The sequence below is a fragment of the Pseudomonas sp. P179 genome (genome assembly GCF_000478485.2).
Taxonomy (GTDB): Bacteria; Pseudomonadota; Gammaproteobacteria; order Pseudomonadales; family Pseudomonadaceae; genus Pseudomonas; species Pseudomonas aeruginosa.
The window spans coordinates 2429877-2486772 of sequence record NZ_KI517354.1; the positions used below are offsets into that span (position 1 = coordinate 2429877).

Genomic DNA, 56896 nt, shown 5'->3' on the forward strand with positions numbered 1-56896 from the left:
CGCCGCTACGGCGTGCGCGAGCCGCGGGCACTGGCCCTGGCCACGGTCGACGGGCAGGGCCGGCCGTCGACGCGGATCGTGGTGATCGCCGAGCTGGGCGAGCGCGGGGTGGTGTTCGCCACCCACGCCGATAGCCAGAAGGGCCGCGAACTGGCGCAGAACCCCTGGGCCTCGGGGGTGCTGTACTGGCGCGAGAGCAGCCAGCAGATCATCCTCAACGGCCGCGCCGAACGCCTGCCCGACGAGCGCGCCGACGCCCAGTGGCTGAGCCGCCCGTACCAGACCCACCCGATGTCGATCGCCTCGCGGCAGAGCGAAACCCTCGCCGACATCCACGCCCTGCGCGCCGAAGCCCGGCGCCTGGCGGAAACCGACGGCCCGCTGCCGCGCCCGCCGGGCTACTGCCTGTTCGAACTGTGCCTGGAGTCGGTGGAGTTCTGGGGCAACGGCACCGAGCGGCTGCACGAGCGCCTGCGCTACGACCGCGACGAAGGAGGCTGGAAGCACCGCTACCTGCAACCGTGACGACACCGCTGCGCCGGCGTTTCATGGCGGATAACCGCAAGCGGTTATTCGCCCTACGCGGCCTTGGAGCCCATCTAACCGCACGCGGTCATGCGTACCGCGGCCTCGGAGCCGGTTCGTAGGGCGAATGACGCCACCGGCGTTATCCGCCGCTGCGCCGACGTTTCATCGCGGTAAACGGTCATCCATCCCAGCCGAACCCCCATCGATTCGAACACTCGAGAAAAGGAAGCACCCATGAGCGAACCCATCGATATCCTCATCGCCGGCGCCGGCATCGGCGGCCTCAGTTGCGCCCTGGCCCTGCACCAGGCCGGCATCGGCAAGGTCACGCTGCTGGAAAGCAGCAGCGAGATACGCCCCCTTGGCGTCGGCATCAATATCCAGCCGGCGGCGGTCGAGGCCCTCGCCGAACTGGGTCTCGGCCCGGCGCTGGCGGCCACCGCCATCCCCACCCACGAGCTGCGCTACATCGACCAGAGCGGCGCCACGGTATGGTCCGAGCCGCGCGGGGTGGAAGCCGGCAACGCCTATCCGCAGTACTCGATCCATCGCGGCGAACTGCAGATGATCCTGCTCGCCGCGGTGCGCGAGCGCCTCGGCCAACAGGCGGTACGCACCGGTCTCGGCGTGGAGCGTATCGAGGAGCGCGACGGCCGCGTGCTGATCGGCGCCCGCGACGGACACGGCAAGCCCCAGGCGCTCGGTGCCGATGTGCTGGTCGGCGCCGACGGCATCCATTCGGCGGTCCGCGCGCACCTGCATCCCGACCAGGGGCCGCTGTCCCACGGTGGGATCACCATGTGGCGCGGCGTCACCGAGTTCGACCGCTTCCTCGACGGCAAGACCATGATCGTCGCCAACGACGAGCACTGGTCGCGCCTGGTCGCCTATCCGATCTCGGCGCGTCACGCGGCCGAAGGCAAGTCGCTGGTGAACTGGGTGTGCATGGTGCCGAGCGCCGCCGTCGGCCAGCTCGACAACGAGGCCGACTGGAACCGCGACGGGCGCCTGGAGGACGTGCTGCCGTTCTTCGCCGACTGGGACCTGGGCTGGTTCGACATCCGCGACCTGCTGACCCGCAACCAGTTGATCCTGCAGTACCCGATGGTAGACCGCGATCCGCTGCCGCACTGGGGCCGGGGACGCATCACCCTGCTCGGCGACGCCGCCCACCTGATGTATCCGATGGGCGCCAACGGCGCTTCGCAAGCAATCCTCGACGGTATCGAGCTGGCCGCCGCGCTGGCGCGCAACGCCGACGTGGCCGCAGCCCTGCGCGAATACGAAGAAGCGCGGCGGCCGACCGCCAACAAGATCATCCTGGCCAACCGAGAACGGGAAAAAGAGGAATGGGCCGCCGCTTCGCGACCGAAGACCGAGAAGAGCGCGGCGCTGGAAGCGATCACCGGCAGCTACCGCAACCAGGTGGAACGGCCACGCTAGCAACACCGGGCAGGCCACCGCGCCTGCCCTCTCCCGCCTCTCCCGTCCGCGGGAGAGGAGGCATCCGTGCGGGTGCCGGGCGCTGCGCGCCTATCGGCAGCGCCTCAGGCCTCTTCCGCCCGCCCCTTCCACTCCCCGCGCCCCTCGCCGGCCTGCAGGCGCAGGGCGAGCAACAGGGCCAGCACCGCCAGGGCGCTGCCGGTGAGGAAGCCGCCGGCATAGCCGATCTGCGCGGTGAGGCTGACCAGGAACGAAGACGCCAGCATCTCGCCGAGGTCTCGGGTGCTCTGCACCGCGGTGACATCGGTGCCGGCCTGGCCGCCCTGGCCGGCGAAGCGCATCGCCGCGGTGAGGATCGCCACCGAGGTGATGCCGGTAGCCAGCGAGCCGATCAGCACGCAGGTCCACGCCAATCCTTCGCTCAGTGCCAACCAGCGACCGGCCTGCAGATACCAGAGCAGCGCCGAACAACCGGCGAGCACCACGCCAAGGGCGAAACCGCGCCACAGGCCGATCCGCCTGACCAGCCAGGCGCCGCCGCCGCAGCCGAGGAATACCGTGACCAGGCCACCGCTCATGCCCAGCCGGCCGATGTCCTGCAAGGCCCAGCCGGCATCGCTGAGGTACAGCTTGGACAGGCCGAAGCCGGATACCGCGGTCATCGCCGACAGCAGCGCCAGCGCCAGCAGCGAAGGCGCCAGCGGCCGACGCAGGAAGCGCAGCAGGCTGGCCTTGGCGGCCGGTGCCGGGGGGAGTTCGTGGGGGTCGCCGCGCCCCAGGGCGAGCACGCAGCACAGGCTTGCCAGCGGCACGCAGGCCATGACCAGGAACGCCGTGCGCTGGCCGAAATGCCCGGCGAGGATCAGGCTGCCGGCGCCGCCGCCGAAGAAGCCGATCATCACCCCGGCGATCTGTACCGCGTTGACCTTGGCCAGCAGCTCGCCGCTGAAGTGCTCCGCCGCCATGCCGTCGGTGGCGATGTCCTGGGTCGCGCTGGCCAGCGAAGCCAGCGCCAGCAGGCCGACCGCCCAACCGGCACTGGCCACGCCGAGGCCGAGCGTCGCCAGGCCGAGCAGGCAGGCGAGGACCATGCATTGCATCGGCAGGATCCAGCTACGCCGCCGGCCGAGACGGCGCGACCAGTGATTGTCGACCCAGGGTGCCCAGAGGAACTTGACCACCCAGGGCAGCCCCACCAGGGGCAGGAAGGCCAGCGCCTGCAATGGCGCGCCATCCTGGCGCAGGAGGGTGGGCAGGGCGTCCATGGCCAGGCCGATGGGAATGCCCTGGGACAGGTAGAGCAACGCCAGGGTGATGACCAGGCGGCGGTGGCGATACAGCTCAAGCATGGTGGTCTCCGGTGACACGGGGGTGGGCGGGTGGCGCGGCGGCGCGCGCCTGCATCCAGGCGTGCCGGATGAGCAGCGCGCCGCAGAGGATCAGGGTGAGGTCGGGGCCCAGGGCCGGCAGCCGGCCGCGCATGAGCCAGGGCGCCAGGTGCGCGACGGCGGCCGCCAGGCAGGCCAGCCCGGCGACGCCGAGCAACCCGCGCGCCAGCGGCCAGTCGCCCGGCAGCAGCAACGCCGCCAGGCCAGCGGCGGCCCACAGGACAAGGAACAGCCGCCCCGGCCAGGGTCCGGCGAGTAGCTCCGAGGGCGCGAGTTGCAGCCCCAGCAGGAGCAACGCGGCCGCCGCCACCAGGCCGGCACAGAAACCCTGGCTCAGGCGCTGCAAGAGCCGTACGCGGGCGTCCGGCGCCGAGGCGCGTCGTTGCAGCCACAGGTACAGGCCGCTGGCGCAGAGCAGGCAGGCGCCGAGGCCCATCGCCAGGTGCAGGCCGCGCAACGCGGCGGACCAGCCCGGCCCGAGCCACTGGTACTGGGCGAAATGCAACGGCTGCACGGCGATGAAGGCGCGCAGCCAGAACCCGCGCTGCGCCGAGCTGCGCTCGCCGAGCAGGGCGCCGTCGGCCAGCCGATAGCGGTGCCGCTCGAAGTTCGCGGTACTCGGCAGGCCACGCTGGATACCGGCGATCTCCACGCTGCCGGCGACATCCCCGGCATGGCTGAGGCTCAAGCGCTGGGCGACGAAGCCGGGCGCCCGCACGGCATCGCCGGCAAGCAGGCGGTCGAGATCGATGCGGGACGCCAATGGCCGCCCCTCGGCGGCGGGCGGCGGCGGTCCCATCAACTCGACGAACACCCGGTTCGGTTCCTGCGGGTAGGCCACCGGCGCCAGCAGCAGGGTCCCGAGAGCGCCCAGCCCGCTGAGCGCGCCGGTGAAACCGAACAACAGCAGCCAGGGCAGTCCCCAGATGCCGATCAGGCCATGCAGGTCGAACAGCGCCAGGCGCAGCCCGCGATCCCGCCGCCAACGCCGCAGGTCGCGCCAGCGGCGGCTGTGCAGCAGCACGCCGGCCAGGCACAGCAGCAACAGCGATACGCCGAACAGGCTGACCAGCACCCGCCCGGGGAAGCCGACGAACAGGCTCTTGTGCAGGTTCAGCAGGAGGTCCAGCGCCGGCATCGGTGGCAGCACCCGGCCGCTGGCCGGGTCGAGGTCCAGCCGGCAGTCCAGGCGCGCATCGCAGACGCTGAAGGCGGCATGGCCGGGAGCGGGCAGCAGCAGGGTCGCATCGCGGATGTCGACGCCTTCCTCGCCCGCCCGTTCGAGCAGGCGCTCCAGCGCAAGGGCTTCTCCTCGCGCCTGCGCCGGGGCCCGCAGCCACTCGCGCAGGTCGTCGTGGCCAAGACTCCAGGCGCCACTGAACAGCACCACGAACAGCAACACGCCGAACAGCGCGCCGGCGCCACCGTGCAGCGAGAGCAGGAGAGGACGCGCCGCCACTTCAACCGCGCCCCGCCAGCAGCCACAACGCCAGGCCCAGTGCCAGCAGGCTACCGCCCAGGCGCCAGGCGAAGTTGCCCGGACCACGCGCCAGCAACCCGCCGACAAGCAGCAACAAGCCCACCCCGAGCGCGCCGAAGAGCCCGGCGTAGAGACGCTCGAGCGGGTCGTCCAGGGGCAGCCCGCGAGTCAACAGATAGCCGCTGGCGGTCGCCGCCGCCAGGCTGCCGGCGAGCGCCAGCGGAACCCGCCAGGCCCAGCCGAAGCCCGACTGGCGCGGCATCAGAACGCGCCCCGCAGGCTGACGTTGAAGCTGCGCGGTTCGCCGTAGCGGTTGTTCCAGTTGGGGTTGGACAGGCTCTGGTAGTAGGTCCGGTCGAACAGGTTGTTGACGTTGACCGCCGCCGTCCAGTGCTCGTCGATCTTGTAGCCCAGGCGCATGTTGACCAGTGCGTAGCCGCCCTGGCGCATGCTCACGCCGCGGTAGTCGACGCTGTAGTCGCTCTGCGCCTGGAGTCCGCCGCCGACGCTCCAGCGCCGGTCCTGCCAGGGCAGGTCGTAGTTGCTCCACAGGCGCAGCAGGTGCCTCGGGGTGAAGGTGGAGTAGCGCGTCCCCGAGTCGTTCTGGCTGTCCTTGAGGTACTCGGTGCTGGTGTAGGTGTAGCCGGCCGAGAGACTCCAGTAGGGCGTCAGGTAGCCGGTGCCTTCCAGCTCGAAGCCCTGGCTGCGCACCTTGCCGCCGCTGATGTAGAACGGATTGTTGGGCGGCCCCGGATGGTCCGGGTCTTCCTGCGGATTGTTCTCCAGGTCGATGCGGAACGCCGCCAGCGACAGGTTCAGGCGGCCGTCGGCCAGTTCGCCCTTGATCCCGGTTTCGTAGGTCTTGCCTTCCACCGGGCTCAGCGGCTCGCTGTTCCAGGTCTGGCGATCCGCCTGCGGCTGGTAGACCTCGGCGTAGCTGACATACCACGACCAGTCCCTGGCGAAGTCCCAGATCAGCCCGCCGTAGGGCGTGAACTGGCGACCGGGCTTGAAGCGGGTGGCCGGGGTGTCCTGGTCCCACCAGCTTTCGCGGCCGCCGACCACCAGGGTCAGCGGCTCGGCGAGCTTGATCCGGCCCAGGGCATAGAGGCCTTTCTGGGTGGTGGTGGTGGTGCCCGGCGAAGTGTACTGGCCGATCTGCGGGCGCGGCACACCGTGCGGGTCCCAGCGGTAGACATTGACCGGGGTGTTCGGCAGGTTGAGGAAGCGTGCGGTGTCCTGGCGGGTCTCGCCCTGGGCGTAGGTGACCCCACCGAGCAGTTCGTGGGTCAGGCCGAACAGTCGCACCGGCCCATTGAGGTTGGCGTCGAGGCTGCGCTGGATGCTCTTGAACTTGTAGGCGGCGCCCATCAGCTGGCCACCGTCGCCGGTCTGCGGGTCGATGGCGCCGAAGGAGCCGGCGTAACGCAGGCGCGAATCGGCTTCCTGGTATTCGGCGCTGACCTTGCCTTTCCAGCCGCCGCCCAGTTGCTGTTCGAGGGAGCCGAAGGCGCGGTAGGTGTCCCACTTGAAGCGGTCCCAGTCGACATCGAGGTAGGTGTCGCGGGACAGTCCGAGATTGGACCCATCCTTGGCCATCGGTACCCCGGCCATGTTGGTGATCGAGTCGATGTGCTGGTATTGCGCACCGACGGTGAGCAGGGTGTCGGGGCTCAAGTCGAACTCGGTCACCCCGTAGAGCAGGCGGGTACCCTGGTCGGCCACGTCGTAGAAGTAGTCGCGGTCCTCGTAGGCGGCCACCGCTCGGCCGCGCACGTTGCCGCTGGCGCTCAGCGGGCCGCCGACGTCGACCTCGGCGCGGTAGCGGTCCCAGCGCCCGGCGCTGAGGGTGGTGCTGGCGGCGAACTCGCGCTGCGGCCGCTTGCGCACCAGGTTGACGGTGGCCGCCGGGTTGCCGGTGCCATGCAGCAGTCCGTTGGAGCCGCGGAGGATCTCGACCCGCTCGTAGATCGCCATGTCCTGCGGCGAACTGGCGGTATTGCCGAGCAGTGCCGGCACCCCGTCCAGCTCGAAGGAGTCGACCTTGAAGCCGCGCACGTAGTAGGCGGTGGTCAGCAGCTGGAACGGCTGCACGGTGACCCCGGTGGCCTGCTGCATGGCTTCGTCGAGGCTGAACAGGTTCTGCTGTTCGAGGCGCTCATGGTCGATGACACTGGCGGACTGCGGCAGCTCGCGCGGCTTGAGCGGCACCTTGCCCAGGGTAGTCACCCCCGGCGGCTGGGTGGCAGACGTGCTTTCTCCGCTGATCACCATGTCCGGCAGTTCCGTCTCGCCGTCCTTGCGCGCGTCGGCCACGGCCGCGGCCAGCGGACTCAGCGCCAGCAGCAGCCCCAGGCACAACGGGGTGTGCCGATTGCGGGCGATGCCCTGGCGTCCCTTGATCACCTTCGTCTCCGTTTTCATCGTTCGAACAGCCTCGGGGGATATACGATTTGATAATGCTTATCATTATGAAGAAATCGTCTCCGGGGCTTTTTCGATTGCCGGTCTTTCTCTATCGATCCACGACCGTCGCGGAACTTTCCTCGCCCGCCAGCCCGACGAAACCGGCATACCAGTCGTCCCGGACGAGCAGATCGGCGTGACGTCCGCTGAGGCGCAGGCGCCCCTCCTCCAGCAGCAGTACCTGGTCGGCCTGACGCGCCAGCGCCGGGCGGTGGGTCACTACCAGCAGGGTGCGCCGGCCGCGCAACCCGAGCAGGCTGCGCAGCACCTGCGCCTCGCTGGCGGCGTCGAGGCTGGCGGTGGGCTCGTCGAGCAGCAGCAACGGCGCCGTCGAGAGCAGCCCGCGAGCCAGGCACAGGCGTTGCCGCTGGCCGCCGGACAGCAGCGCGCCGCCGGGACCGACGTCGCTGTCCCAGCCCTGCGGCCAGGCCTCGATCTCTTCCAGCAGGCCAACCGCCCGCGCCGCCTCGCGCAGCGCTTCGAGATCGGCGTCCGCTCGCGCCATGCGCAGGTTCCAGGCAACGCTGCCGCGGAACAGGCCGTTGTCCTGGAACACCAGGTTACGATTGGCGGCGAGGGTCGTTTCGCTCAACCGGCGGATATCCACGCCACCCAGCAGGACACGCCCGGCATCGACGTCGTAGAGCCGCCCGAGCAGCGCCAGCAGGCTGCTCTTGCCGGCCCCGGAGGGTCCGACGAGGACGTTCAGCGAACCCGGCTCCAGCCTCAGGGAAATGTCCTCGAGCAAGGCGCGGCCATCTTCCAGGCGCAATTCCACGGCCTCGGCCGCCAGGCTGGCGTCGTGCGGCCGCTCGCCCGGCTCGGGGCTGCGCAGCGGAGCCAGGGCGAAAACCCGCAGCAGGGTGTCCAGCGCCTGCCAAGCGCCGCGCAACGCCTGGTCGAGATGGGTGAGCTGGGCCAGCGGCTCGATGAAGCGCACCAGCAGCACCAGCACGGCCACCAGTCGCGCGCCGTCCAGCCATTGCCGCTCCACCGCCCAGGCGCCGCCGAGCAGGGCGAAGGCGAACGCCGCCTGCACCGCCAGGGCGAAGCCGAGGCCGCTGGGCAGGCTGCGCCGCAACAGTTCCAGGGTGCTGCGGTGGAGACTGCGCAAGGCCTCTTCCAGCCCCTGGCGGGCGACGCTTTCGCGCTGCGCCGCGCGCAGCAGTGGCTGGCGTTCGGCGAACGCCTGCAACTGCCGTGCGGCGTCGCGCTCGGCGGCCAGCCGGGCATCCTCCGCCGCCAGATTGCGCCGCCCGCTCCAGCGCAACAGCGCGGCGAGGAAGGCACCAGCAAGGAGCAGGCCGAGGGCGATGGACGGGTCGATCAGGAACAGCCCGAGGATCACCCCGAGCGGCGTCACCAACGCGGCGATCAGCGGCCCCAGCAGGTGCGCCGGAATGCCCATCGCCTGCATCACCGGGCCGCGCAGCAGGCCTTCGGCCGGCGCGACCCGGCGCAGCGCCGGCGGCGCCAGGCGCGGCAAGCGCGCCACCAGGCTGCGCACCAGTCCAGCCGCCAGCGAGCCGCCGGCGGCGAAACCGCGACGCAGGGCCAGGTACTGCAACAGCGCCTGCGCCAGGCTCAAGCCGAGCAACGCGGCGACCCAGCGCCAGGGCAACGCGCCTTCGGCGAACCAGGCCTCGACCAACGGCACCAGCAATACGCCGCAAGCGGCGTCCAGCAGCGCCGCCAGGACCGCCCAGGCGCTCGCCCGGCGCAACGCGGCACGGCAGTCTTCGGGCAGCGCACGCATTCGTTCGAACAGGGTCATGCCGCCACCTCCGCGCCGTTCTGTTCACGCCACAAGCGCGCATAAGCGCCGTCCGCCGCCAACAGCGCCGCGTGCTCGCCGCGTTCGACCAGACGGCCAGCGACCAGCACCAGGATCAGGTCGGCATCGCTGACTTCGGCCAGACGATGGGCGACGATCACCCGGGTCCGGCCGCCGCCACGCTCGCGCAGGTTGCGCAGGACCTGCCGGGCGGTCTGCGGATCCAGCGCCGAGGTTGGCTCGTCGAGCAGCAACAGGCGCGCCGGCGATAGCAGCGCACGGGCCAGGGCCAGTCGTTGCAGTTCGCCGCCGGACAGTTGCAGGTCGCGTCCCGGCACGCTGTCGTAGCCACGCGGCAGGGCCATGATGCGCTCGTCGAGGCAGGCGTCACGGGCCGCCTGGCGAATCTCCTGGAGATCGGCATCGGGGCGGAACAGGGCGATGTTGTCGGCCAGGGATATCTCCAGCGCCGCCGCCTGCTGGCCGACCAGCGCGATATGCCGGTGGCGCACGGCATCGGGCATGTCCTTCAGTGCCAGGCCGCCAATCTCCAGTTCGCCGCGCTGCGCGTCCATGTAGCGCGCCAGCAGGTGCAGCAGGGTGCTCTTGCCGGAGCCCGAGGGACCGACCAGGGCCACCAGGCTGCCATCCTCCAGCTCCAGATCGATATCGGCCAGGACCTCCACGCCTTCATAGGCATGGCCCAGGCCGTGCAGCGCCACCGCGCCATCGACCGGCTCGCGGGTCGAGCGGCCCTCGACCAGCGGCGCCTGGTCGAACACCTGCTGCAGGCGCTCGGCGGCGGCGCGCGCGCCCAGCAGCGCGTCGCCGCCGTGGCCGAGCGCCTGCACCGGGGCGGCCAGGGCCCGCAGCAGGAGCAGGAAGGCACAGGCCTGGCCGAGCGCCAGCGGCACGCCGAGGGCATCCAGGGCCAGCGCGCCGAGCAGGACCCAGGCCAGCAGCCAGGGCGTCGACAACTGCACGTAGACCAGCGCGGCGAGGTGGCCGACCCGCTTCACCCAGGCGCCGAACGCTTCGCCGAAGGCCGCCGCCGACGCCTCGGCGCCCTGTTGTATGCCGGCGCCGGGGTACTGTCGGGCCAGCAGCAGGTTGTGGGCGAATTCGCCATAGTCCGCCGAGAGCCTTTCCAGCGCGGCGTTGCGCCGCAGCACCAGGTCGCGATAGCGCGCCGAGCGCAGCAGCAGGAAGCCGGCGGCGGCCAGCACCAGCGGCAGCAGGCAGAACAGCAGCAGCCAGGGGTGCAGCCAGGCCAGCCAGAGCAACGCGACGAGCGGCACCACCAACAGGTTGCTGAGATCGTTGGGAGCGTGCGCGATCAGTTGGTGCAGGGCCCGCACGTCCTGCTCCACGAGGCGCGCCACGCCGTCCGGGCCCTGGCGACCGAACCAGTCCAGCGGCAGCCGTTGCAGGTGCGCCAGCAGGCGCAGGCGCAGGTCGTTGCAGAGGTCCGCGTCGACCCGGTGGGCCAGGTGCGCGGCCAGCGCCTGGCAGCCCAGCCAGGCCAGCACCGCCAGCAGCACCAGGGCCAGCAGGGCCGGCTGCGCCTGGCCGCGCGCCAGCGGCTCGGCGAGCCAGGCGAGAAGCATCCAGGGCAACAGCGAGCAGAGCCCGGCCAGGGCCTGCAACCCCATGGCCGCCGCCAGCCGCCAGCGATAGGTGCGCAGCAGGCGCCACAGCACCGGGGTCACGAGGCTTGCTCCAGCACCTGTTCCAGGCTCGCCGGCGCCAGCGACGCCGGCGGCGCCTCAGGGAAGCCAAGGCACTCGCCGATCCGCTGCCACAGGGCGGCGACCTCCAGGCTGCGTTGGTTGCGCCGACGCACCTCGTCGCCGTCGGCGAGCAGCGCCAGCGCCTCGGCCGCCGCCGCCGGCCACAGGCGCTGGTGCACCTGGGCCCAGCTGCACGGTTCGGCATACCAGAGCTGGGCGCTGGGCAGCGGTTCGCCGGCTATCTCGTCGAACAGCGCGAACAGGCCGTCGTCATCCTCTGCCGGTACCGCCACCGCAGGCGTCCACAACAACGGGCCATGGGGGCTGAGCAGGCTCAGCGTGCCGCGATCGGTGGTCAGGCTGACGCGCTGCAACAAGGTCATGCGCCCGTCGTCGGCGGCCGCCAGTTCGTTGAGCACGAGCAGGCTCAACGGCACTTCCGCCAACACCAGGGACAGCCCGCGCATCGCCGACAGGTCGTTCGAGGGCGACTCCAGCGACCAGGGGCCAACGCCCTCCAGCAACGCGGCGAGGATGTCCAGGGTGGCGAAACCGACCTGCACCCCGCAGGCCGCGTCCAGGTGGCGGATGCCGCGCCGGCGATGCAACTGGCGGCCCAGCTCGATGAAACGCGCCACCGCCGGCAACTGCGGATAGAAGGTGTTGAGCAGGCAGCGCCGGCCCAGGCGCTCGGCGCTGCGCAGCAGGTCCTGCCATTCGCGCGGCAGCAACGGATGCTCGATCAGCACGTCGATGCCACGCGCCATCAGCGCCTCGGCCAGCGCCGGGCCCTGCTCGCCGCGTGCCGCGCCGCCGACCGCGACGCAGGCCAGGCGGACATCGTCCGGCAACGCCTCGACCTCGCACCAGGTCTCCACCCCGAGGCGCTCGGCCAACGCCCGCGAACGCCGGCTGCCCTGGCCAAGGATGCCGCGCAGGACGAAGCGCCGATCGGCGGCGACGCCGGCGGCATAGAACTGGCCGAACCGGGAACCGGCGACCACCACGGAACGGACGTCGCTCATCGGCTCGCCTCCTCTGGCATGGGTTTCGACAGGGATTGCGCCAGGGCTTCGCCCAGGCAGTCGAAGTGCCCGCCGGGCACCTCGTGGATGCCGCACGCGCCGAGCGCGGCGGCCCGCCATTGGGTCTCCAGGGCCTCGGCGTAGCGCGGCACCAATGGGTTGCCGGCGTCCGGCACGAACAGCCGCAGCGCGCCGACGTAGGGCTCCGGCGCCTCGGCCTGGCTGGCACGCACCGAGTGACAGAACAGCCGGTAGAGGGTGTCGCGTTCGACGCTGGCGGCGTCGGCGCTACCGCTGGCCGCCTGTAGCACGCGGCCGCGCAGGGCGACGAGATCGGCCAGGCCCGGTAGCCCCGCCAGCGCCTCGGCGCCCAGGCGCTTCGGTGTCTGCGCGAGCGCCGCCTGCACCGCCTGGCCGAGACGTTCCGGCGCGGGGAAGCCGAGCGCCGCGGTATCCAGGCCGAGGGTCGCGGCGAAGCTGAACAACAGCAGGCGCTCGTCGTCCACCCGGTAGGGAATCCGGTAGCTGGAGACGATATCCAGTTGGCGCACGCGCACCCCGCGCTGGATCAGGGACTTGGCGGTCTCCAGGGCGACCAGCCCGCCGGAGCAGTAGCCGAGCAGGTCGACCTCGCGCAGCCCGGCGCCATGGAGCGCCTCGGCGTAGCGGCGGCCGAGGCAGGCGTTGAGATGCTCGGCGGGGATCGCCAGGTAGGCGTCGCTGTCATGCACGGCCAGCCCCAGCAACGGCCGCCCCTCACCCAGGGCGCGAAGCAGCGGGCGGTACGGCAGCAGCGTGCCGAGGCCTTCGTGGACCAGCACCCGCGGCACGCCCTCGCCGGGCACCAGGCGCACCAGCGGGTCGAGCGCCACCGCGCCCTCGGCGAGCGGTGCGCGCGACATGCCGGCCTGCGCCGGGGCGACGCCGCGCGCCGCGGCCAGGGCTGGCCCACGGCCCTCTTCCGGCGCGCTGCGCAGGCGTTCGGCCAGGCCGCGCGGCGTCGGCTGGCTGAGCGCCCAGCGTAGCAGGCGATCGAACGGATGCCGGCGGGCGCTTTCCAGTCGTTCGCGCAAACGGGCGATCAACTGGGCGATCAACAGCGAGTCGCCGCCAGCCCCGAAGAAGTCTTGCTCGACGCCCAGCGACGGGTTGTCCAGCACCTCCCGCCAGAGTGCCAGCAGCGCATTCTCCAGTTCGTCGGCCGGTGCCTGCGCGACGCCATGCCGAAGGTCCGCCTGGGGCTGGCGGGCAAAGCCGGTCAGGGCCTTGCGGTCGATCTTGCCGTTGCCGGTGACCGGCAGGCGTTCGAGCACGCGCAACTGCGCCGGGAGCATGTAGCGCGGCACCCGCGCTTCGACGAAGGCCAGCAGCTCGGCCGGCTCCAGGCGGGCGCGGTCGGTCTTGCAGCGAGCCAGCAGGACATCGTAGCCAAGCAGGTCGAGAGCGCTGCCCGGCGGCACCACCCCACAAGCCAGGTCGCCACCCTGTGCCGCCAGCCACTCCAGCCATTGCCCGGTGTGGACGAACAGTTGGCGACGCTCGTCGCGGAGGTCGCGCGGGTTCTCCATCATCAGGCTCTGGCTGACGCTGATCTCGTTGTGCTCGCGCGTCAGTTCCTGGATCACCAGCCAGGCGTCGGCGCTCAGCAACTCGCGCAGGCCGGCCAGCAGCGCCGGGGTGTCCAGCGCGTTGTTCAAGGCCCCGGAGCTGAGCAGGATATCCACCGAGTGCGGCGCCACGCCCTGGTCGAGAAGATCGCCGTTCATGTCGAAGCGGCCGAAGCGTACCCACGGCTGGTCGGCGAAGCGCTCGCGGGCGGCGGCGAGGAAGTAGCTGGAAACGTCGGTGAACAGGTAGTCCACCTCCGCCCCTCGCTGCACCAGCGGCGCCAACCGGGCGATCACCGCACGGCTGGCGGCGGCGGTGCCGGCGCCAAGCTCCAGCAGGCGCCAGCGCCGTTGCGGCTGGCGCTCGACGATGGCGGCGATGGCCTCGGCCATGGCCTCGTGCAGCGCCTGGGCATGCAGGCCCTGGCTGTACATGGCCTCGGCGATGCGCGCCGAGCCCTGCGGGAACATCAGCGCCGCCGGGCTGATCCGCCCGGCCAGTTGCTCGCCGAGGGATTGCGCGCTGTCACGCAGGTAGGCGACCAGCTCGGCCGGCCAGAGCGCCGCCGGCGCGCAGCCGGCGAACGCCGTCCAGGCGTCCTCCGGACTCTGCGCGGGACGCTCGGCGCAGCCCAGCCAGCCCTCGCCCTCGGCGCGCAGGTAGCCGCCCTCCTCCAGTTGGCGCAACCAGTGGCGCAGCAGGCGCTGGCGCGCCTCGGCGATACCCAGGCGCTGGCACAGGGTGGCGAAGTCCAGCGGCGTCGCACTGGCGAACAGACCGCTGCCGGCCAGCCAGGCGGCCAACGAGGCGAGGCAGGCACGGTCGAGTGCGGCCACCGCCGCGGCGATGCCCTCCTCGCTGCCCCAGTCGCGGCGCAAGGCCTGGGCCGCCCGCTGGCGCACCGCGTCGAGCGCCGTACGCGGATCCTCGCCAGCCTCCACCGGCGCATGCAGGGTGACGAAGCTGGCCAGGCTGCGCTCGTGGGTCTCGCCGAGCACCACGGTGGCCGCCAGGTTGACCTGCGGATGAGCGCACAGCGCGGCGTCCAGTTCGGCCAGTTCGATGCGGTGGCCGCGAATCTTCACCTGGTCGTCCTCGCGGCCGAGGAACTCGATGCTGCCGTCGGCCAGGTAGCGGCCGAGGTCGCCGGTGCGATACAGGCGACGGCCATCGGGGTGACGGACGAAGCGTTCGGCGGTGCGCTGCGGATCGCCGGCGTAGCCGAGCGCCAGGCCAACCCCGCCGATATGGATCTCGCCGCGCACGCCCGGCGGGCAGCGCCGCCCGCGGGCATCCAGGACTTCCACGCTCTGCCCACGCAGGGCACGGCCATAAGGGATGCTGGCCAGCTCGGTGTGCTGCGGGCGGATCGGCTGCTCGATCGACCAGATCGCCGCCTCGGTGGCGCCGCCCAGGCTGAACAGCGCGCTGTCCGGCCAGCGCCGCCACCAGCGGGTCGGCAGGCTGACCGGAATCCAGTCACCGGACCAGAGCACGCAGCGCGGTCCCGGCAGGTGGCGTTGCGGCTCGCTCTCCAGGTAATCGATGAGCATCTGGCCCTGGGCCGGCACCGAGTTCCACAGGGTGATGGCGTGGCGTTCCAGCAGTTCCGCCCAATGCGAAGGATCGCTGCCGCGCGCCGGGTCCGGCAGGACCACCTGGGCCCCCATCGCGGTGGCGCCGAAGAAGTCGTAGACCGAGAGGTCGAAGCTCAGCTCGGCGAGGCCGAGGACGCGGTCGTTGGCGTCGACGCCGTAGCGCTGGTTGATGTCGAGCAGCGTGTTGCTCACCGCTGCATGGCTGAGCATCACGCCCTTGGGCGTGCCGGTGGAGCCGGAGGTGTAGATCACGTAGGCGAGGTCGTCCGCCGCCACCTCCGCCGCGGGCGGTGGCGGCCAGTCGCTGTCGGCGGCCAGCCGGTCGATGGCCACGCAGGCGCAGCCGGCGTCCGGGACATCGCTTTCCAGGCAGACCAGCGCGACCACTTCGGCGCTGGCGAGGATCGCCTGGCGCCGCAGCGGAGGCTGGCGGATGTCTACCGGCACATAGGCGGCGCCGGCCTGGAGGATGCCGATCACCGCGACCAATTGCGCGGCGCTTTTCGGCAGCATCACCGCGACCCGCCGGCCACGGCCCGCGCCGTGCGCTTCCAGGACGCGGCGCAGGGCGCTGGCGTGCTGGGCGACCTGGCGGTAGCTGTAGCTGCCGGCGGCATCGTGGATCGCCGTGGCGTCGGGGGTCAGCAGGGCACGCTCGGCGAAACCGGCGGCGATGCTCCGGGCACTACCGGGCAACGCCTGCGGCGGCGCCTCGACGGGTTCCGTGGCATCGCCGTCGGTCCAGGCGCGCGGGCTCTGCGCCAGGCGCCGGAGCAGCCCGACGAAGTCGTCGAACATGGCTTCCGCCTGGCCCTCGGGGAACAACCCGAGGCGTACGTCCCAGCCGATCTCCAGGCCGCCGAACTGGTCGGTGACCTGGCAGTCCAGCCAGACCTGCGGGGTCTGGCTGATCATGTAGCGTGGCGCGCGCGGCGCCTCGCCATCGCCGAGCAGGCGCTGCACGCTGCCGATGCCACTGGTGAACACCACCGGCATCAGATCGGCGCCGCGACCACGCCGGCGCGCCAGTTCGCGCAGCAGGTCGACGCCGCTGAAGGTCGGGTGGTCGAGGTCGTCGAACATCTGCTCGCCGATGCGTCGGGCACGCTCGACGAAACTGTCGCCGTGGCGGCTGTCCACTGCCAGCAGGCTGAGCGCGGTGAAGTCACCGAGCACCTGCGCCAGCTGCGGATGCAGCGGCGGCCGGTTGAGTACCGTCAGGTTGAGACAGAACGCCGGTGCCTGGCTCCAGCGACCGATGGTCTCGGCGAAGGCCGCCAGGGCCACGCCGGCAGCGCTCAGGCCGTGTTCGCCGGCGCGCGCGCCGAGCGCCTGCCAGGCGGCCTCGTCGAGGCGCGCGTGGAAGTGCCGGAAGCGCGTGGACCGGGTGTCCGGCTGCACCCGCAGCGGCAGGTCGGGACGCCCCGGTAGCGCGTCGAGACGCGCCAGCCACCAGTCGCGGTCGCGCTGCCAGGCTGGCGACTGGCGTCGGCGCTGCTCGACGCCGACATAGTCGCGGAAGGTCGCCTCCAGCGGTTCCGCCGTCCATTGCGGATCGAGATAGCGGCGGCGCCATTCGCCAAGCAGCAATTGCAGGCTGGCGTAGTCGACCAGGGTGAAATCCACCGAGCAGTGCAGTACGCAGGCATCCCGGCCGATACTCAGCTCGGGGCGCAGGACCGGCCACTGGTCGAGCGCCGCGCAGGCGTGGTCGAGGCGTTCGCGGACCCGCTCCAGGTGCGCCTGGAAAGCGGCCTCGTCGAGCCCCGCGCAGGCATGTACGGTCAGCCGCTGCCAGGGCACCTCGGGCAGCACGCGCTGCCAGGCGTTGTCCTCGATCACCGCGCGCAGCATCGGGTGGCGCTCGACCATGGCGTTCCAGGCCGCCTCCAGGCGCGCCGGATCGGTGTCGGCCGGCCAGTCGTACTCGGCGTACAGCTGGCAGGCGTTACCGCCGTAGTCGAAGGCCGCCTGGCGGCCCAGCACGTAGGCGGCCTGCACCGGGGTCAGCGGGAAGCGCTGGTGGGCCAGGTCGGGTTCGGCGCGCCAGCCAGGGCCGCCCTCCAGGTGTTCCAGCAGAGCCTCGCGCTCGGCCCGCAGGCGCTCGGCGAGGCCGGCGTCGAGGGCGCCCTGGGGGGCGCGATAGCGCAGGCGGCCCGCCTCGCTCCAGAGTTCGATGCGCCGGCTGCGGCAGGTTTCCAGCAGTTCGCCGAGGCTCATAGCACGCCCTCTTCCAGTTGGGTTTCCTCGATTTCGACGGTCTGCGCCTGCAAGTGGCGGGCAAGACCGGCCAGGGTCGGCTGGCGATAGAAGTCGGCCATGCCCAGGCGTACGCCGAAACGCTCACGTATGCCGGCCAGCAGGCGGGTCGCCAGCAGGCTGTCGCCGCCGAGGCTGAAGAAGCTCGCCTCGCGACGACGCACCGGGCGTTTGAGGACCGCTTCCCAGCACTCGGCCAGCGCCTGCTCATGGGCTTCCAGCGGCTCCTCCGCCGAGGGCTCGTGACGACACTCGCCGAGTGCGCGGGTCATGCTCTCGGCCAGGCGGCGACGATCGACCTTGCCATTGCCGTTCAACGGCAGGCTTGGCAGGCACCACAGGCGTTCGGGCCGCATCGCCTGGGGCAGGCGTTGCTCCAGACCGGCCTGGAGCGCGGCGGCGTCGAGCCCGAGCCCCGGCGCCAGCGCCTCGACCAGGGCGATCCGTTCGCTGCGCCACAGGCAACGCGGCGCCAGTCCCGCAGCGGCGAGATCGGCCAACAGGCTCGGCAGCTCCGCCAGGCGCAGCGGCCGGTCGTCGAGCAAGGCCGCACCGAGCAGCGCCAGTGGCGACTCGCATAGCAGGTCCACCAGCAACAAGCGGCCCTGCGGGCGCAGCAGCGCCGCCGCCAGCGCCAGGCCTTCGCGGCTGGCCGCGTAGGTGTGCAGCGCGGCGAAGCTGATCACCCGGTCGTAGCGACCGAGGTGCTCGGCAGGTAGCAGGCCGTCATCCAGCGCCTGCACCGCGATCCGTTCCGGCAAGCGGGTGGCGGCGGCGTCGAGGAGGACGCGGCTGCGTTCGAAGAGGGTCAGTTCCAGCCCCGGGCGCAACAGCGAGGCCATGCCCTGGTCGAGCCAGAGCCCGGCGCGGGTATCCAACACCGCCACCCGCAGGCGTTCGCCGGCAGCCGGCGTCGGCAGCGCTTCGAGCAGGCGCGCCAGGGCCTCGCGGCCGTCCGGCAGGCGCGCGGCCACCGCCTGCGGCGCCAGCCAGGGATCGAGGAGCAGCGCGGCCGGCGCCTGTTCGCCGGCGAGCAGGCCGCGCAGAGCGTTGCCCATCGCGGTCAGCCCCGCGGCCTGCCAGCCGAGCCGGCGCAACGCCTCGTCGAGCGACGGCAGCGCGCTGGCGGCGGAGTCCGCTAGCCAGTCCAGCCAGCGCCGGCGCAAACCGTCGTCTAGCTCCAGCGGCGCCTCCAGCAGCGCGCCGAGGATTTCCCGGGTGAGTACCGCCTCGGCCTCTGCCAGGCCGGCGAAGGGCTGTGCGGCCGGTAGTTCCATGGAGCCTTCGGCCCGTGGCGCCAGGCGCGGTACCAGCACCGCGCCGAGGCTCGCCACGCCACCGCCGAGCACCGCCGCGCAGGCGCTCTCCACGCCAGCCTGGGCGCACAGCGCGGCCTCCACCTCGCCCAACTCGATGCGCTGGCCGCGCACTTTCACCTGCTGGTCGACCCGACCGAGGAATTCCAGGGTACCGTCGCCCCAGTAGCGACCGCGATCGCCGGTGCGATACCAGCGGCCCTGGGCATCGTGGACGAAGCGCCGGGCGCTGAGTTCGGGATCGTTGCGATAGCCGCGGGCCAGGCTGGCGCCGCCGATCCACAGCTCGCCGACCACCAGGTCCGGCACGTCGCGCCCGTGGGTGTCGACCACCCGGTAGGCCTGTCCCGGCAATGGCCGGCCGTAGGGAATCGAACGCCAGTGCGGCGGCACCGTATCGACGCTCTGCAGGTTCGACCAGATGCCCGCTTCGGTAGCGCCACCCAGCACATGCAGGCGGCAGCCTTCGGCACAACGTGGGCGCAGGCGGCCGGGCAGGTCCAGGGCCACCCAGTCGCCGGACAGCAGCACCGCCCGCAGACTGCGATAGTCGGCCTGGCTCGCCGGCAGGCTGAGGGCCATCTCCAGCAAGGCCGGCGCCGAGTTCCACAGGCTCACCGCATGCCGCTGGATAGCCTCCGCCCAGGCAGCGGCATCGCGCGCCTGTTCCTGGGCCGGCAGGACCAGGCTGGCACCGGCGCCGAGGCCGCCGAACAGGTCGAAGACCGACAGATCGAAGTCCAGCGCGGAGACCGCCAGCAAGCGATCCGATGCGTTCACCCGCAGCAGGTCGAGCAGCGCGTCGATGGTATTGATCGCCGCCGCGTGGCTGACCTCGACGCCCTTGGGCACCCCGGTGGAGCCCGAGGTGTAGATCACATAGGCACTCGCCTGCGGCGCCAGCGGCACGGGGGCGGCCAGCGCCGGGCCGCGCAGCAGGCGCTGGACATCCAGGCGCGGCGGCAAGGCCTGCGGATCGTCCTCCTCGGTGATCGCCAGGCATACCCCGGCGGCCTCTTCGATCAGGCGCCGCCGTGCGGGCGGCTGGTCGATGTCCAGCGGCACGTAGCAGGCGCCTGCGGCGAGCACGCCGAATACCGCCGCGACCTGCTGCGGTCCGCGCGGCAGGCTGACCTCGACCGCGTCGCCAGGGCGCACCCCGGCTTCGCGCAGGCCGCCGGCGATGCGCAGCGCACGCTCGGCCAGTTCGCCGCGGGTGACACGTTGGTCGCGATAGAGCAGCGCGTCGGCATCCGGCGCCTCGGCGGCGCGAAGGAAGAAGTCGCGATGCAGGGTGCGCGCCGTGGCGCATGCCGGCTGGCCGTTGAGCAGGGCCCGGCGCGCCTGCTGCGCCCAGGGCAACGGCAGATCGGCGGGCTGCTCCCAGGCGCTGTCGCAGAGACGCTGGAGCAGCCCCACGTAGGCTTCGAACATGGTTTCCGGCAGGCCTTCGGGGAACAGGCCGACGACGCTGTCCCAGGCCAGCAGGATACCGTCGCCCACCCGGTAGAGCTGGTGGTCGAGCCAGACCTGCGGGGTCTGCGAGAGCATGTCGTGGAGATCGCCGAAAGCGTCGCGGAAGGCCGCCGGGACGAAGCCCTCCTCGCCCAGGTTGCTGGCGAACACCACCGGCGCCGAGCGTGGCTGGCCCTGCCGGCGCGCCTCGCGGAGCACCTCCAGGGCGGGGAATGCGGCGTGGTCGATGGCTCCGTGGAGGTTGCGCTGGAAGCTCTTCACCGCCTCGGCGAAGGACACCCCGGCCTGCATCCGGCACTCCAGCAGCAACAGGGTGGTGAAGTCGGCGATCACCTCGCCGATACGCGGGTCGTCGGCATGCCGATCGAACAACGGCACGTTGAGGAGAAATTCCGCGCTTTCGCTCCAGCGCGCCAGGACCAGCGCGAAGGCGCAGCCGAACACGCTGGACAAGGTCACGCCATGCTGCGCGGCAAGACGCTCCAGGCGCCGGCTCTCGCCGGCGGAAAGCTGGAATGCCAGGCGCCGGGTGCGCGGCTGGCGGATGCTTTCCGGCGCGCAGGCCAACGGCAGGGCCGGCGCGTCCGGCAAGCGCGGCAGGCGTTCCAGCCAGTAGTCGCGGGCCCGCGCCGCGGCCTCGGCGCGTTGCGCCGCACGGTGCGCCAGGTAGTCGGCGAAATGCAGCGCCGGCGGCTCCGCCAGGCGCTCCGGCGCCAGGTAGGCAACGCCCAGTTCGGCCAGCAGCAGGCGCAGGCTTTCGACATCGGCGGCAAGCAGGTCGAGACTCAGCCAGAGGCGATCCTCGCCGCCCGGCATGCGCACCAGCCCGAGCAGGAACACCTGGCCGCGCTCCACCGCCAGGCATTCATGGGCGCGCCAGTCGCGCAGCGCCTGCCAGTCGCGCTCGGCCTCGTCCACCTGCAAGGTGCGCCAGTCCTGCAGGTCGAAGCAGGGCAGCGGCGGCGTCGGAAGGATCTGCTGGCGACCGTCGAAGAAGCGCGCCCGCAGCATCGGGTGGCGTTGACGCACGCACTCCGCCGCCGCGGCCAGGCGCTGCGGGTCGACATCCCGCGTGCGGAATTCCAGGAAGGCATGGCAGCTGACGTTGCCCAGCACCTCGCCGGCGCCACGTCCCAGCCAGTAGGCCTGCTGCACGGAAGACAGCTCGAACGGCTGGTCGCGAGCCTGCGCCGTCGGCAGCGCGACCGTTGCCGGGGCGGACAGCCGGTCCGCGCAGGCCAGCAGGTCGAGCCAGGCCCCCAGGCAGGGGCGCTGCGCCAACTGGGCGAAGTCCAGCGTCGAGCCACGCGCGCGCAGGCGTTCCTGCAGGTACATCAGGCGGATCGAGTCGAGGCCGCAGCCCAGCAGGTCGTCGTCGTCCGCCAGGGCGCGCACGTCAGCAAGCGGTTCGCCGAGCAGGTCGGCGAGCTGCTCGGTCAGCCAGTCGCGCAGGGCGGTACGGGAATCGGGGGGCAGATCCATGGGGGCTCCCTAGGGCAAGCATCTGAGGTCGGTTGCCAGTTCCTGGCAACGATTATCAAATGCGACCTTATCTCACTTGCCTGGGAGGCCTGGCCGGCAATGCTTTAGACAGCCGGACTGTTTCGTTAGATGCAGCGTCATCCCGCAGCGGCGACGCCCCTCCCGTGGCCGGGTCGGGGGTCGTCGCGGAGACTCAGCGGATCTCGCTGGGGGAGATGCCGTAGCGCTTGCGGAAAGCGATGGAGAAATGCGCCGGGCTGTAGCCCACCCGGTAGGCCACCGTGGAGACGTTCGCCTCTTCGTCGCAGAGCATCCGGTGCGCCTCGCGCAGGCGGTACTCCTGCAGGTAGCCGAATACGCTGGCGCCGAACACCTTGCGGAAGCCGGCGGTCAGCTTGCGCGGGTTCATGCCCACGCGGCTGGCCAGCGTGTCCAGCGACGGCGGCTCCTGCAAGGCGCCGACCAGCAGGTCGCGGGCGGCGTGGATGCGCTCGACCTCCGAGCAGGTGATGCGCGGCTCCTCGACGGGGCGCCCCTCGCCGGAAAGGAACTGTGCGCTGAGCGCGGCCAACTCCAGGGCCTTGCCGCCGAGGTAGAGATCGCGGGTCGGACCGAGCATCTGGCAGGTGGCGATCTGCGAGGCCAACGCCTGCATCGCCCGCGGCGCCGGGCAGCTCATGATCCGCGGATCGCCGCCGGGGCGGCGTATCAGTTGCTCGGGCAGCCAGCCGAGGCGGCTGTCCAGGGCTTCGACGCCGAGCTGGACGATGGTGTAGCGCAACGGCTTGTCGGTGCCGTAGATCTGCGCCGAGGTGAAGTCGCCATCGTTGGCGATGGTGCACAGGCTCGGCCCCTCGATGAGGTGCTCGGGCTGGCCGGGAATCCGGCAGCGCAACTGGCCGCTCTGCACGAGGATCAGGCGCAGGCCGCGCTCCAGCGGTTCCTCGAACCAGTCCTCGCTGGCCGAACAGAAGGTTCCGGTCACCAGCTTCATGTTCGGATCGATGTGCGCGACGCCGGGCCGGTTGCCCGGTGCCGGCGCGGCGGCATCGGCCTGTGGCGGAGCAATGATGGTGATGGTCATCAGGTTTTCCTGTAGCCCGGGCGCTGCCGACGCGGCGACGCCTTCCTGGATACGTGGGGGCAGGGGGACTTTTTAGCGGAGATGGACAAAGCGCCCTGCACTCCGCCCCTGCAGCGAATGAAAAAGCCCCGCAATCGAAAGGCGCGGGCTTGCGCGGTCCCTGCCGCCCGCCAATGATAATAAATCTCATTTCCCAGCAATGGCAATCGACCGCATCCACGGAGATCGCATGACTTCCTCGCCCGTCACCCCATCGGCCGTCGACGACGCCCCCGACTGGCCCGCCGCCTTCGTCCGCCGCTATCTCGACGCCGGCCACTGGCAGGACCAGAACTTCGCCGAAGCCCTGGCCGCCAGCGCCGCGCGCCATCCGCGGCGGATCGCGCTCTGCGACGACGACCAGCGGCTCAGCTATGCCGACCTGCTCCAGCGCTGCCGCCGCCTGGCAGCCGGACTGCGCCAGGCCGGCCTCGCACATGGCGACACGGTAGTGCTGCACCTGCCCAACGGCATCGCCTTCGTCGAGACCTGCTTCGCCCTGTTCCAGCTCGGCGTACGCCCGGTGCTCGCCCTCCCCGCCCATCGCCAGCATGAGATCAGCGGTTTCTGCCGGTTCGCCGAGGCCAAGGCCTACATCGGCGCCGAACGGATCGACGGCTTCGACCCACGGCCGATGGCCCGTGAGCTGCTCGCCAGCGGCGCCTGCCGGATGGCGCTGATCCACGGCGAAGCCGAGGCGCCGCTGCAAGCGCTGGCACCGCTGTACCAGGCCGACGCGCTGGAAGACTGCGCCGCCCGCGCCGAGGATATCGCCTGCTTCCAGTTGTCCGGCGGCACCACCGGCACGCCGAAGCTGATTCCCCGGCGTCATCGCGAGTATCTCTACAACGTCCGCGCCAGCGCCGAGGTCTGCGGCTTCGACGAGCACACGGTGTACCTCACCGGCTTGCCGATGGCGCACAACTTCACTCTCTGCTGCCCCGGAGTGATCGGCACGCTGCTGGCCGGCGGCCGCGTGGTGGTCAGCCAGCGCGCCGATCCCGAGCATTGCTTCGCCCTGATCGCCCGTGAACGGGTCACCCACACCGCCCTGGTACCGCCGCTGGCGATGCTCTGGCTGGATGCCCAGGAAAGCCGCCGCGCCGATCTATCCAGCCTGCGTCTGCTCCAGGTCGGCGGCTCCAGGCTCGGCAGCAGTGCCGCGCAACGCGTCGAACCGGTGCTCGGCTGCCAGTTGCAACAGGTGCTGGGAATGGCCGAGGGGCTGATCTGCTACACCCGCCTGGACGATCCGCCCGAACGCGTGCTGCATACCCAGGGCCGGCCGCTGTCGCCGGACGACGAAGTGCGGGTGGTCGACGCCGAGGGCCGCGAGGTCGGCCCCGGCGAGGTGGGCGAACTGACCGTGCGCGGTCCCTACACCATCCGCGGCTACTACCGCCTGCCCGAACACAACGCCAAGGCCTTCAGCGCGGACGGCTTCTACCGCACCGGCGACCGGGTCAGCCGCGACAAGGACGGCTACCTGGTGGTGGAGGGCCGCGACAAGGACCAGATCAACCGCGGCGGCGAGAAGATCGCCGCGGAAGAGGTGGAGAACCTGCTGATAGCCCATCCGCAGGTGCATGACGCCACCGTCGTGGCGATGCCCGACAGCCTGCTCGGCGAGCGCACCTGCGCCTTCGTCATCCCGCGCCAGCCGGCGCCCTCGGCGCTGAAGCTGAAGCAATACCTGCACGCCTGCGGGCTGGCCGCGTTCAAGGTGCCGGACCGCATCGAGCTGGTCCCGGCCTTCCCCCAGACCGGCATCGGCAAGATCAGCAAGAAGGACCTGCGCGAGCGCCTGCGCCGCGAGCTGGAGGCCCGCGCATGAGCGCCGCCTGGGTCCGGCCGTTCCGCCTGACGCCGATGCCGCACCTGCGCCTGGCCTGCTTCCCCCATGCAGGCGGCAGCGCCAGCTTCTTCCGTAGCTGGAGCGAACGCCTGCCGCCAGACATCGACCTGCTTGCCCTGCAGTACCCGGGTCGCGAGGACCGCTTCAACGAGGCGCCGGCCACCCGCCTGGAGGACCTCGCCGACGGCGCCGCCCTCGCCCTGCGCGATTTCGCCGACGCGCCCCTGGCGCTGTTCGGCCACAGTCTCGGCGCGGCGCTGGCCTACGAAACCGCCCTGCGCCTGGAAAGCGCCGGCGCGCCGCTGCGCCACCTGTTCGTCTCCGCCCATCCGGCACCGCACCGGCAACGCGGCGGCGCGTTGCACCGCGGCGACGAGGCGGCGCTGCTGGAGGACGTCCGCCGCCAGGGTGGCGCCAGCGAGCTACTCGAGGACGCCGACCTGCGCGCGCTGTTCCTGCCGATCCTGCGCGCCGACTACCAGGCGATCGAGACCTACCGACGGGCGCAGCCCATCGCCCTGGCCTGCGCCCTCGACGTCCTCCTCGGCGAGCACGACGAGGAAGTCAGCGCCGCCGAGGCGCAGGCCTGGAGCGACGCCAGCCGGCCCCCCGCCAGGCTGCGGCGCTTTCCTGGCGGCCACTTCTACCTGAGCGAGGGGCGCGACGCGGTGATCGAGCACCTGCTGCGCCGCCTCGCACATCCCGACGCCCTTTCCCGAGAGGTTGCATGATGAAAACTCCCGAAGACTGCTCCGGCCTGGCGGACATCCGCGAGGCCATCGACCGGATCGACCTGGATATCGTCCAGGCCCTCGGCCGCCGCATGGACTACGTCAAGGCGGCGTCGCGCTTCAAGGCCAGCGAGGCGGCGATTCCGGCGCCCGAGCGGGTCGCCGCGATGCTCCCCGAGCGCGCCCGCTGGGCCGAGGAAAACGGACTCGACGCGCCCTTCGTCGAGGGACTGTTCGCGCAGATCATCCACTGGTACATCGCCGAGCAGATCAAGTACTGGCGCCAGACACGGGGTGCCGCATGAGCCGGCTGGCGCCCCTGAGCCAGTGCCTGCACGCCTTGCGCGGCACCTTCGAGCGCGCCATCGGCCAGGCGCAGGCGCTCGATCGTCCGGTGCTGGTGGCGGCATCGTTCGAGATCGACCCATTGGACCCGCTGCAGGTATTCGGTGCCTGGGACGACCGGCAAACGCCCTGCCTGTACTGGGAACAGCCCGAGCTGGCGTTCTTCGCCTGGGGCAGCGCCCTGGAGCTGCAAGGCCACGGCGAACAGCGCTTCGCCCGGATCGAGGAAAACTGGCAATTGCTCTGCGCCGACGCCGTGGTCGAGGGCCCGCTGGCGCCGCGCCTGTGCGGCGGATTCCGCTTCGATCCGCGCGGCCCGCGCGAGGAACACTGGCAAGCCTTCGCCGATGCCAGCCTGATGCTCGCCGGCATCACCGTGCTGCGCGAGGGCGAACGCTACCGGGTACTCTGCCAACACCTGGCCAAGCCCGGCGAAGATGCCCTGGCCCTGGCCGCCTACCACTGCTCGGCGCTACTGCGCCTGAGGCAGCCGGCCAGACGCCGGCCCTCGGGGCCGACCGCTGGCGCGCAGGGCGACGCTTCGGCGCAGGAGCGCAGGCAATGGGAAGCCAAGGTGAGCGACGCGGTAAGCAGTGTCCGCCAGGGACGCTTCGGCAAGGTCGTGCTGGCCCGCACCCAGGCCCGGCCTCTCGGCGACATCGAGCCGTGGCAGGTCATCGAACACCTGCGCCTGCAACATGCCGACGCCCAGCTGTTCGCCTGTCGCCGCGGCAACGCCTGCTTCCTCGGCGCCTCCCCGGAACGCCTGGTCCGCATTCGCGCCGGCGAGGCACTCACCCATGCCCTGGCCGGGACCATCGCCCGCGGCGGCGATGCCCAGGAAGATGCGCGGCTCGGACAGGCCCTGCTGGACAGCGCCAAGGACAGGCACGAACACCAGTTGGTGGTGGAGGCGATCCGTACGGCCCTGGAACCCTTCAGCGAGGTACTGGAAATCCCCGATGCGCCCGGCCTGAAACGACTGGCGCGAGTCCAGCACCTGAACACGCCGATCCGCGCCCGCCTCGCTGACGCAGGCGGCATCCTGCGGCTGCTGCAGGCGCTGCATCCGACCCCCGCGGTGGGCGGCTACCCACGCAGCGCGGCGCTGGACTACATCCGCCAGCACGAAGGGATGGATCGTGGCTGGTACGCCGCGCCGCTGGGCTGGCTCGACGGCGAAGGCAACGGCGATTTCCTGGTGGCGCTGCGCTCAGCCCTGCTCACGCCGGGCCGGGGCTACCTGTTCGCCGGCTGCGGTCTGGTAGGCGATTCGGAACCGGCCCACGAGTATCGCGAAACCTGCCTTAAGCTCAGTGCCATGCGGGAAGCTCTATCCGCCATAGGCGGCCTGGACGAAGTGCCCTTGCAGCGCGGCGTCGCCTGAAAACGAAGACCCCCTGCGGCCCGAGGGCGGCAGGGGGTCTTCGAAGGTCTGCCCGTGGCGCGGACGGGCCGCGCCGCAAGGGCGTCGCTTAGAACGGAATGTCGTCGTCGAAGCTGTCGTAGTCCTGGGCCGGTTGCGGCGCCGGTTGCTGCTGCGGGGCCGGACGCGACTGCTGCTGCGGGGCCTGCTGCGGGCGCTGCATGGGCTCGCGCGGGGCGCGCTGCGAATCGTCGCCGGAGGGGCGGCCGCCGAGCAACTGCATGTTGCCGTTGATGTCGACCACGATCTCGGTGGTGTAGCGATCCTGACCATCCTGGCCCTGCCACTTGCGGGTGCGCAGGCTGCCTTCGACGTAGACCTGGGAACCCTTGCGCAGGTACTCGCCGGCGATCTCCGCCAGGCGGCCGAAGAACACCACGCGGTGCCATTCGGTGCGCTCCTGTTGCTGGCCGGTCTGCTTGTCCTTCCAGCTCTCGCTGGTGGCGAGGGTGATGTTGGTCACCGCATTGCCGTTGGGCATGTAGCGGGTTTCCGGGTCACCACCGACGTTACCAACCAGAATGACTTTGTTAACCCCACGGGCCATGACGTTCTCCTAAGGTTCAGCATCCGCCCGGCGCGGCCTGGGCCAGGCGCTCGAGGGCGGTGCGATCCACTTGTTGGGTATCCACTTTGACATAGGCGGCGGCCTCCTCGGCCACCACCACGGCGTCTGCCACACCGGGCAACGCCCTGAATCGCTGGACCAGCACCGCGTCCTGCAGCGCGGCGGGCGCGAGCGGCAGGCGAATGCTGGTCACATAAGGCGGTTCGCGCATGGTAACAGCAATCGCCAGCCAGAGGGCAGCGAGCACCGCGCATCCGATGAACACCATGCTCAGCCCGCCGTGCTGGAACATCCAGCCGCCGAGGATGCCGCCCAGCGCCGCGCCGAGGAATTGGCTGGTGGAATACACCCCCATCGCCGTGCCCTTGCCGCCGGCCGGCGAGACCTTGCTGACCAGCGACGGCAGCGAGGCTTCGAGCAGGTTGAAGGCAGTGAAGAACACCACCGTGCCGACCACCAGCATGGCCAGGCTGTGACCGAAGACCAGGAAGAACAGTTCGCAGGCCAGCAGGGTCGCCACCGCGCCGGTCAGCACGCGCTTCATGCGACGCTTCTTCTCGGCGTAGATGATGAACGGCACCATGCCGAAGAAACCGACCAGCAGCGCGGTCAGGTAGACCCACCAGTGCTGCTCCTTGGGCAGGCCACCCTCGTGCACCAGTGCCAGCGGCAAGGCGACGAAGCTGGCCATGAGGATGGCGTGGAGGATCAGGATGCCGGCGTCCAGGCGCAGCAGGTCGCCGTGCTTCAGGGTCGGCAGCAGGGCCTGGCGCGCCACGCTGGATTCGCGGTGCTGGGTCATGTGGTCCGGCTGCGGGACGAAGAACAGGATCAGCAGCAGGCCGACCAGCGCCATCCCGGCGGTGAACCAGAACAGCCCATGCAGGCCGAACAGATGGGTCAGCACCGGGCCGAGCACCATGGCCACGGCGAAGGAGACGCCGATGCTCATGCCGATCATCGCCATCGCCTTGGTCCGGTGCTGCTCGCGGGTGAGGTCGGAGAGCAGCGCCATCACCGCCGCCGAGATCGCCCCGGCGCCCTGCAGGACGCGGCCGGCGATCACCCCCCAGATGGAGTCGGCATTGGCCGCGAGGGCCGCGCCGGCGGCGAAGATCAGCAGCCCGACGACGATCACCGGGCGCCGGCCGATGCGGTCGGAAATGGTCCCGAAGGGAATCTGCAGGATCGCCTGGGTCAGGCCATAGGCGCCGATGGCCAGGCCGATCAGCGCCGGGGTCGCGCCGGCCAGGTCCTGGCCGTAGGTGGCCAGCACCGGCAGGACCATGAACATGCCGAGCATGCGGAAGGCGAATACCAGTGACAGCCCGACGGCCGCTCGCGTTTCGGTACCGCTCATCCGCTCAGTATGTGAGTCGTGCATAACACCCTCATGGAAGAAACCGCTGCAGGGCAAGGCCTCATGCCCCTGCCGATGGCGCCGCCGCCCGCTCCTGGGCGGCCGGGGCAATGCCCGCGCCGGAAAAATGCCGCGCATTCTACCAGTCCGCCCCCTCGCGGCACAGGCGCGCCACTTTGCCGCGCGCTAGCGGCCAGCCGTATAATCAGCGGTTTTCGCCCGCCATGCGAGGCCGCTGTGGATAAGATCCTGATTCGTGGGGCGCGTACCCACAACCTGAAGAACGTCGACCTCACACTGCCACGCGACAAACTGATCGTGATCACCGGTCTTTCCGGTTCCGGCAAGTCTTCCCTGGCTTTCGACACGCTCTATGCGGAAGGCCAGCGGCGCTACGTGGAATCCCTCTCGGCCTACGCCCGGCAGTTCCTGTCGATGATGGAGAAGCCGGACGTGGACACCATCGAAGGGCTGTCGCCGGCGATTTCCATCGAACAGAAGTCCACTTCCCACAACCCACGCTCCACCGTGGGTACGATCACCGAGATCTACGACTACCTGCGCCTGCTTTATGCCCGCGTCGGTACCCCGCGCTGCCCGGACCACGACATCCCGCTGGAGGCGCAGACCGTCAGCCAGATGGTCGACCAGGTCCTGGCCCTGCCGGAAGGCAGCAAGCTGATGCTGCTGGCGCCGGTGATCCGCGAGCGCAAGGGCGAGCACCTGGCGGTGTTCGACGAGATGCGCGCGCAGGGCTTCGTCCGCGCCCGGGTCGACGGCAAGCTCTACGAACTCGACGAAGTGCCGAAGCTGGATAAGCAGAAGAAGCACAGCATCGATGTGGTGGTGGACCGCTTCAAGGTTCGCGCGGACCTCCAGCAACGCCTGGCCGAGTCGTTCGAGACCGCCCTGTCCCTGGCCGACGGTATCGCCCTGGTAGCACCGATGGACGAGGACGAGGATGTCGAGGAGATCATCTTCTCGGCGCGCTTCGCCTGCCCGGTCTGCGGCCACTCTATCAGCGAGCTGGAACCCAAGCTGTTCTCCTTCAACAACCCGGCCGGCGCCTGTCCGACCTGCGACGGCCTCGGCGTGAAGCAATTCTTCGACGCGCGCCGGGTGGTCAACGGCGAGTTGACCCTGGCCGAGGGCGCGATCCGCGGCTGGGACCGGCGCAACGTCTATTACTTCCAGATGCTCGGTTCGCTGGCCCAGCATTACGGCTTCAGCCTGGAAGAACCCTTCGACGAACTCGGCGCCGAACACCAGAAGGTGGTGCTCTACGGCTCCGGCCGGGAAAACGTCGACTTCCGCTATCTCAACGACCGCGGCGACATCGTCAAGCGTTCGCACCCCTTCGAAGGCATCCTGCCGAACCTTGAGCGGCGCTACCGCGAGACCGAGTCGGCCACGGTCCGCGAGGAGCTGGCCAAGTTCCTCAGCACCCAGCCCTGCCCGGATTGCCACGGTACCCGCCTGCGCCGCGAGGCGCGGCATGTGTGGGTCGGCGACCGGACGCTGCCGGCGATCACCGCGATGCCGGTCGGCGAAGCCTGCGAGTATGCCGCCGGACTCAGCCTGACCGGCCGCCGTGGCGAGATCGCGGCGAAGATCCTCAAGGAAATCCGCGACCGCCTGCAATTCCTGGTCAACGTCGGCCTCGACTACCTGACCCTCGACCGCAGCGCCGACACCCTGTCCGGCGGCGAAGCCCAGCGCATCCGCCTGGCCAGCCAGATCGGCGCCGGCCTGGTGGGAGTGATGTACATCCTCGACGAACCCTCGATCGGCCTGCACCAACGCGACAACGAGCGCCTGCTCGGCACCCTCACCCACCTGCGCAACCTCGGCAACACGGTGATCGTGGTCGAGCACGACGAGGACGCGATCCGACTCGCCGACTACGTCGTCGACATCGGTCCGGGCGCCGGCGTGCACGGCGGCCAGGTAGTGGCGGAAGGTACGCCCGACCAGGTGATGAACCACCCCGACTCGCTGACCGGCAAGTACCTTTCCGGGCGCAAGAAAATCGCGGTTCCGGCCAAGCGCACCCCGCGCGACAAGAAGAAGCTGCTGAAGCTGAAAGGCGCCCGCGGCAACAACCTGCAGAACGTCAACCTGGAAATCCCGGTCGGCCTGTTCACCTGCATCACCGGGGTCTCGGGCTCCGGCAAGTCGACGCTGATCAACAACACCCTGTTCCCGATCACCGCCACCGCGCTGAACGGCGCGACTACCCTGGAAGTGGCGCCGTACGACTCGTTCGACGGCCTGCAGCACCTGGACAAGGTGGTCGACATCGACCAGAGCCCGATCGGTCGTACCCCGCGCTCCAACCCGGCGACCTATACCGGCCTGTTCACGCCGATCCGCGAACTGTTTTCCGGCGTGCCGGAGGCCCGCTCGCGCGGCTACGGTCCCGGCCGCTTCTCGTTCAACGTCAAGGGCGGCCGTTGCGAGGCCTGCCAGGGCGACGGCGTGATCAAGGTGGAGATGCACTTCCTGCCGGATATCTACGTTCCCTGCGATGTCTGCAAGGGCAAGCGCTACAACCGCGAGACCCTGGAGATCCGCTACAAGGGCAAGAGCATCCACGAGGTGCTGGAGATGACCATCGAGGAAGCCCGCGAGTTCTTCGACGCCGTCCCCGCCCTGGCGCGCAAGCTGCAGACGCTGATGGACGTCGGCCTGTCCTACATCAAGCTGGGCCAGAGCGCGACCACCCTCTCGGGCGGCGAGGCGCAGCGGGTCAAGCTGTCCCGCGAGCTGTCCAAGCGCGATACCGGCAAGACCCTGTACATCCTCGACGAACCGACCACCGGCCTGCATTTCGCCGACATCCAGCAACTGCTCGACGTGCTCCACCGCCTGCGCGACCACGGCAACACCGTGGTGGTGATCGAGCACAACCTGGACGTGATCAAGACCGCCGACTGGCTGGTCGACCTCGGCCCCGAGGGCGGCTCCAAGGGTGGCCAGATCATCGCCAACGGCACGCCAGAGCAGGTGGCCGAGATGCCCCAGTCGCACACCGGCCACTTCCTCAAGCCGTTGCTGGAACGCGATCGCGCCTGATTGCCGGGCGCTCATGAAAAAGCCCCTGCGGCCGTGAGGCGCAGGGGCTTTTTCGTATCCGCGGGTAGGGTCAGATCTGCGACTGCAGGTAGTTCTCCAGGCCCATCCTGGCGATCAGGCCAAGCTGTTGCTCCAACCAGTAGGCGTGGTCTTCCTCGGTGTCGGCCAACTGGGCCTTGAGGATGTCGCGGCTGACGAAGTCCTTATGCTGCTCGCAGAGGGCGATGCCCTTGGCCAGCGCGGCGCGGACATGGCGCTCGAGCTTGAGGTCGGCCTCGAGCATCTCCGGCACCGTGGTGCCCGGGTGGATATCGTCGGGACGCATGCGCGGCGTACCTTCGAGCAGGAGGATACGGCGCAGCAGGGCGTCGGCGTGCTGGGTCTCCTCCTCCATCTCGTGGTTGAGGCGCTCGTAGAGCTTGCTGAAGCCCCAGTCCTCGTACATGCGCGAGTGGATGAAGTACTGGTCGCGCGCGGCCAGCTCGCCGGTCAGCAGCGTGTTGAGGTAATCGATGACTTCCGGATGGCCTTGCATCGGGGGGCTCTCCCTGGAGAAAACTAGGAATCTAGCCGCATATGCTCCCGGCTCCGCCTGATCCGGGTCAAGCCAATGCAGATAAAAAAGCCCCCTTCCTAGGAAGGGGGCCGGGGGCCTCATCAGGCCATCAGTCCAGCTTCAGGCCGAGGGCGTCGGCGACGCCTTTGCCGTAGGCCGGATCGACCTTGAGGAACAGGCCGATCTGGCGACGCTGGATCTGTTCCGGTACATCGCGGATGTCTTCGGCGATGTTGGCGAACAGCCGCTGCTTCTGCTCGTCGGTGAACAGATGGAACAGCGCGGCGGGCTGGCTGTAGTAGTCGTCGTCCACCCGGTGGTTCCAGTGGTCCGCCGCGCCCTCCAGGCTCAGCGGCGGCTCGGAGAAGTCAGGCTGCTCCTGCCACTGGTTGAAGCTGTTCGGCTCGTAGGTGACGCGCTGATGGGCGTTGTTGCCGTCCACCCGCATGCCGCCATCGCGGTGGTAGACCTGGTGCGGGCAACGCGCGGCGTTCACCGGGATCTGGTGGTGGTTGACGCCCAGGCGATAGCGATGGGCGTCGCCGTAGGAGAACAGACGGCCCTGGAGCATCTTGTCCGGCGAGAAACCGATACCGGGCACCACGTTGGCCGGCGTGAAAGCGGCCTGCTCGACCTCGGCGAAGTAGTTGTCCGGGTTACGGTTCAGCTCGAAGAAGCCCACTTCGATCAACGGGTAGTCACCGTGGGGCCAGACCTTGGTCAGGTCGAACGGGTTGTAGCGATAGGTAGCCGCTTCCTTCTCGGGCATGATCTGCACGTACATCTTCCAGCGCGGGAAGTCGCCTTTCTCGATGCTCTCGTACAAGTCGCGCTGCGAACTCTCGCGGTCCTGGGCGATCACTTCGGCGGCCTCGGCGTTGGTCAGGTTCTCGATGCCCTGTTGGGTCTTGAAGTGGAACTTGACCCAGAAGCGCTCGTTGTTCGCATTGATGAAGCTGAAGGTATGGCTGCCGAAACCATGGATGTGCCGATAGCTCTTCGGCAGGCCGCGGTCGCTGAAGTCGATGGTCAACTGATGCAGCGACTCGGGGAGGTGAGAGAAAAAGTCCCACTTGAAGGTCGCATTGCGCAGGTTGGTGCGCGGGTCACGCTTCACCACGTGGTTGAGATCGGGGAACTTGAGCGGGTCGCGCAGATAGAACACCGGGGTGTTGTTGCCGACCAGGTCCCAGTTGCCCTGCTCGGTGTAGAAACGCATGGAGAAGCCGCGGATGTCACGCTCGGCATCCGCCGCGCCACGCTCACCGGCGACGGTGGAGAAGCGCAGGAACATATCGGTCTTCTTGCCGACCTGGGAGAAGATCTTCGCCCGGGTGTAGGGGGTGATGTCATGGGTGACGGTGAAGGTGCCGTAGGCCGCGGAACCTTTCGCATGCATGCGTCGCTCGGGGATCACTTCGCGATCGAAGTGGGCGAGCTTCTCGAGGAACCACACGTCCTGCAGCAACATCGGGCCACGCGGACCGGCGGTCTGCACGTTCTGGTTATCGACCACCGGTGCGCCAGCGGCAGTGGTCAGGCGGGTCTTCTCTTCCATTTACTCTCTCCTCAACGGCTAACGTGCTATGAAGCGAAGCGGCTACACGGAAATCATCAGCGTGGACCAGGGATTGGCGGAGGACAACCTGTCGGCTGAACCAAGCGCCCTTTGCATTGATCTCGCTTATCCGAACGTAGCTTTTCGTAAAAGCAGGTTAAGGATGAATGACAGCCCTCCCGCAATCCAATTTATTAAAGAAAGCGATCCGATAGATAAAAACTTTAAGGCAGGTAATAAAAAAACCGGGCCTAGGCCCGGTTTCTTGTGCAGCAGATGCCTTATTCGGCAGCTTCTACGACTTCACCGCCGACAGGACGATCAACCAGCTCGACGTACGCCATGGGGGCGTTGTCGCCAGCGCGGAAACCGCACTTCAGGATGCGCAGGTAGCCGCCCGGACGGTTGGCGTAGCGCTTGCCCAGGTCGTTGAACAGCTTGCCAACGGCAGCTTTCGAACGGGTACGGTCGAAAGCCAGGCGACGGTTGGCGACGCTGTCTTCCTTGGCCAGGGTGATCAGCGGCTCGGCAACGCGACGCAGTTCCTTGGCCTTGGGCAGGGTGGTTTTGATCAGTTCATGTTCGAACAGCGACACCGCCATGTTCTGGAACATAGCCTTGCGGTGCGCGCTGGTGCGGCTCAGGTGACGACCACTTTTACGATGGCGCATGGTTCAATTCCTTTCCAAACTTTACGTTCGGTAGTTACGACGATCAGGCAGTGGCCTTGTCGTCTTTCTTAAGACTTGCCGGCGGCCAGTTATCGAGGCGCATACCGAGGGACAGACCACGGGAAGCCAGAACGTCCTTGATTTCGGTCAGGGACTTCTTGCCCAGGTTCGGCGTTTTCAACAGCTCCACTTCGGTGCGCTGGATCAGGTCACCGATGTAGTAGATGTTTTCCGCCTTCAGGCAGTTGGCCGAACGTACGGTCAGTTCCAGGTCATCGACCGGGCGCAGGAGGATCGGATCGATCTCGTCTTCCTGCTCTTCAACGACGGGTTCGCTGTCGCCCTTGAGGTCCACGAACGCTGCCAGCTGCTGTTGCAGGATGGTAGCGGCGCGACGGATAGCCTCTTCGGGATCCAGGGTGCCGTTGGTTTCCAGGTCCAGGACCAGTTTGTCCAGGTTGGTGCGCTGCTCGACACGGGCGTTTTCCACCACGTAGGAGACACGACGGACCGGGCTGAACGATGCGTCGAGCTGCAGACGGCCGATGCTGCGGCTTTCGTCTTCATCGCTCTGACGTGCGTCGGCAGGCTCGTAGCCACGGCCACGAGCTACCTTCAGCTTCATGTTCAGCGCGCCGTTGTCTGCCAGGTTGGCGATAACGTGGTCACCGTTGATGATCTCAACATCGTGATCCAGCTGAATATCGGCAGCAGTCACAACACCCGAGCCCTTCTTAGCCAGGGTCAGCGTCACTTCATCACGACCGTGCAGCTTGATGGCCAGACCTTTCAGGTTCAGCAGGATCTCGATTACATCTTCCTGCACACCTTCGATCGCCGAGTACTCGTGGAGTACGCCGTCGATCTCGGCCTCGACCACTGCGCAGCCAGGCATGGAGGACAACAGGATGCGACGCAGCGCGTTGCCCAGGGTGTGACCAAAACCACGCTCGAGAGGCTCGAGCGTGATCTTGGCGCGGGTTTGACTGACCACCTGCACATCGATGTGGCGGGGGGTCAGGAACTCATTTACCGAACTCTGCATGGATGCACCTATTTTCTAGCCCTTACTTGGAGTAGAGCTCGACAATCAGGTTTTCGTTGATATCAGCGGACAGGTCGCTGCGAGCCGGAGCACTCTTGAAGGTACCAGCCTTCTTGTCGAGGTCGACTTCGACCCACTCGACGCGACCGCGCTGGCCACAGAGTTCCAGAGCCTGAGCGATACGCAGCTGGTTCTTCGATTTTTCGCGAACAGCTACGACGTCACCGGCCTTCACTTGGTAGGAAGGGATGTTGACGGTCTGACCGTTGACGGTGATGGCCTTGTGGGATACCAGCTGGCGGGATTCCGAACGAGTGGAACCGAAGCCCATGCGGTATACGACGTTGTCCAGGCGGCACTCGAGCAGTTGCAGCAGGTTCTCACCGGTAGAACCCTTGCGACGGGAAGCTTCCTGGTAGTAACCGCGGAACTGACGCTCCAGCACGCCGTAGATGCGACGTACTTTCTGCTTTTCACGCAGCTGCAGACCGTAGTCGGACAGACGGCCACGACGCTGGCCATGCTGGCCAGGAACGTTTTCAGCCTTGCACTTCGAGTCGAGGGCGCGGGCGCCGCTCTTCAGGAACAGGTCGGTGCCTTCACGGCGAGACAGTTTGCACTTGGGACCAATGTAACGAGCCATTTCTCACTGTCTCCTATTACACGCGACGCTTTTTCGGCGGACGGCAGCCGTTATGCGGGATCGGGGTTACGTCGGTGATGCTGGCGATCTTGTAGCCGCAAGCATTCAGAGCGCGAACGGCGGACTCGCGGCCCGGGCCCGGGCCCTTGACGTTGACGTCCAGGTTCTTCAGACCGTATTCCAGGGCAGCCTGGCCGGCACGCTCGGCCGCTACCTGGGCAGCGAACGGGGTGCTCTTACGCGAGCCGCGGAAACCGGAACCACCGGAGGTCGCCCAGGACAGTGCGTTGCCCTGACGGTCGGTGATGGTCACGATGGTGTTGTTGAAAGACGCGTGGATGTGGGCGATCCCATCGACCACTGTCTTTTTGACTTTCTTACGGGGACGAGCAGCAGGTTTTGCCATGACTAGATTCCTACGCGATTACTTGCGGATCGGCTTACGCGGGCCCTTGCGGGTACGCGCGTTGGTCTTGGTACGCTGACCGCGAACCGGCAGACCGCGACGATGACGCAGACCGCGGTAGCAACCGAGGTCCATCAGACGCTTGATGTTCATGTTGATTTCGCGACGCAGGTCACCTTCGGTGGTGATCTTCGCGACTTCGTTACGCAGCTGATCGATCTGCTCGTCGCTCAGGTCCTTGATCTTGGCAGCCGGGTTTACGCCGGTGGCTGCGCAGATGCTCTGAGCAGTAGTGCGACCAACACCATAGATGTAGGTCAGCGAGATAACAGTGTGCTTGTTATCCGGAATGTTGACGCCTGCAATACGGGCCATTCAGAAAAACTCCAATTGACAGCTACCCTGCGCCCAGGAAGCCAAGAAAGGGCGCGGATATTAGCGCTGTAATAGCAAATAATCAACCCGGCAGCACACTAGCTGCCGGGTTATCACGCGTGGATCACAATCAGCCTTGGCGCTGCTTGTGACGCGGTTCCGCGCTGCAGATCACCCGCACGATGCCATCGCGACGGATGATTTTGCAGTTACGGCACAGCTTCTTGACCGATGCACGAACTTTCATCACCAACTCCTCGAACCTTACGGGTCTATCAGCGCAGCATGCCGCTGCCGTAGCCCTTCAGGTTGGCTTTCTTCATCAGGGATTCATACTGGTGAGAAACGAGGTGAGATTGCACCTGGGCCATAAAGTCCATGACAACCACGACCACGATCAACAGCGAGGTCCCGCCAAGATAGAACGGCACGTGCGCCGCAACCACCAGGAACTGGGGCAGCAGGCAGACAGCCGTCATGTACAGAGCACCGAACATGGTCAAACGGGTCAGCACGCCATCGATGTAGCGAGCGGACTGTTCGCCCGGACGGATGCCCGGAATAAATGCACCGGACTTCTTGAGGTTCTCCGCCACGTCCTTCGGGTTGAACATCAGCGCTGTATAGAAGAAGCAGAAGAAAACGATCCCTGCAGTGAACAGCAAGATGTTCAGCGGCTGCCCCGGAGCGATCGCTTGCGCGACGTCCTGCAACCAACCCAAGCCTTCCGACTGACCGAACCAGGAGCCCAGGGACGCCGGGAACAGCAGGATACTGCTGGCGAAAATCGCGGGAATCACACCCGCCATGTTCACCTTCAACGGCAGATGGCTGGTCTGCGCTGCAAACACCTTGCGGCCTTGCTGGCGCTTGGCGTAATGCACCGCGATGCGACGCTGGCCACGCTCGATGAACACCACGAACGCGATGATCGCCACGGCCAGCAGGCCGACGCCGATCAGGGCGAAGATGTTGATGTCACCTTGACGGGCAGACTCGAAAGACTGACCGATGGCGCGCGGCAGGCCTGCAACGATACCAGCGAAGATCAACATCGAGATGCCGTTGCCGACACCGCGCTCGGTGATCTGCTCGCCCAGCCACATCATGAACATGGCACCAGCCACGAAGGTGGTGACAGCCACGAAGTAGAAGCCGAAGTCGTTGGAGAAGGCTACGCCCTGGCTGCCCAGGCCAACGGACATGCCGATGGCCTGGACCAGTGCCAGGACTACAGTACCGTAGCGGGTGTACTGGCTGATCTTGCGACGCCCAGACTCACCCTCTTTCTTCAACTGCTCCAGCTGCGGGCTGATAGCGGTCATGAGCTGCATGATGATCGATGCCGAGATGTACGGCATGATCCCCAGTGCAAAGATACTCATGCGCTCCAGCGCGCCGCCGGAAAACATGTTGAAGAGGCTAAGAATGGTCCCCTCGTTCTGCCGGAACAGTGCCGCCAAGCGATCGGGGTTGATGCCCGGAACTGGGATGTGCGCGCCGATCCGATAGACGATGATCGCCAGGAACAGGAAACGCAGACGTGCCCAGAGCTCGGACAGACCGCCGTTGCTTAGCGCAGAGAGAGCACCTTGCTTAGCCATTTAGTCCTCGAATTTACCGCCAGCTGCTTCGATAGCCGCACGCGCACCCTTGGTGGCGGCGATACCTTTCAGGGTGACCGCACGACCAACTTCGCCGGACAGCATGACTTTGACGCGCTGTACGTGCTGGTTGATCAGGTTGGCATCCTTCAGGGTCTGCAGGCTGACGACGTCGCCTTCGACCTTGGCCAGCTCGGAGGTGCGTACTTCAGCACGATCCATAGCCTTCAGGGAAACGAAGCCGAACTTCGGCAGGCGACGGTGCAGAGGCTGTTGACCACCCTCGAAGCCCGGAGCGACCTTGCCACCGGAGCGGGAGGTCAGACCTTTGTGACCACGGCCACCGGTCTTGCCCAGACCGCTACCGATGCCACGGCCCGGACGGTGCTTTTCGCGACGGGCACCCGGCGCGGAACGCAGATCGTTCAGTTGCATGGATTAACCCTCCACACGCAGCAGGTAGTAGGCCTTGTTGATCATGCCGCGGTTCTCAGGAGTGTCCTGAACTTCGACGGTATGATTGATGCGACGCAGGCCGAGACCCTTGACGCAAGCCTTGTGATTGGCCAGACGGCCGTTCAGGCTCTTGACCAGAGTGACTTTGACAGTTGCCATGGTTAGAGAATCTCCTCGACGCTCTTGCCACGCTTGGCCGCTACTGCTTCCGGAGCCTGCATGTTCTTCAGGCCCTTGAAGGTGGCGTAAACCACGTTCACCGGATTGGTGGAGCCATAGCACTTGGCCAGGACGTTCTGCACACCAGCCACTTCCAGAACGGCACGCATGGCGCCGCCGGCGATGATGCCGGTACCTTCCGAAGCCGGCTGCATGTACACCTTGGAGGCGCCATGGGCGGACTTGGTCGGATACTGCAGGGTGGTGCCGTTCAGATCGACTTGGATCATGTTGCGGCGAGCGGCTTCCATTGCTTTCTGGATGGCGGCCGGCACTTCACGCGCCTTGCCACGACCGAAACCAACGCGACCCTTGCCATCACCCACCACGGTCAGTGCGGTGAAAGCGAAGATACGGCCACCTTTTACGGTTTTGGCGACGCGGTTAACCTGAACCAGCTTCTCGATGTAGCCTTCGTCGCGCTTTTGCTCGTTGTTTGCCATAACTTAGAACTCCAGTCCGCCTTCACGAGCGGCATCAGCCAGCGCTTTCACACGGCCGTGGTACTTGAAGCCAGAACGATCGAACGCCACCTGGGTGACGCCGGCCGCTTTGGCGCGCTCGGCGACCAGTTGACCAACTTTCTTGGCTGCATCGATGTTGCCGGTGGCACCTTCGCGCAGGTCTTTGTCCAGGGTCGAGGCGCTGGCCAGGACCTTGCCGCCGTCGGCCGCAATGACCTGGGCGTAAATGTGCTGGGAAGAGCGGTACACGCAGAGGCGTACGGTTTCCAGCTCGCGCATCTTCAGGCGTGCCTTGCGAGCGCGACGCAGACGGGTTTCTTTCTTGACGCTCATTTGCTATGCCCTACTTCTTCTTGGCTTCTTTACGACGGACGACTTCGTCGGCGTAACGCACGCCCTTGCCTTTGTAAGGCTCCGGCGGACGGAAGTCGCGAATTTCGGCAGCAACCTGACCGACCAGCTGCTTGTCGATACCCTTGATCAGGATATCGGTCTGGCTGGGGGTCTCAGCGACGATGCCGGCCGGCAGTTCGTAATCAACCGGATGGGAGAAGCCGAGGGACAGGGACAGCACTTGGCCCTTGGCCTGCGCTTTGTAACCAACGCCGACCAGCTGGAGCTTGCGCTCGAAGCCCTGGCTGACGCCGACTACCATGTTGTTCACCAGAGCACGGGTGGTACCAGCCATGGCGCGAGTCTGCTGGTCGCCGTTACGCGCAGCAAAACGCAGCTCACCGCTGTCCTGGATCACTTCGACCGAAGGATGGACCTTGAGCTCCAGAGCACCTTTGGCGCCCTTGATGGACAGTTGCTGACCAGCCAGTTTGATTTCAACGCCGGCAGGCAGCTTGACGGGGTTCTTAGCAACGCGAGACATGCTGATTCCCCTTAGAACACAGTGCAGAGCACTTCGCCGCCAACACCAGCAGCACGGGCAGCACGATCGGTCATCACACCTTTGTTGGTGGAGACGATCGACACACCGAGGCCGCCACGAACTTTCGGCAGTTGCTCAACGGATTTGTACTGACGCAGGCCAGGACGGCTGATGCGCTTGACCTCTTCGATGACAGGCTTGCCTTCGAAGTACTTCAGTTCGATGGACAGCTGGGGTTTTACTTCCGAGCTGATCTGGAAATCCGCAATATAGCCTTCGTCCTTCAGGACTTTGGCTACCGCCGCTTTCAGTTTCGAGGACGGCATGCTTACGACGGTCTTTTCAGCCATCTGGGCATTACGGATGCGAGTTAGCATGTCTGCTAACGGGTCCTGCATACTCATGGGCTTAACGCTCCTGATACAAAAGAATAAGCCTTCAACTTCAATTCGCCCATAAACGCCAGGCGAAACAAACCCAGGCTCAGGGGAGCCGGGTATTCTAGAGATCACGCCAAAACGAATCAAGCCCCATGAGGGGCTTGATTCGATGTCGCGATCAACGGTGCCGACTGGCGACACCGTTCGCTGCGATTACCAGCTGGCTTTCACCAGACCCGGTACGTCGCCGCGCATGGCGGCTTCGCGCAGCTTGTTACGGCTCAGGCCGAACTTGCGGTAGAAGCCGTGCGGACGACCGGTCAGGCGGCAACGGTTACGCAGGCGGCTGGCGCTGGCGTCACGCGGTTGCTTCTGCAGGGCGACCTGGGCATTCCAACGCTCTTCCGCAGAGGAGTTCGGATTAGCGATGATCGCTTTCAGCTCGGCACGCTTCTTGGCGTACTTGGCTACCGTCAGCTGACGCTTCAGCTCGCGGTTCTTCATGCTCTCTTTAGCCATGTTCCTACTCCAATCAGTTACGGAACGGGAATTTGAAAGCACGCAGCAGGGCGCGACCTTCGTCATCCGTACGAGCGGTGGTGGTCAGGGTGATGTCCAGGCCACGCAGCGCATCGATCTTGTCGTAATCGATTTCCGGGAAGATGATCTGCTCTTTCACGCCCATGCTGTAGTTGCCGCGACCATCGAAGGACTTGGCATTCAGGCCGCGGAAGTCACGCACGCGCGGCAGGGAGATGGACAGCAGACGATCCAGGAACTCGTACATCCGGTCGCTACGCAGGGTGACCTTGACGCCGATCGGCCAGCCTTCACGGATCTTGAAGCCTGCGATGGACTTACGAGCGTAAGTCACGACCGGCTTCTGACCAGTGATCTTTTCCAGATCGGCTACGGCGTTCTCGATGATCTTCTTGTCACCGACCGCCTCGCCAAGACCCATGTTCAGGGTGATTTTGGTAACGCGCGGAACTTCCATCACGTTCGCCAGCTGAAGCTCTTCTTTCAGCTTGGGCGCGATTTCCTTCCGATAAATTTCTTTCAATCGTGCCATGGTGATCTACCTAGCAGCCTCAAGCCTGAACCGGTTTCTGGGTCGACTTGAAGACACGAATTTTCTTACCGTCTTCTACCTTGAAGCCAACGCGGTCAGCCTTGCTGGTTTCAGTATTGAAGATGGCGACGTTGGAGACGTGCAGAGGCGCCTCCTTCTCGACGATACCGCCCTGTTGGCCGAGCATCGGATTGGGCTTGGTGTGGCGCTTGATCAGGTTCACCCCGCCGACGACCAGACGGTCGTCAGCGAGAACCTTCAGCACCTTGCCACGCTTGCCCTTGTCCTTGCCGGCAATGACGATTACTTCGTCGTCACGACGAATCTTTTGCATGACGGCTACTCCTTACAGCACTTCGGGGGCGAGCGAGACGATCTTCATGAACTTCTCGGTACGGAGTTCACGAGTCACTGGCCCAAAGATACGGGTGCCGATCGGCTCCTGCTTGTTGTTCAGCAGGACGGCGGCGTTGCCGTCGAAGCGGATGATGGAACCGTCGGTACGACGCACGCCGTGCTTGGTGCGAACGACCACGGCAGTCATGACCTGGCCCTTCTTCACTTTGCCGCGCGGAATCGCTTCCTTGACGGTGACCTTGATGATGTCGCCGATGCCGGCGTAACGGCGGTGGGAACCGCCGAGCACCTTGATGCACATCACACGACGCGCGCCGCTGTTGTCAGCGACATCGAGCATGGATTGAGTCTGAATCATATAATTTCTCCGACCCCTAGTCCTTAGACTTCCACCGCGCGTTCAACGATATCAACCAGGGTCCAGGCCTTGGTCTTGGCCAGCGGACGGGTTTCGCGAATGGTGACCAGGTCACCAATGCGGCACTGATTGGATTCGTCGTGTGCGTGCAGTTTGGTCGAACGCTTGACGTATTTGCCGTAGATCGGGTGCTTGACGCGACGCTCGATCAGTACGGTGACGGTCTTGTCCATTTTGTCGCTGACGACGCGGCCGGTCAGCGTACGGACGGTTTTCTGAGCTTCAGCCATGATCACTTACCTGCTTGCTGATTGAGCACAGTTTTAACGCGAGCGATGTCGCGCTTAACCTGCGAGAGCAGGTGAGACTGCCCCAACTGGCCAGTTGCTTTCTGCATGCGCAGATTGAACTGGTCGCGCAGCAGGCCGAGCAGTTGCTCGTTCAGCTGCTCAACGGATTTTTCACGAAGTTCATTCGCTTTCATCACATCACCGTCCGCTTAACAAAGGAGGTGGCGAGGGGCAGCTTTGCAGCAGCCAGGGCGAAAGCCTCACGCGCCAGCTCTTCGGAAACACCCTCGATCTCGTACAGGACCTTGCCCGGCTGGATCTGGGCTACCCAGTACTCGACCCCACCCTTACCTTTACCCATACGAACTTCGAGGGGCTTCTTGGTGACAGGCTTGTCAGGGAATACGCGGATCCAGATCTTGCCGCCACGCTTCACGTGACGGGTCAGCGCACGACGCGCGGACTCGATCTGACGAGCAGTAAGGCGGCCACGGCTAGTGGCCTTCAGTGCGTACTCACCGAAGCTGACCTTACTACCACGATGAGCCAGACCACGGTTGTGGCCGGTCATTTGTTTGCGGAACTTCGTACGCTTGGGTTGCAGCATTTGCGTACTCCTTACCTAGCAGCTTTTTTACGAGGAGCGGGTGCTACCGGCTTCAGCTCTTCCTGGCGGCCACCGATGACCTCGCCCTTGAAGATCCAAACCTTGACACCGATCACACCGTAAGTGGTGTGCGCTTCGTAGGTGGCATAGTCGATATCGGCGCGCAGGGTGTGCAGGGGCACACGACCTTCGCGATACCATTCGGTACGGGCGATTTCAGCCCCACCCAGACGACCGCTGACCTGAATCTTGATGCCCTTGGCACCAATGCGCATGGCGTTCTGTACGGCGCGCTTCATGGCGCGACGGAACATTACGCGACGCTCCAGCTGCTGGGCTACGCTCTGCGCAACCAGCATGGCATCGAGTTCCGGCTTGCGGATTTCCTCGATGTTGATGTGCACGGGCACACCCATTTGCTTGGTCAGGTCCTGGCGCAGTTTCTCAACATCTTCACCTTTCTTGCCGATCACGATGCCGGGACGAGCGGTGTGGATGGTGATGCGTGCGGTTTGAGCCGGACGATGAATATCGATACGGCTTACGGACGCGCTTTTTAGTTTGTCTTGGAGGTACTCACGCACCTTCAGGTCGGCAAACAGGTAATCCGCATAGTTCTTGCGGTCTGCGTACCAAACGGAGGTGTGCTCCTTGACGATACCCAGGCGAATGCCATTGGGATGTACTTTCTGACCCATCTGTCGACTCCGTTACTTGTCCGCAACCTTGACCGTGATATGGCAAGACCGCTTCACGATGCGATCAGCACGGCCTTTGGCACGCGGCATGATGCGCTTGAGCGAACGACCTTCGTTGACGAAGACGGTGGAGACCTTCAGGTCATCCACATCGGCGCCTTCGTTGTGCTCAGCGTTGGCAACGGCCGACTCCAGCACTTTCTTCATGATCTCGGCGGCTTTCTTACTGCTGAAAGCCAGGAGGTTGAGCGCTTCGCCCACCTTCTTCCCGCGGATCTGGTCGGCGACCAAGCGGGCTTTCTGGGCGGAGATACGAGCGCCCGACAGCTTAGCGGCTACTTCCATCTTCCTTACCCCTTAACGCTTGGCTTTCTTGTCCGCAGCATGCCCGCGGTAGGTGCGGGTAGCGGCGAACTCGCCCAGTTTGTGGCCGACCATGTCCTCGTTGACGAGAACCGGTACGTGTTGACGGCCGTTGTGCACGGCGATGGTCAGACCAACCATATGCGGCAGAATCATCGAACGACGCGACCAGGTCTTGATCGGCTTGCGGTCGTTCTTTTCCACCGCGACTTCGACCTTCTTCAACAGGTGAAGATCGATAAACGGACCTTTTTTCAGTGAACGTGGCACTGTGGTATCCCTCTATTTACTTGCGGCGGCGGACGATCATGTTATCGGTACGCTTGTTCGAGCGAGTCTTCTTACCCTTGGTCTGAAGACCCCACGGCGATACCGGATGACGACCAGCAGAGGTACGGCCTTCACCACCACCATGCGGGTGGTCGACCGGGTTCATCGCCACGCCGCGAACGGTCGGGCGAACACCACGCCAGCGCGTAGCACCGGCTTTACCCAGCGAACGCAGGCTGTGCTCGGAGTTCGAGACTTCGCCCAGGGTCGCACGGCACTCAGCCAGGACTTTACGCATTTCACCGGAGCGCAGACGCAGGGTTACGTACGCACCTTCACGCGCGACCAGCTGGGCGGAAGCGCCAGCGGAGCGAGCGATCTGAGCGCCTTTACCCGGCTTCAGCTCGATACCATGAACAGTGCTACCCACCGGGATGTTGCGCAGAGGCATGCTGTTGCCTGCCTTGATCGGCGCACCGATACCGGAGATCAGCTGGTCACCTGCAGCAACGCCCTTGGGGGCGATGATGTAGCGACGCTCGCCGTCTGCATACTTCAGCAGAGCGATGTGTGCAGTGCGGTTCGGATCGTATTCGACGCGCTCAACGATGGCAGGGATGCCATCCTTGTTGCGACGGAAGTCGACCAGACGGTAGTGCTGCTTGTGACCACCACCGATATGACGGGTGGTGATACGACCGTTGTTGTTACGGCCGCCAGACTTGGATTTCTTTTCCAGCAGCGGTGCGTAGGGAGCGCCTTTGTGCAGCTCCTGATTCACCACCTTGACGACAAAGCGACGACCAGCGGAAGTCGGTTTGCACTTAACGATTGCCATGATGCACCCCTTTACTCAGCGCTGGTGGCGAAATCGAGATCTTGGCCCGGCTGGAGAGCGATGTACGCTTTTTTCCAGTCGTTACGCTTGCCCAGACCGCGAGCGGTGCGCTTGGTCTTACCCTTGACGTTCAGGGTAGTGACGCGCTGTACCTTCACGCTGAACAGGCTTTCTACGGCCTTCTTGATTTCCAGCTTGGTTGCATCGGTGGCAACCTTGAAAACGAATTGGCTCTTGCCGTCCGCGAGACCCGTGGCTTTCTCGGAGATGTGCGGACCAAGCAGCACTTTGAATACGCGTTCCTGGTTCATCCCAGCAGCTCCTCGAACTTCTTCACGGCGGACACGGTGACCAGCACCTTGTCGTAGGCGATCAGGCTGACGGGGTCGGAACCTTGGACATCACGTACATCGACGTGCGCCAGGTTGCGCGCAGCGAGGTACAGGTTCTCGTCGACACCATCGGTCACGATCAGCACGTCTTTCAGACCCAGGGTGTCCAGCTTGGCAACCAGGCCCTTGGTTTTCGGTGCATCGACAGCGAAGTCGGCAACGACGACCAGACGGTCCAGACGAACGAGCTCGGCAAGGATGGAGCGCAGTGCTGCGCGGTACATCTTCTTGTTCAGCTTCTGTTCGTGACTACGCGGTTTAGCGGCGAAAGTGGTGCCGCCCCCACGCCAGATGGGGCTACGGATGGTGCCAGCGCGAGCACGACCGGTGCCCTTCTGACGCCACGGCTTCTTGCCACCACCAGAGACTTCGGAGCGAGTCTTCTGCGCCTTGCTGCCCTGACGGCCGCCAGCCATGTAGGCCACGACTGCCTGGTGCACCAGGGTCTCGTTGAATTCGCCACCAAAGGTACGCTCGGAGACTTCGATAGCCTGAGCGCCGTTCACATTCAATTGCATCTCAGCTTCCCCCTTAACCGCGAGCCTTGGCTGCCGGACGCACGATCACATCACCGCCGGTAGCGCCGGGAACGGCACCCTTGACCAGCAGCAGATTGCGTTCAGCATCGACGCGCACGATCTCCAGGGATTGAACGGTTACCCGCTCCGCACCCAGATGACCGGACATTTTCTTGCCCTTGAACACTCGACCAGGAGTCTGGCACTGGCCGATGGAACCCGGGACGCGGTGGGAAACGGAGTTACCGTGGGTGTTATCCTGACCACGGAAGTTCCAGCGCTTGATGGTGCCCGCGAAGCCCTTACCCTTGGACTCGCCGGTAACGTCTACCATCTGGCCTGCCTGGAACAGATCGACAGTGATCTGGTCACCAGCGGCATACTGCTCTTCGCCCAGACGGAATTCCCACACGCCGCGACCGGCGGCGACATTCGCCTTGGCAAAGTGACCAGCTTGCGCTTTGGTAACGCGAGAAGCACGACGCTCGCCGGCGGTGACTTGCACTGCACGGTAGCCATCGGTTTCTTCAGTCTTGAACTGGGTGACGCGATTCGGCTCGACCTCGATGACCGTAACCGGAATAGAGACACCTTCCTCGGTGAAAATGCGGGTCATGCCGCATTTACGACCGACAACACCAATTGTCATGTTGTAAACCTCTTGAGTGTACGGGGCTTTCACCCGCTATGGCCGCCCATTTCAGAGCGTTACACGACCAATGCCGAAGGCATTAGCCGAGGCTGATCTGTACTTCAACGCCTGCAGCAAGATCGAGCTTCATCAGCGCATCGACGGTTTTATCCGTCGGCTGGACGATGTCCAGTACACGCTTATGTGTACGAATTTCGTACTGATCACGCGCATCTTTGTTGACGTGCGGAGAGATCAGCACGGTGAAACGTTCCTTGCGGGTCGGCAGAGGGATTGGACCACGCACCTGAGCACCAGTACGTTTCGCGGTTTCCACGATTTCCTGGGTTGATTGATCGATCAGGCGATGGTCAAAAGCCTTCAACCGAATCCGGATTTGTTGGTTTTGCATTTGACCTCAGACTCCAATTTACCATTCCCAACGGACGGACTACGCCCGTTAAAAGGAGGCGCAATTGTACGGATGCCCCCACAGGGTGTCAATATTTAACCAACGAACGAAAAAAGGGGCCCCGGAGGGCCCCTTTTCTGATGGCAGGATCAGCGATTACTCGATGATCTTGGCAACCACGCCGGCGCCAACGGTACGGCCGCCTTCGCGGATCGCGAAGCGCAGGCCATCTTCCATGGCGATCGGAGCGATCAGGGTGACAACCATCTTGATGTTGTCGCCCGGCATTACCATCTCTACGCCTTCCGGCAGTTCGCAGTTACCGGTCACATCGGTGGTACGGAAGTAGAACTGCGGACGGTAGCCCTTGAAGAACGGGGTGTGACGACCACCTTCTTCCTTGGACAGCACGTACACTTCGCACTCGAACTTGGTGTGCGGCTTGATGGTGCCCGGCTTGGCCAGTACCTGGCCACGCTCTACGTCTTCACGCTTGGTGCCACGCAGCAGGATACCAACGTTCTCACCAGCACGACCTTCGTCGAGCAGCTTGCGGAACATTTCAACGCCGGTGCAGGTAGTCTTGGTGGTCGCCTTGATGCCGACGATTTCCACTTCTTCCTGGACCTTGATGATGCCGCGCTCTACACGACCGGTTACCACGGTACCGCGGCCGGAGATCGAGAACACGTCTTCGATCGGCATCAGGAACGGCTGGTCGATGGCACGAACCGGCTCCGGAATGTAGGAGTCCAGGGTCTCTACCAGCTTCTGCACGGCGCTTACGCCGATGCCGTTGTCATCCTTGCCTTCCAGCGCCATCAGCGCGGAACCGATGATGATCGGAGTGTCGTCGCCCGGGAAGTCGTAGGTGTTCAGCAGATCGCGAACTTCCATCTCGACCAGTTCCAGCAGCTCGGCGTCGTCGACCATGTCGGCCTTGTTCAGGAACACGACGATGTAGGGAACGCCCACCTGGCGGGACAGCAGGATGTGCTCGCGGGTCTGCGGCATGGGGCCGTCGGCAGCCGAGCAAACCAGGATCGCGCCGTCCATCTGGGCAGCACCGGTGATCATGTTCTTCACGTAGTCGGCGTGACCGGGGCAGTCAACGTGGGCGTAGTGACGAACAGCGGAATCGTATTCAACGTGCGAGGTGTTGATGGTGATACCGCGGGCCTTTTCTTCCGGCGCGTTGTCGATCTGATCGAAAGCACGAGCGGAACCACCCCAGGTATCGGAGCAGACCTTGGTCAGTGCAGCGGTCAGAGTGGTCTTGCCATGGTCAACGTGACCGATGGTGCCGACGTTGACGTGCGGTTTGTTACGTTCGAATTTTTCCTTAGCCACGACAGTAAACCTCTTACTTAAAGGGCTGAATCAACCTTGTTTTTTAACCAGCGCTTCGACGATGTTCGACGGAGCTTCGGCGTATTTGGAGAATTCCATGGAGTAGCTCGCGCGACCCTGGGACATGGAACGCACGTCGGTCGCATAACCGAACATCTCACCCAGCGGAACCTCGGCACGAATAACCTTACCGGAAACCGTGTCCTCCATCCCCTGAATCAGACCACGACGACGGTTCAGGTCGCCCATCACGTCACCCATGTAGTCCTCAGGAGTCACTACCTCTACCTTCATGATCGGCTCGAGCACCTTGCCGCCGCCCTTCTGGGCCAACTGCTTGGTCGCCATGGAAGCAGCGATCTTGAACGCCATCTCGTTGGAGTCGACGTCATGGTAGGAACCATCGAAAACGGTAGCCTTCAGGCCGATGAGCGGATAGCCGGCAACGACGCCGTTCTTCATCTGCTCTTCGATACCCTTCTGGATCGCCGGGATGTATTCCTTCGGAACCACACCGCCCACGACTTCGTTCTCGAACACCAGGCCTTCGGTGATATTGCCCTTCTCGTCCACGTCCGCGGCCGAGAAACGGATCCAGCAATGACCGAACTGACCGCGACCACCGGACTGGCGAACGAACTTGCCTTCGATCTCCACGTTGTCCTTGGTGATGGTCTCACGGTAGGCAACCTGCGGCTTGCCGATGTTGGCCTCGACGCCGAACTCGCGCTTCATGCGGTCGACGATGATGTCCAGGTGCAGCTCGCCCATGCCGGAGATGATGGTCTGACCGGACTCTTCGTCGGTCTTGACACGGAACGACGGGTCTTCCTGGGCCAGCTTGCCGAGGGCGATACCCATCTTCTCCTGGTCAGCCTTGGTCTTCGGCTCTACAGCGACCGAGATTACCGGCTCGGGGAAGTCCATGCGCTCGAGGATGATCGGCTTCTCGATCGAGCACAGGGTGTCACCGGTGGTGACGTCCTTCATGCCGATCAGGGCAGCGATGTCGCCTGCGCGCACTTCCTTGATCTCTTCACGCTGGTTGGCGTGCATCTGCACCATCCGACCGACGCGCTCTTTCTTGCCTTTCACCGAGTTCAGGACGGAGTCGCCGGAACTCAGGACGCCGGAGTAAACGCGGGCGAAGGTCAGGGTACCGACGAACGGGTCGGTAGCGATCTTGAACGCCAGGGACGAGAACGGTTCGTTGTCGTCGGCATGACGCTCGTCTTCGACGGTCTCGTCGTCCGGGCTGACGCCCTTGATCGCAGGGATCTCGGTCGGAGCCGGGAGGTAGTCGATGACGGCATCGAGAACCAGCGGAACGCCCTTGTTCTTGAACGAGGAACCGCAGACGGCCGGAACGATCTCGCAGGCCAGGGTGCGCAGACGCAGGCCTTCCTTGATCTCGGCTTCGGAGAGCTCGCCCTCTTCGAGGTACTTGTTCATCAGCTCTTCGTTGGCTTCGGCCGCAGCCTCGACCATGCTGGAACGCCACTCTTCGGCCAGGTCCTTGAGCTCCGCAGGAATTTCTTCCTCGCGGTAGGTCATGCCCTTGTCGTCATCGTTCCAGTAGATGGCCTTCATCTTGATCAGGTCGACCTGACCGACGAAGTTCTCTTCAGCGCCGATGGCGAGCTGGACCGGAACCGGGGTATGACCCAGGCGCTTCTTGATCTGCTCGACGACGCGTAGGAAGTTCGCGCCCTGGCGGTCCATCTTGTTGACGTAGACGATGCGCGGTACGCCGTACTTGTTGGCCTGACGCCATACGGTTTCCGACTGCGGCTCTACGCCGGAGGTGCCACAGAACACCACGACAGCGCCGTCCAGTACACGCAGGGAACGCTCCACCTCGATGGTGAAGTCTACGTGGCCGGGAGTGTCGATGACGTTTACGCGATAGTTGTCGTACTGACCGCGCGAACCCTTCCAGAAGGTGGTAACGGCAGCGGAGGTAATGGTGATACCGCGCTCCTGCTCCTGCACCATCCAGTCGGTGGTCGCAGCGCCGTCATGCACTTCGCCCAGCTTGTGGTTGACGCCGGTATAGAACAGAACCCGCTCCGTGGTGGTGGTCTTGCCCGCGTCAACGTGGGCACAGATACCGATATTACGGTAGCGGTTGATGGGTGTAGTACGGGCCACAATAAGGTCCTCGGGGGTTGGGCAGCGCGATTAGAACCGGTAGTGCGAGAAGGCCTTGTTGGCCTCTGCCATACGGTGCACGTCTTCACGCTTCTTGACTGCTGCGCCCTTGCCTTCAGCGGCATCCAGCAGCTCGCCAGCCAGGCGCAGAGCCATGGACTTCTCGCCACGCTTGCGGGCGAAGTCCACCAGCCAACGCATGGCCAGGGCATTACGACGGGACGGACGGACTTCGACCGGAACCTGGTAAGTCGCACCACCTACGCGGCGGGACTTCACTTCGACCAGCGGAGCGATGGCATCGAGAGCTTTTTCGAAGGTTTCCAGGGGATCGGCCTTGCCGCGTTCCTTCACCTTGTCCAGCGCACCGTAAACGATACGCTCGGCAACGGCTTTCTTGCCGCTTTCCATCACGTGGTTCATGAACTTGGCCAGGATCTGGCTTCCGTATTTCGGATCAGCCAGCACTTCACGCTTGGCCGCTACACGACGTCTTGGCATTGATAAGCCCTCAAACGGTCTTCAGGTTAGCCCGGGACCATAACAGTCAAGTTACGCCCGACCTTACTCTTATCGACTCAGATAAATATAAAAACGCTATTACTTCGGACGCTTGGCGCCGTACTTCGAACGACCCTGCTTACGGTCTTTGACACCCGAGGTGTCCAGCGAACCGCGCACGGTGTGGTAACGCACACCCGGAAGGTCCTTTACACGACCGCCACGGATCAGCACTACGCTGTGCTCTTGCAGGTTGTGACCTTCACCACCGATGTACGAGGAAACCTCGAAACCGTTGGTCAGACGTACACGGCATACCTTACGCAGTGCCGAGTTCGGCTTTTTCGGCGTGGTGGTGTATACGCGGGTGCATACGCCACGACGTTGCGGGCAGTTCTGCAGCGCAGGCACGTCGCTCTTGTCGACCATGCGCTTGCGCGGCTTACGCACCAGCTGGTTGATAGTTGCCATCTATAGCTCCACTGATTGTCTTACGACACACAAACGAAATGACAGAGCATGCGCCCTGCCAATTTTCGGGGTACAAAATAGTAAAGAGGTTCTTGTACACCGTCAAGACAAAGCCCCGGCTATCGGGATAGCCGGGGCTTGTCGTTGATGCTTAGTTACCGCTCGAGTTCAGCGCTTCGGTCAGTGCGGCTTCCGCCTCGCTGGCACTCACACGCTGCGGCTTGCCGAGGTCGCGCTGACGCTTGCGCTCGCTGTGGTAAGCCAGACCGGTACCGGCCGGGATCAGGCGACCCACGACCACGTTCTCTTTCAGACCACGCAGGAAGTCGCGCTTGCCGGTGACCGCCGCCTCGGTGAGGACGCGGGTGGTCTCCTGGAACGACGCCGCGGAAATGAACGACTCGGTCGACAGGGAAGCCTTGGTGATACCCAGCAGAACGCGCTCGTACTTGGCCGGGAACTTGTCCTCGGTACCGAGCTGTTCGTTCTCTTCCAGCACCTGGGTGAGTTCCACCTGGTCGCCTTTGATGAAGCTGGAGTCGCCGGACTCGCTGACTTCGACCTTGCGCAGCATCTGACGCAGGATGGTCTCGATGTGCTTGTCGTTGATCTTCACGCCCTGCAGACGGTAGACGTCCTGGATCTCGTTGACGATGTACTTCGCCAGCGAGCTCACGCCCAGCAGGCGCAGGATGTCGTGCGGGTTGCTCGGACCGTCGGAGATGACTTCGCCGCGGTTCACCTGTTCGCCTTCGAACACGTTCAGGTGACGCCACTTCGGAATCAGCTCCTCGTACGGATCGCTGCCATCGTTCGGCGTGATGACCAGGCGGCGCTTGCCCTTGGTCTCCTTGCCGAAGGAGATGGTGCCGCTGATTTCCGCCAGGATCGAAGGCTCTTTCGGACGACGAGCCTCGAACAGGTCGGCAACGCGCGGCAGACCACCGGTGATGTCACGGGTCTTCGAGGTTTCCTGCGGGATACGCGCGACAACGTCACCGATGCTCACCTTGGCGCCGTCGGTCAGGTTGACCAGGGCGTTGGCCGGCAGGAAGTACTGCGCCGGTACGTCGGTACCCGGCAGCAGCAGGTCCTTGCCCGCGGCATCGATCAGCTTCACGGCCGGACGGATGTCCTTGCCGGCAGCCGGACGGTCCTTCGGATCCATCACTTCGATGTTGGTCAGGCCGGTCAGTTCGTCGGTCTGACGCTTGACGGTGATGCCCTCTTCCATGCCCACGAAGGCCACGGTACCGTCCACCTCGGTGACGATCGGGTGGGTGTGCGGGTCCCACTTGGCGACGATAGCGCCCGGGTCGACCTTGTCACCTTCCTTGACCGAGATCACCGCACCGTACGGCAGCTTGTAGCGCTCGCGCTCGCGACCGAAGTCGTCGGCAACCGCCAGTTCGCCGGAACGGGAAACCGCGACCAGCGCGCCGTCGGCACGAACCACATGCTTCAGGTTGTGCAGGCGGATGGTGCCGCCGTTCTTCACCTGGACGTTGTCGGCCGCGGAGGTCCGGCTGGCCGCACCGCCGATGTGGAAGGTACGCATGGTCAGCTGGGTGCCCGGCTCACCGATGGACTGGGCAGCGATGACACCGACCGCCTCGCCGATGTTGACGCGATGGCCACGGGCCAGGTCGCGGCCGTAGCACATGGCGCAGATGCCATGACGGGTTTCGCAGGTGATCGGGGAACGCACCACCACTTCGTCGACGCTCATCACTTCGAGGAAGTCGACCCACTTCTCGTCGATCAGGGTGCCGGCCGGCACGATGACCTCGTCGCTGCCCGGCTTGAACACGTCGCGCGCGATCACACGGCCGAGCACGCGCTCGCCGAGCGGTTCGACCACGTCGCCGCCTTCGATGTGCGGCGACATCAGCAGGCCGTGCTCGGTACCGCAATCGATCTCGGTCACTACCAGATCCTGGGCCACGTCGACCAGACGACGGGTCAGGTAACCGGAGTTCGCGGTCTTCAGCGCGGTATCCGCCAGACCCTTACGAGCACCGTGGGTGGAGATGAAGTACTGGAGTACGTTCAGGCCTTCCCGGAAGTTCGCGGTGATCGGGGTCTCGATGATCGAGCCGTCCGGCTTGGCCATCAGGCCGCGCATACCTGCCAGCTGACGGATCTGGGCCGCGGAGCCCCGCGCACCCGAGTCAGCCATCATGTACATGGAGTTGAAGGACTCCTGGTCGACTTCCTTGCCCTCGCGATCGACGACCTTCTCTTTCGAGAGGTTGGCCATCATCGCCTTGGACACTTCGTCGTTGGCCTTCGACCACAGGTCGATCACCTTGTTGTACTTCTCGCCCTGGGTTACCAGGCCGGAGGCGTACTGGCTCTCGATCTCCTTCACTTCGTCGGTGGCGGCGTTGATGATCCGCGCCTTCTCGTCCGGGATGACGAAGTCGTTGACGCCGATGGACACGCCGGAAATGGTCGAGTAGGCGAAACCGGTGTACATCAGCTGGTCGGCGAAGATGACGGTGTCCTTCAGACCCACCACGCGATAGCAGTGGTTGATCAGCTTGGAGATCGCCTTCTTCTTCATCGACTGGTTGACCACGTCGAACGGCAGGCCGGCCGGAACGACCTGGAACAGCAGCGCGCGGCCGACGGTGGTGTCGACGATACGGGTATTGGCGGTCAGTTGGCCGTCTTCACCCTTGATCTTTTCGTTGATGCGCACTTTCACGCGAGCGTGCAGGGACGCCTGGCCGCTGCGGTAGGCGCGGTCGACTTCCTGCAGGTCGGCGAAGGCCATGCCCTCGCCCTTCGCGTTGATCGCTTCACGGGTCATGTAGTACAGACCCATTACCACGTCCTGCGACGGAACGATGATCGGCTCGCCGTTGGCGGGCGACAGGATGTTGTTGGTGGACATCATCAGCGCGCGCGCTTCCAGCTGGGCCTCGAGGGTCAGCGGAACGTGGACGGCCATCTGGTCACCGTCGAAGTCGGCGTTGTACGCGGCGCAGACCAGCGGGTGCAGCTGGATCGCCTTGCCTTCGATGAGGACCGGCTCGAACGCCTGGATGCCCAGACGGTGCAGGGTCGGCGCACGGTTCAGGAGAACCGGATGCTCGCGGATGACTTCGGCGAGAACGTCCCAGACCTCGGGCAGCTCGCGCTCGACCATTTTCTTGGCGGCCTTGATGGTGGTGGCCATACCACGACCTTCCAGCTTGCCGAAGATGAACGGCTTGAACAGCTCCAGGGCCATCTTCTTCGGCAGACCACACTGGTGCAGGCGCAGGGTCGGGCCCACGGTGATCACGGAACGACCGGAGTAGTCCACGCGCTTGCCGAGCAGGTTCTGACGGAAGCGACCTTGCTTGCCCTTGATCATGTCGGCCAGCGACTTTAGCGGACGCTTGTTCGAGCCGGTGATGGCGCGACCGCGACGGCCGTTGTCGAGCAGGGCGTCGACGGCTTCCTGCAGCATGCGCTTTTCGTTGCGCACGATGATGTCCGGAGCGGCCAGGTCGAGCAGGCGCTTCAGACGGTTGTTACGGTTGATCACCCGACGATACAGGTCGTTCAGGTCGGAAGTCGCGAAGCGACCGCCATCCAGCGGAACCAGCGGACGCAGGTCCGGCGGCAGCACCGGCAGGACGGTCAGGACCATCCACTCAGGCTTGTTGCCGGAGCCCTGGAAGGCTTCCATCAGCTTCAGGCGCTTGGACAGCTTCTTGATCTTGGTTTCCGAGTTGGTCTGCGGAATCTCTTCGCGCAGGCGGCCGATCTCGTGCTCCAGATCGATGGCGTTGAGCAGTTCGTGAACGGCTTCGGCGCCCATGCGAGCATCGAAATCGTCACCGAACTCTTCGAGGGCCTCGAAGTATTGCTCGTCGTTCAGCAGCTGGCCCTTTTCCAGGGTGGTCATGCCCGGATCGATCACCACGTAGCTCTCGAAATAGAGCACGCGCTCGATATCGCGCAGGGTCATGTCCAGCAGCAGGCCGATACGGGACGGCAGCGACTTCAGGAACCAGATGTGGGCAACCGGCGAAGCCAGCTCGATGTGGCCCATGCGCTCGCGGCGCACCTTGGCCAGGGCGACTTCCACGCCGCACTTCTCGCAGATCACACCGCGGTGCTTGAGGCGCTTGTACTTGCCGCACAGGCACTCGTAGTCCTTCACCGGGCCGAAGATCTTGGCGCAGAACAGGCCGTCGCGCTCCGGCTTGAAGGTACGGTAGTTGATGGTTTCCGGCTTTTTAACTTCGCCGAAAGACCAGGAACGAATCATCTCGGGCGAAGCCAGGCCAATACGGATGGCATCGAACTCT

54 protein-coding genes (1 of these 54 running past the window's edge) are annotated in these 56896 nt (G+C 65.9%); 7 read left to right on the forward strand and 47 right to left on the reverse strand.

What is annotated here, in order from left to right:
• The coding region (phzG, locus tag HMPREF1224_RS23750) for a phenazine biosynthesis FMN-dependent oxidase PhzG (protein WP_010793467.1) at window positions 1-525 on the forward strand (525 nt) is incomplete at its 5' end.
• Window positions 526-762: 237 nt separating this feature from the next.
• On the forward strand, window positions 763-1971 hold the full coding sequence (gene phzM / locus HMPREF1224_RS23755; protein ID WP_003142876.1) for a pyocyanin biosynthetic protein PhzM: 1209 nt from the start codon (window positions 763-765) through the stop codon (window positions 1969-1971).
• 104 nt (window positions 1972-2075) lie between these two features.
• Here phzM and HMPREF1224_RS23760 read toward each other — a convergent pair whose 3' ends face one another.
• The 10 genes from HMPREF1224_RS23760 to pchR form a co-directional block, all read right to left on the reverse strand.
• Window positions 2076-3320: an MFS transporter gene (locus HMPREF1224_RS23760; RefSeq protein WP_003115085.1), complete on the reverse strand. Its 1245-nt coding sequence runs from the start codon at window positions 3318-3320 to the stop codon at window positions 2076-2078.
• Window positions 3313-4818 carry a PepSY-associated TM helix domain-containing protein gene (locus HMPREF1224_RS23765; RefSeq protein ID WP_010793468.1) on the reverse strand — a complete coding sequence of 502 codons (1506 nt, stop codon included), beginning with the start codon at window positions 4816-4818 and terminating at the stop codon, window positions 3313-3315. Before HMPREF1224_RS23765 ends, HMPREF1224_RS23760 begins: the two co-directional genes overlap by 8 nt.
• Window position 4819: 1 nt before the next feature.
• The gene (locus HMPREF1224_RS23770) at window positions 4820-5101 is read right to left on the reverse strand and encodes a hypothetical protein (protein WP_010793469.1); all 282 of its coding nucleotides are present in this window, start codon (window positions 5099-5101) and stop codon (window positions 4820-4822) included.
• A complete protein-coding gene (gene fptA, locus HMPREF1224_RS23775) occupies window positions 5101-7263 on the reverse strand; it encodes a Fe(3+)-pyochelin receptor FptA (protein ID WP_003111969.1) in 2163 nt (720 codons plus the stop codon). The genes HMPREF1224_RS23770 and fptA overlap by 1 nt, the downstream gene beginning before the upstream one ends.
• Before the next feature lie 91 nt (window positions 7264-7354).
• Entirely contained in the window at window positions 7355-9079 is a 1725-nt protein-coding gene (gene pchI / locus HMPREF1224_RS23780; protein ID WP_010793470.1) for an ABC transporter ATP-binding protein PchI, read from the reverse strand.
• Window positions 9076-10788: an ABC transporter ATP-binding protein PchH gene (gene pchH / locus HMPREF1224_RS23785; protein WP_010793471.1), complete on the reverse strand. Its 1713-nt coding sequence runs from the start codon at window positions 10786-10788 to the stop codon at window positions 9076-9078. Before pchH ends, pchI begins: the two co-directional genes overlap by 4 nt.
• Window positions 10785-11834 (reverse strand): pyochelin biosynthesis thiazoline reductase PchG, encoded by a 1050-nt coding sequence (gene pchG, locus HMPREF1224_RS23790; protein ID WP_010793472.1) that lies wholly within the window; start codon window positions 11832-11834, stop codon window positions 10785-10787. Before pchG ends, pchH begins: the two co-directional genes overlap by 4 nt.
• Window positions 11831-17260, reverse strand: coding sequence for a pyochelin non-ribosomal peptide synthetase PchF (gene pchF / locus HMPREF1224_RS23795; RefSeq protein ID WP_010793473.1), 5430 nt, complete (start codon window positions 17258-17260; stop codon window positions 11831-11833). The genes pchG and pchF overlap by 4 nt, the downstream gene beginning before the upstream one ends.
• The gene (gene pchE, locus HMPREF1224_RS23800) at window positions 17257-21573 is read right to left on the reverse strand and encodes a pyochelin non-ribosomal peptide synthetase PchE (protein WP_010793474.1); all 4317 of its coding nucleotides are present in this window, start codon (window positions 21571-21573) and stop codon (window positions 17257-17259) included. The genes pchF and pchE overlap by 4 nt, the downstream gene beginning before the upstream one ends.
• 193 nt (window positions 21574-21766) lie before the next feature.
• A complete protein-coding gene (gene pchR / locus HMPREF1224_RS23805; protein ID WP_003106955.1) occupies window positions 21767-22657 on the reverse strand; it encodes a pyochelin biosynthesis transcriptional regulator PchR in 891 nt (296 codons plus the stop codon).
• A 229-nt stretch (window positions 22658-22886) separates the two neighbouring features.
• Between pchR and pchD the strand changes: the two genes are divergently transcribed.
• From pchD to pchA, 4 genes are read left to right on the forward strand one after another with little or no spacing between them, the layout of a single operon-like run.
• A complete protein-coding gene (gene pchD / locus HMPREF1224_RS23810) occupies window positions 22887-24530 on the forward strand; it encodes a pyochelin biosynthesis salicyl-AMP ligase PchD (RefSeq protein ID WP_003118945.1) in 1644 nt (547 codons plus the stop codon).
• The gene (gene pchC / locus HMPREF1224_RS23815; RefSeq protein WP_010793475.1) at window positions 24527-25282 is read left to right on the forward strand and encodes a pyochelin biosynthesis editing thioesterase PchC; all 756 of its coding nucleotides are present in this window, start codon (window positions 24527-24529) and stop codon (window positions 25280-25282) included. Before pchD ends, pchC begins: the two co-directional genes overlap by 4 nt.
• Complete coding sequence (gene pchB / locus HMPREF1224_RS23820; RefSeq protein ID WP_010793476.1) at window positions 25282-25587, forward strand: isochorismate lyase PchB; 306 nt, start codon at window positions 25282-25284, stop codon at window positions 25585-25587. The genes pchC and pchB overlap by 1 nt, the downstream gene beginning before the upstream one ends.
• The gene (gene pchA, locus HMPREF1224_RS23825; protein WP_003118152.1) at window positions 25584-27014 is read left to right on the forward strand and encodes an isochorismate synthase PchA; all 1431 of its coding nucleotides are present in this window, start codon (window positions 25584-25586) and stop codon (window positions 27012-27014) included. Before pchB ends, pchA begins: the two co-directional genes overlap by 4 nt.
• Before the next feature lie 88 nt (window positions 27015-27102).
• On the opposite strand, the gene ssb is transcribed toward pchA, so the two are convergent.
• Both ssb and HMPREF1224_RS23835 read right to left on the reverse strand, forming a co-directional pair.
• Window positions 27103-27600, reverse strand: coding sequence for a single-stranded DNA-binding protein (gene ssb / locus HMPREF1224_RS23830; RefSeq protein WP_003114685.1), 498 nt, complete (start codon window positions 27598-27600; stop codon window positions 27103-27105).
• A gap of 16 nt (window positions 27601-27616) precedes the next feature.
• Window positions 27617-29005: an MFS transporter gene (locus HMPREF1224_RS23835; protein ID WP_003103910.1), complete on the reverse strand. Its 1389-nt coding sequence runs from the start codon at window positions 29003-29005 to the stop codon at window positions 27617-27619.
• Window positions 29006-29218: 213 nt separating this feature from the next.
• On the opposite strand from HMPREF1224_RS23835, the gene uvrA reads away from it, so the two are divergent.
• On the forward strand, window positions 29219-32056 hold the full coding sequence (gene uvrA, locus HMPREF1224_RS23840; protein ID WP_003093663.1) for an excinuclease ABC subunit UvrA: 2838 nt from the start codon (window positions 29219-29221) through the stop codon (window positions 32054-32056).
• 70 nt (window positions 32057-32126) lie between these two features.
• Here uvrA and bfr read toward each other — a convergent pair whose 3' ends face one another.
• The 35 genes from bfr to rpoC all read right to left on the reverse strand — a co-directional run.
• On the reverse strand, window positions 32127-32591 hold the full coding sequence (bfr, locus tag HMPREF1224_RS23845) for a bacterioferritin (protein ID WP_003093668.1): 465 nt from the start codon (window positions 32589-32591) through the stop codon (window positions 32127-32129).
• 130 nt (window positions 32592-32721) lie between these two features.
• The gene (gene katA, locus HMPREF1224_RS23850) at window positions 32722-34170 is read right to left on the reverse strand and encodes a catalase KatA (RefSeq protein ID WP_003103909.1); all 1449 of its coding nucleotides are present in this window, start codon (window positions 34168-34170) and stop codon (window positions 32722-32724) included.
• A gap of 281 nt (window positions 34171-34451) precedes the next feature.
• A complete protein-coding gene (gene rplQ / locus HMPREF1224_RS23855; RefSeq protein ID WP_003093672.1) occupies window positions 34452-34841 on the reverse strand; it encodes a 50S ribosomal protein L17 in 390 nt (129 codons plus the stop codon).
• A 43-nt stretch (window positions 34842-34884) separates the two neighbouring features.
• Entirely contained in the window at window positions 34885-35886 is a 1002-nt protein-coding gene (gene rpoA / locus HMPREF1224_RS23860; RefSeq protein WP_003093675.1) for a DNA-directed RNA polymerase subunit alpha, read from the reverse strand.
• Window positions 35887-35908: 22 nt separating this feature from the next.
• Window positions 35909-36529 carry a 30S ribosomal protein S4 gene (gene rpsD, locus HMPREF1224_RS23865; protein WP_003093678.1) on the reverse strand — a complete coding sequence of 207 codons (621 nt, stop codon included), beginning with the start codon at window positions 36527-36529 and terminating at the stop codon, window positions 35909-35911.
• A 16-nt stretch (window positions 36530-36545) separates the two neighbouring features.
• Window positions 36546-36935: a 30S ribosomal protein S11 gene (gene rpsK / locus HMPREF1224_RS23870; RefSeq protein ID WP_003093689.1), complete on the reverse strand. Its 390-nt coding sequence runs from the start codon at window positions 36933-36935 to the stop codon at window positions 36546-36548.
• A gap of 18 nt (window positions 36936-36953) precedes the next feature.
• Window positions 36954-37310, reverse strand: coding sequence for a 30S ribosomal protein S13 (gene rpsM, locus HMPREF1224_RS23875; protein WP_003093692.1), 357 nt, complete (start codon window positions 37308-37310; stop codon window positions 36954-36956).
• Window positions 37311-37440: 130 nt separating this feature from the next.
• Window positions 37441-37557 (reverse strand): 50S ribosomal protein L36, encoded by a 117-nt coding sequence (gene rpmJ, locus HMPREF1224_RS23880; protein WP_003093693.1) that lies wholly within the window; start codon window positions 37555-37557, stop codon window positions 37441-37443.
• 28 nt (window positions 37558-37585) lie between these two features.
• Window positions 37586-38914, reverse strand: a complete 1329-nt coding sequence (gene secY / locus HMPREF1224_RS23885; protein WP_003093694.1) for a preprotein translocase subunit SecY — start codon at window positions 38912-38914, stop codon at window positions 37586-37588.
• On the reverse strand, window positions 38915-39349 hold the full coding sequence (gene rplO, locus HMPREF1224_RS23890) for a 50S ribosomal protein L15 (RefSeq protein ID WP_003093695.1): 435 nt from the start codon (window positions 39347-39349) through the stop codon (window positions 38915-38917). It lies immediately after the preceding gene.
• Window positions 39350-39352: 3 nt separating this feature from the next.
• A complete protein-coding gene (gene rpmD / locus HMPREF1224_RS23895) occupies window positions 39353-39529 on the reverse strand; it encodes a 50S ribosomal protein L30 (RefSeq protein ID WP_003093696.1) in 177 nt (58 codons plus the stop codon).
• A 2-nt stretch (window positions 39530-39531) separates the two neighbouring features.
• The gene (gene rpsE / locus HMPREF1224_RS23900) at window positions 39532-40032 is read right to left on the reverse strand and encodes a 30S ribosomal protein S5 (protein WP_003093697.1); all 501 of its coding nucleotides are present in this window, start codon (window positions 40030-40032) and stop codon (window positions 39532-39534) included.
• Window positions 40033-40035: 3 nt separating this feature from the next.
• Window positions 40036-40386 carry a 50S ribosomal protein L18 gene (gene rplR, locus HMPREF1224_RS23905; RefSeq protein WP_003093698.1) on the reverse strand — a complete coding sequence of 117 codons (351 nt, stop codon included), beginning with the start codon at window positions 40384-40386 and terminating at the stop codon, window positions 40036-40038.
• Window positions 40387-40396: 10 nt separating this feature from the next.
• Window positions 40397-40930, reverse strand: coding sequence for a 50S ribosomal protein L6 (gene rplF / locus HMPREF1224_RS23910; protein WP_003093699.1), 534 nt, complete (start codon window positions 40928-40930; stop codon window positions 40397-40399).
• 11 nt (window positions 40931-40941) lie between these two features.
• Window positions 40942-41334, reverse strand: coding sequence for a 30S ribosomal protein S8 (gene rpsH, locus HMPREF1224_RS23915; RefSeq protein ID WP_003093700.1), 393 nt, complete (start codon window positions 41332-41334; stop codon window positions 40942-40944).
• Between the two features lie 189 nt (window positions 41335-41523).
• Entirely contained in the window at window positions 41524-41829 is a 306-nt protein-coding gene (rpsN, locus tag HMPREF1224_RS23920; protein WP_003093701.1) for a 30S ribosomal protein S14, read from the reverse strand.
• A gap of 13 nt (window positions 41830-41842) precedes the next feature.
• On the reverse strand, window positions 41843-42382 hold the full coding sequence (rplE, locus tag HMPREF1224_RS23925) for a 50S ribosomal protein L5 (protein WP_003093703.1): 540 nt from the start codon (window positions 42380-42382) through the stop codon (window positions 41843-41845).
• A gap of 19 nt (window positions 42383-42401) precedes the next feature.
• The gene (gene rplX / locus HMPREF1224_RS23930; RefSeq protein ID WP_003093711.1) at window positions 42402-42716 is read right to left on the reverse strand and encodes a 50S ribosomal protein L24; all 315 of its coding nucleotides are present in this window, start codon (window positions 42714-42716) and stop codon (window positions 42402-42404) included.
• Between the two features lie 12 nt (window positions 42717-42728).
• Entirely contained in the window at window positions 42729-43097 is a 369-nt protein-coding gene (gene rplN / locus HMPREF1224_RS23935) for a 50S ribosomal protein L14 (protein ID WP_003093714.1), read from the reverse strand.
• A gap of 23 nt (window positions 43098-43120) precedes the next feature.
• Entirely contained in the window at window positions 43121-43387 is a 267-nt protein-coding gene (rpsQ, locus tag HMPREF1224_RS23940; protein WP_003093717.1) for a 30S ribosomal protein S17, read from the reverse strand.
• 2 nt (window positions 43388-43389) lie between these two features.
• Window positions 43390-43581: a 50S ribosomal protein L29 gene (gene rpmC / locus HMPREF1224_RS23945; protein WP_003093720.1), complete on the reverse strand. Its 192-nt coding sequence runs from the start codon at window positions 43579-43581 to the stop codon at window positions 43390-43392.
• Complete coding sequence (gene rplP, locus HMPREF1224_RS23950) at window positions 43581-43994, reverse strand: 50S ribosomal protein L16 (protein ID WP_003093723.1); 414 nt, start codon at window positions 43992-43994, stop codon at window positions 43581-43583. Before rplP ends, rpmC begins: the two co-directional genes overlap by 1 nt.
• A gap of 11 nt (window positions 43995-44005) precedes the next feature.
• Window positions 44006-44692, reverse strand: a complete 687-nt coding sequence (gene rpsC, locus HMPREF1224_RS23955) for a 30S ribosomal protein S3 (RefSeq protein ID WP_003093727.1) — start codon at window positions 44690-44692, stop codon at window positions 44006-44008.
• 12 nt (window positions 44693-44704) lie between these two features.
• Window positions 44705-45037 carry a 50S ribosomal protein L22 gene (gene rplV, locus HMPREF1224_RS23960; RefSeq protein WP_003103908.1) on the reverse strand — a complete coding sequence of 111 codons (333 nt, stop codon included), beginning with the start codon at window positions 45035-45037 and terminating at the stop codon, window positions 44705-44707.
• A 12-nt stretch (window positions 45038-45049) separates the two neighbouring features.
• A complete protein-coding gene (gene rpsS / locus HMPREF1224_RS23965; protein ID WP_003093734.1) occupies window positions 45050-45325 on the reverse strand; it encodes a 30S ribosomal protein S19 in 276 nt (91 codons plus the stop codon).
• A gap of 16 nt (window positions 45326-45341) precedes the next feature.
• A complete protein-coding gene (gene rplB / locus HMPREF1224_RS23970) occupies window positions 45342-46163 on the reverse strand; it encodes a 50S ribosomal protein L2 (protein ID WP_003103878.1) in 822 nt (273 codons plus the stop codon).
• An 11-nt stretch (window positions 46164-46174) separates the two neighbouring features.
• On the reverse strand, window positions 46175-46474 hold the full coding sequence (gene rplW, locus HMPREF1224_RS23975; protein ID WP_003093736.1) for a 50S ribosomal protein L23: 300 nt from the start codon (window positions 46472-46474) through the stop codon (window positions 46175-46177).
• Window positions 46471-47073, reverse strand: coding sequence for a 50S ribosomal protein L4 (gene rplD / locus HMPREF1224_RS23980; protein WP_003093737.1), 603 nt, complete (start codon window positions 47071-47073; stop codon window positions 46471-46473). Before rplD ends, rplW begins: the two co-directional genes overlap by 4 nt.
• 13 nt (window positions 47074-47086) lie before the next feature.
• Window positions 47087-47722: a 50S ribosomal protein L3 gene (gene rplC / locus HMPREF1224_RS23985; protein ID WP_003103877.1), complete on the reverse strand. Its 636-nt coding sequence runs from the start codon at window positions 47720-47722 to the stop codon at window positions 47087-47089.
• An 82-nt stretch (window positions 47723-47804) separates the two neighbouring features.
• Window positions 47805-48116 (reverse strand): 30S ribosomal protein S10, encoded by a 312-nt coding sequence (gene rpsJ, locus HMPREF1224_RS23990; RefSeq protein ID WP_003103876.1) that lies wholly within the window; start codon window positions 48114-48116, stop codon window positions 47805-47807.
• A gap of 156 nt (window positions 48117-48272) precedes the next feature.
• Window positions 48273-49466, reverse strand: a complete 1194-nt coding sequence (gene tuf, locus HMPREF1224_RS23995) for an elongation factor Tu (RefSeq protein WP_003115146.1) — start codon at window positions 49464-49466, stop codon at window positions 48273-48275.
• A gap of 30 nt (window positions 49467-49496) precedes the next feature.
• Window positions 49497-51617 carry an elongation factor G gene (gene fusA / locus HMPREF1224_RS24000; protein ID WP_003093741.1) on the reverse strand — a complete coding sequence of 707 codons (2121 nt, stop codon included), beginning with the start codon at window positions 51615-51617 and terminating at the stop codon, window positions 49497-49499.
• 30 nt (window positions 51618-51647) lie between these two features.
• Complete coding sequence (gene rpsG, locus HMPREF1224_RS24005; RefSeq protein ID WP_003093742.1) at window positions 51648-52118, reverse strand: 30S ribosomal protein S7; 471 nt, start codon at window positions 52116-52118, stop codon at window positions 51648-51650.
• A 99-nt stretch (window positions 52119-52217) separates the two neighbouring features.
• Window positions 52218-52589: a 30S ribosomal protein S12 gene (rpsL, locus tag HMPREF1224_RS24010; protein WP_003093744.1), complete on the reverse strand. Its 372-nt coding sequence runs from the start codon at window positions 52587-52589 to the stop codon at window positions 52218-52220.
• A 151-nt stretch (window positions 52590-52740) separates the two neighbouring features.
• Window positions 52741-56896 carry the 3' portion of a DNA-directed RNA polymerase subunit beta' gene (gene rpoC, locus HMPREF1224_RS24015; protein WP_003093745.1) on the reverse strand. It continues 44 nt past the right edge of the window, so only the last 4156 of its 4200 coding nucleotides appear in the window; the start codon falls outside the window, past its right edge; it ends in the stop codon at window positions 52741-52743.

Coding starts and splice junctions, on each gene's coding strand:
- phzM (WP_003142876.1), top strand. CDS start 763: ATGAGCGAACCCATCGATATCCTCATCGCCGGCGCCGGCATCGGCGGC.
- HMPREF1224_RS23760 (WP_003115085.1), bottom strand. CDS start 3,320: ATGCTTGAGCTGTATCGCCACCGCCGCCTGGTCATCACCCTGGCGTTG.
- HMPREF1224_RS23770 (WP_010793469.1), bottom strand. CDS start 5,101: ATGCCGCGCCAGTCGGGCTTCGGCTGGGCCTGGCGGGTTCCGCTGGCG.
- fptA (WP_003111969.1), bottom strand. CDS start 7,263: ATGAAAACGGAGACGAAGGTGATCAAGGGACGCCAGGGCATCGCCCGC.
- pchI (WP_010793470.1), bottom strand. CDS start 9,079: ATGACCCTGTTCGAACGAATGCGTGCGCTGCCCGAAGACTGCCGTGCC.
- pchG (WP_010793472.1), bottom strand. CDS start 11,834: ATGAGCGACGTCCGTTCCGTGGTGGTCGCCGGTTCCCGGTTCGGCCAG.
- pchF (WP_010793473.1), bottom strand. CDS start 17,260: ATGAGCCTCGGCGAACTGCTGGAAACCTGCCGCAGCCGGCGCATCGAA.
- pchE (WP_010793474.1), bottom strand. CDS start 21,573: ATGGATCTGCCCCCCGATTCCCGTACCGCCCTGCGCGACTGGCTGACC.
- pchR (WP_003106955.1), bottom strand. CDS start 22,657: ATGACCATCACCATCATTGCTCCGCCACAGGCCGATGCCGCCGCGCCG.
- pchD (WP_003118945.1), top strand. CDS start 22,887: ATGACTTCCTCGCCCGTCACCCCATCGGCCGTCGACGACGCCCCCGAC.
- pchC (WP_010793475.1), top strand. CDS start 24,527: ATGAGCGCCGCCTGGGTCCGGCCGTTCCGCCTGACGCCGATGCCGCAC.
- pchB (WP_010793476.1), top strand. CDS start 25,282: ATGAAAACTCCCGAAGACTGCTCCGGCCTGGCGGACATCCGCGAGGCC.
- pchA (WP_003118152.1), top strand. CDS start 25,584: ATGAGCCGGCTGGCGCCCCTGAGCCAGTGCCTGCACGCCTTGCGCGGC.
- ssb (WP_003114685.1), bottom strand. CDS start 27,600: ATGGCCCGTGGGGTTAACAAAGTCATTCTGGTTGGTAACGTCGGTGGT.
- HMPREF1224_RS23835 (WP_003103910.1), bottom strand. CDS start 29,005: ATGCACGACTCACATACTGAGCGGATGAGCGGTACCGAAACGCGAGCG.
- bfr (WP_003093668.1), bottom strand. CDS start 32,591: ATGCAAGGCCATCCGGAAGTCATCGATTACCTCAACACGCTGCTGACC.
- katA (WP_003103909.1), bottom strand. CDS start 34,170: ATGGAAGAGAAGACCCGCCTGACCACTGCCGCTGGCGCACCGGTGGTC.
- rplQ (WP_003093672.1), bottom strand. CDS start 34,841: ATGCGCCATCGTAAAAGTGGTCGTCACCTGAGCCGCACCAGCGCGCAC.
- rpoA (WP_003093675.1), bottom strand. CDS start 35,886: ATGCAGAGTTCGGTAAATGAGTTCCTGACCCCCCGCCACATCGATGTG.
- rpsD (WP_003093678.1), bottom strand. CDS start 36,529: ATGGCTCGTTACATTGGTCCCAAGTGCAAACTGTCTCGCCGTGAAGGC.
- rpsK (WP_003093689.1), bottom strand. CDS start 36,935: ATGGCAAAACCTGCTGCTCGTCCCCGTAAGAAAGTCAAAAAGACAGTG.
- rpsM (WP_003093692.1), bottom strand. CDS start 37,310: ATGGCCCGTATTGCAGGCGTCAACATTCCGGATAACAAGCACACTGTT.
- rpmJ (WP_003093693.1), bottom strand. CDS start 37,557: ATGAAAGTTCGTGCATCGGTCAAGAAGCTGTGCCGTAACTGCAAAATC.
- secY (WP_003093694.1), bottom strand. CDS start 38,914: ATGGCTAAGCAAGGTGCTCTCTCTGCGCTAAGCAACGGCGGTCTGTCC.
- rplO (WP_003093695.1), bottom strand. CDS start 39,349: ATGCAACTGAACGATCTGCGTTCCGCGCCGGGTGCCCGTCGCGAAAAG.
- rpmD (WP_003093696.1), bottom strand. CDS start 39,529: ATGGCAACTGTCAAAGTCACTCTGGTCAAGAGCCTGAACGGCCGTCTG.
- rpsE (WP_003093697.1), bottom strand. CDS start 40,032: ATGGCAAACAACGAGCAAAAGCGCGACGAAGGCTACATCGAGAAGCTG.
- rplR (WP_003093698.1), bottom strand. CDS start 40,386: ATGAGCGTCAAGAAAGAAACCCGTCTGCGTCGCGCTCGCAAGGCACGC.
- rplF (WP_003093699.1), bottom strand. CDS start 40,930: ATGTCTCGCGTTGCTAAGAACCCCGTCAAGCTGCCTGCCGGCGTTGAA.
- rpsH (WP_003093700.1), bottom strand. CDS start 41,334: ATGAGTATGCAGGACCCGTTAGCAGACATGCTAACTCGCATCCGTAAT.
- rpsN (WP_003093701.1), bottom strand. CDS start 41,829: ATGGCTAAAGAGAGCATGAAGAACCGCGAGCTGAAGCGTCAGCTGACG.
- rplE (WP_003093703.1), bottom strand. CDS start 42,382: ATGGCACGATTGAAAGAAATTTATCGGAAGGAAATCGCGCCCAAGCTG.
- rplX (WP_003093711.1), bottom strand. CDS start 42,716: ATGCAAAAGATTCGTCGTGACGACGAAGTAATCGTCATTGCCGGCAAG.
- rplN (WP_003093714.1), bottom strand. CDS start 43,097: ATGATTCAGACTCAATCCATGCTCGATGTCGCTGACAACAGCGGCGCG.
- rpsQ (WP_003093717.1), bottom strand. CDS start 43,387: ATGGCTGAAGCTCAGAAAACCGTCCGTACGCTGACCGGCCGCGTCGTC.
- rpmC (WP_003093720.1), bottom strand. CDS start 43,581: ATGAAAGCGAATGAACTTCGTGAAAAATCCGTTGAGCAGCTGAACGAG.
- rplP (WP_003093723.1), bottom strand. CDS start 43,994: ATGCTGCAACCCAAGCGTACGAAGTTCCGCAAACAAATGACCGGCCAC.
- rpsC (WP_003093727.1), bottom strand. CDS start 44,692: ATGGGTCAGAAAGTACATCCCAATGGCATTCGCCTGGGTATCGTCAAG.
- rplV (WP_003103908.1), bottom strand. CDS start 45,037: ATGGAAGTAGCCGCTAAGCTGTCGGGCGCTCGTATCTCCGCCCAGAAA.
- rplB (WP_003103878.1), bottom strand. CDS start 46,163: ATGGCAATCGTTAAGTGCAAACCGACTTCCGCTGGTCGTCGCTTTGTC.
- rplW (WP_003093736.1), bottom strand. CDS start 46,474: ATGAACCAGGAACGCGTATTCAAAGTGCTGCTTGGTCCGCACATCTCC.
- rplD (WP_003093737.1), bottom strand. CDS start 47,073: ATGCAATTGAATGTGAACGGCGCTCAGGCTATCGAAGTCTCCGAGCGT.
- rplC (WP_003103877.1), bottom strand. CDS start 47,722: ATGACAATTGGTGTTGTCGGTCGTAAATGCGGCATGACCCGCATTTTC.
- rpsJ (WP_003103876.1), bottom strand. CDS start 48,116: ATGCAAAACCAACAAATCCGGATTCGGTTGAAGGCTTTTGACCATCGC.
- rpsG (WP_003093742.1), bottom strand. CDS start 52,118: ATGCCAAGACGTCGTGTAGCGGCCAAGCGTGAAGTGCTGGCTGATCCG.
- rpsL (WP_003093744.1), bottom strand. CDS start 52,589: ATGGCAACTATCAACCAGCTGGTGCGTAAGCCGCGCAAGCGCATGGTC.